This is a genomic window from Cytobacillus massiliigabonensis, assembly GCF_900199725.1.
Classification (GTDB): Bacteria; Bacillota; Bacilli; order Bacillales; family Cytobacillaceae; genus Cytobacillus; species Cytobacillus massiliigabonensis.
In genome coordinates this window covers 2383952-2426976 of the sequence record NZ_LT904904.1, presented here as the reverse complement: position 1 = coordinate 2426976, position 43025 = coordinate 2383952, and the positions used below count along the sequence as shown (strand labels likewise).

The 43025-nt window shown below is 34.0% G+C and carries 51 protein-coding genes, 1 riboswitch and 1 other annotated feature (1 of these 53 cut by a window edge); of the genes, 8 read left to right on the top strand and 43 right to left on the bottom strand.

The features are described from left to right. Positions 1-53 precede the first annotated feature (53 nt). A protein-coding gene (locus tag C1726_RS23180) for an IS3 family transposase (RefSeq protein ID WP_102271266.1) occupies positions 54-1423 on the top strand; the annotation gives its coding sequence in 2 pieces (ribosomal slippage) (positions 54-519 and positions 519-1423; 1371 coding nt in all). Between the two features lie 228 nt (positions 1424-1651). On the opposite strand, the gene C1726_RS23175 is transcribed toward C1726_RS23180, so the two are convergent. The 7 genes from C1726_RS23175 to C1726_RS23145 form a co-directional block, all read right to left on the bottom strand. Then, positions 1652-2506, bottom strand: coding sequence for a DUF2935 domain-containing protein (locus C1726_RS23175; RefSeq protein WP_102275317.1), 855 nt, complete (start codon positions 2504-2506; stop codon positions 1652-1654). Between the two features lie 398 nt (positions 2507-2904). Further along, positions 2905-3993 carry a DUF4030 domain-containing protein gene (locus C1726_RS23170; protein ID WP_102275316.1) on the bottom strand — a complete coding sequence of 363 codons (1089 nt, stop codon included), beginning with the start codon at positions 3991-3993 and terminating at the stop codon, positions 2905-2907. Next, a complete protein-coding gene (locus C1726_RS23165; protein ID WP_102275315.1) occupies positions 3977-4504 on the bottom strand; it encodes an RNA polymerase sigma factor in 528 nt (175 codons plus the stop codon). Before C1726_RS23165 ends, C1726_RS23170 begins: the two co-directional genes overlap by 17 nt. A 263-nt stretch (positions 4505-4767) precedes the next feature. Then, on the bottom strand, positions 4768-5127 hold the full coding sequence (locus tag C1726_RS26680; RefSeq protein WP_235822830.1) for a hypothetical protein: 360 nt from the start codon (positions 5125-5127) through the stop codon (positions 4768-4770). Between the two features lie 91 nt (positions 5128-5218). Then, positions 5219-6124, bottom strand: a complete 906-nt coding sequence (gene spoIIP, locus C1726_RS23155; RefSeq protein WP_102275314.1) for a stage II sporulation protein P — start codon at positions 6122-6124, stop codon at positions 5219-5221. Beyond that, a complete protein-coding gene (locus C1726_RS23150) occupies positions 6111-6650 on the bottom strand; it encodes an RNA polymerase sigma factor (RefSeq protein WP_102275313.1) in 540 nt (179 codons plus the stop codon). Before C1726_RS23150 ends, spoIIP begins: the two co-directional genes overlap by 14 nt. A 347-nt stretch (positions 6651-6997) precedes the next feature. Beyond that, positions 6998-7816, bottom strand: coding sequence for an alpha/beta fold hydrolase (locus tag C1726_RS23145; protein WP_102275312.1), 819 nt, complete (start codon positions 7814-7816; stop codon positions 6998-7000). A gap of 653 nt (positions 7817-8469) precedes the next feature. On the opposite strand from C1726_RS23145, the gene C1726_RS23140 reads away from it, so the two are divergent. Beyond that, positions 8470-9273, top strand: a complete 804-nt coding sequence (locus C1726_RS23140; protein ID WP_102275311.1) for a nucleotidyltransferase — start codon at positions 8470-8472, stop codon at positions 9271-9273. Between the two features lie 74 nt (positions 9274-9347). Here the strand turns inward: C1726_RS23140 and C1726_RS23135 are convergent, their stop codons facing one another. The 10 genes from C1726_RS23135 to C1726_RS23090 all read right to left on the bottom strand — a co-directional run bounded on the left by C1726_RS23135 (position 9348) and on the right by C1726_RS23090 (position 14902). Continuing rightward, a complete protein-coding gene (locus C1726_RS23135) occupies positions 9348-9695 on the bottom strand; it encodes a short-chain dehydrogenase (protein ID WP_102275310.1) in 348 nt (115 codons plus the stop codon). Positions 9696-9774: 79 nt separating this feature from the next. Further along, positions 9775-10080, bottom strand: coding sequence for a hypothetical protein (locus tag C1726_RS26370; RefSeq protein WP_180968280.1), 306 nt, complete (start codon positions 10078-10080; stop codon positions 9775-9777). Between the two features lie 185 nt (positions 10081-10265). Next, positions 10266-10802, bottom strand: coding sequence for a DUF402 domain-containing protein (locus C1726_RS23125; RefSeq protein WP_235822882.1), 537 nt, complete (start codon positions 10800-10802; stop codon positions 10266-10268). Positions 10803-10955: 153 nt separating this feature from the next. Continuing rightward, positions 10956-11261 (bottom strand): hypothetical protein, encoded by a 306-nt coding sequence (locus tag C1726_RS23120; RefSeq protein WP_102275308.1) that lies wholly within the window; start codon positions 11259-11261, stop codon positions 10956-10958. Between the two features lie 142 nt (positions 11262-11403). Next, entirely contained in the window at positions 11404-12195 is a 792-nt protein-coding gene (locus C1726_RS23115; RefSeq protein WP_102275307.1) for a DUF817 domain-containing protein, read from the bottom strand. Positions 12196-12299: 104 nt separating this feature from the next. Then, on the bottom strand, positions 12300-12521 hold the full coding sequence (locus C1726_RS23110) for a helix-turn-helix domain-containing protein (protein WP_102275306.1): 222 nt from the start codon (positions 12519-12521) through the stop codon (positions 12300-12302). Positions 12522-12531: 10 nt separating this feature from the next. Beyond that, positions 12532-13014, bottom strand: coding sequence for a DUF2975 domain-containing protein (locus tag C1726_RS23105; protein WP_102275305.1), 483 nt, complete (start codon positions 13012-13014; stop codon positions 12532-12534). A 184-nt stretch (positions 13015-13198) separates the two neighbouring features. Next, positions 13199-13507 carry a hypothetical protein gene (locus C1726_RS23100; protein WP_102275304.1) on the bottom strand — a complete coding sequence of 103 codons (309 nt, stop codon included), beginning with the start codon at positions 13505-13507 and terminating at the stop codon, positions 13199-13201. Between the two features lie 157 nt (positions 13508-13664). Beyond that, entirely contained in the window at positions 13665-14138 is a 474-nt protein-coding gene (locus tag C1726_RS23095) for an ABC transporter permease family protein (protein WP_102275907.1), read from the bottom strand. A 125-nt stretch (positions 14139-14263) separates the two neighbouring features. Then, a complete protein-coding gene (locus tag C1726_RS23090) occupies positions 14264-14902 on the bottom strand; it encodes an NAD(P)-dependent oxidoreductase (protein WP_102275303.1) in 639 nt (212 codons plus the stop codon). A 193-nt stretch (positions 14903-15095) separates the two neighbouring features. Further along, positions 15096-15310, top strand: a binding site (T-box leader). 108 nt (positions 15311-15418) lie between these two features. Here C1726_RS23090 and aspS point away from each other — a divergent pair. Both aspS and C1726_RS23080 read left to right on the top strand, forming a co-directional pair. Further along, positions 15419-16711: an aspartate--tRNA(Asn) ligase gene (gene aspS / locus C1726_RS23085; protein WP_102275906.1), complete on the top strand. Its 1293-nt coding sequence runs from the start codon at positions 15419-15421 to the stop codon at positions 16709-16711. Positions 16712-16991: 280 nt separating this feature from the next. Beyond that, entirely contained in the window at positions 16992-17456 is a 465-nt protein-coding gene (locus C1726_RS23080; protein WP_102275302.1) for a hypothetical protein, read from the top strand. Positions 17457-17620: 164 nt separating this feature from the next. Here the strand turns inward: C1726_RS23080 and C1726_RS23075 are convergent, their stop codons facing one another. Continuing rightward, positions 17621-18454 carry a sulfite exporter TauE/SafE family protein gene (locus tag C1726_RS23075; RefSeq protein ID WP_102275301.1) on the bottom strand — a complete coding sequence of 278 codons (834 nt, stop codon included), beginning with the start codon at positions 18452-18454 and terminating at the stop codon, positions 17621-17623. 107 nt (positions 18455-18561) lie between these two features. Between C1726_RS23075 and C1726_RS23070 the strand changes: the two genes are divergently transcribed. Next, entirely contained in the window at positions 18562-19470 is a 909-nt protein-coding gene (locus C1726_RS23070) for a LysR family transcriptional regulator (RefSeq protein WP_102275300.1), read from the top strand. 274 nt (positions 19471-19744) lie between these two features. Here C1726_RS23070 and C1726_RS23065 read toward each other — a convergent pair whose 3' ends face one another. The 11 genes from C1726_RS23065 to C1726_RS23015 all read right to left on the bottom strand — a co-directional run bounded on the left by C1726_RS23065 (position 19745) and on the right by C1726_RS23015 (position 28634). Further along, complete coding sequence (locus C1726_RS23065; RefSeq protein ID WP_102275905.1) at positions 19745-20143, bottom strand: cytidine deaminase; 399 nt, start codon at positions 20141-20143, stop codon at positions 19745-19747. Positions 20144-20348: 205 nt separating this feature from the next. Then, complete coding sequence (locus C1726_RS23060) at positions 20349-21047, bottom strand: PDZ domain-containing protein (protein WP_180968279.1); 699 nt, start codon at positions 21045-21047, stop codon at positions 20349-20351. Beyond that, positions 21034-21360 (bottom strand): metalloregulator ArsR/SmtB family transcription factor, encoded by a 327-nt coding sequence (locus C1726_RS23055; RefSeq protein WP_102275298.1) that lies wholly within the window; start codon positions 21358-21360, stop codon positions 21034-21036. The genes C1726_RS23060 and C1726_RS23055 overlap by 14 nt, the downstream gene beginning before the upstream one ends. Positions 21361-21623: 263 nt before the next feature. Beyond that, on the bottom strand, positions 21624-22598 hold the full coding sequence (locus tag C1726_RS23050; protein WP_102275297.1) for a glycerophosphodiester phosphodiesterase family protein: 975 nt from the start codon (positions 22596-22598) through the stop codon (positions 21624-21626). Between the two features lie 245 nt (positions 22599-22843). After that, positions 22844-23413 (bottom strand): histidine phosphatase family protein, encoded by a 570-nt coding sequence (locus C1726_RS23045; protein WP_102275904.1) that lies wholly within the window; start codon positions 23411-23413, stop codon positions 22844-22846. Positions 23414-23640: 227 nt separating this feature from the next. Further along, a complete protein-coding gene (locus tag C1726_RS23040; protein ID WP_102275296.1) occupies positions 23641-24162 on the bottom strand; it encodes a DinB family protein in 522 nt (173 codons plus the stop codon). A 121-nt stretch (positions 24163-24283) separates the two neighbouring features. Next, positions 24284-25450 carry a translocation protein TolB gene (locus tag C1726_RS23035; RefSeq protein WP_180968326.1) on the bottom strand — a complete coding sequence of 389 codons (1167 nt, stop codon included), beginning with the start codon at positions 25448-25450 and terminating at the stop codon, positions 24284-24286. 216 nt (positions 25451-25666) lie between these two features. Then, positions 25667-26689, bottom strand: a complete 1023-nt coding sequence (locus tag C1726_RS23030) for a helix-turn-helix domain-containing protein (protein WP_102275294.1) — start codon at positions 26687-26689, stop codon at positions 25667-25669. A gap of 1 nt (position 26690) precedes the next feature. Further along, the gene (locus C1726_RS23025) at positions 26691-27230 is read right to left on the bottom strand and encodes a sigma-70 family RNA polymerase sigma factor (protein WP_235822829.1); all 540 of its coding nucleotides are present in this window, start codon (positions 27228-27230) and stop codon (positions 26691-26693) included. A gap of 177 nt (positions 27231-27407) precedes the next feature. Further along, positions 27408-27734, bottom strand: coding sequence for a YnfA family protein (locus C1726_RS23020; protein ID WP_102275293.1), 327 nt, complete (start codon positions 27732-27734; stop codon positions 27408-27410). Between the two features lie 258 nt (positions 27735-27992). Next, positions 27993-28634: a DUF6944 family repetitive protein gene (locus C1726_RS23015; protein ID WP_102275292.1), complete on the bottom strand. Its 642-nt coding sequence runs from the start codon at positions 28632-28634 to the stop codon at positions 27993-27995. A 552-nt stretch (positions 28635-29186) separates the two neighbouring features. Here C1726_RS23015 and C1726_RS23010 point away from each other — a divergent pair. Further along, positions 29187-29912: a class I SAM-dependent DNA methyltransferase gene (locus C1726_RS23010; protein ID WP_102275291.1), complete on the top strand. Its 726-nt coding sequence runs from the start codon at positions 29187-29189 to the stop codon at positions 29910-29912. Positions 29913-30137: 225 nt separating this feature from the next. Here C1726_RS23010 and C1726_RS23005 read toward each other — a convergent pair whose 3' ends face one another. The 14 genes from C1726_RS23005 to C1726_RS22940 form a co-directional block, all read right to left on the bottom strand. Next, on the bottom strand, positions 30138-30503 hold the full coding sequence (locus C1726_RS23005) for a DUF4181 domain-containing protein (protein WP_102275290.1): 366 nt from the start codon (positions 30501-30503) through the stop codon (positions 30138-30140). Between the two features lie 107 nt (positions 30504-30610). Continuing rightward, entirely contained in the window at positions 30611-31540 is a 930-nt protein-coding gene (locus C1726_RS23000) for a peptide ABC transporter permease (RefSeq protein ID WP_102275289.1), read from the bottom strand. After that, positions 31533-32411 carry an ABC transporter permease subunit gene (locus C1726_RS22995; RefSeq protein ID WP_102275288.1) on the bottom strand — a complete coding sequence of 293 codons (879 nt, stop codon included), beginning with the start codon at positions 32409-32411 and terminating at the stop codon, positions 31533-31535. Before C1726_RS22995 ends, C1726_RS23000 begins: the two co-directional genes overlap by 8 nt. A gap of 497 nt (positions 32412-32908) precedes the next feature. After that, the gene (locus C1726_RS22990; RefSeq protein WP_102275287.1) at positions 32909-33250 is read right to left on the bottom strand and encodes a hypothetical protein; all 342 of its coding nucleotides are present in this window, start codon (positions 33248-33250) and stop codon (positions 32909-32911) included. 6 nt (positions 33251-33256) lie between these two features. Further along, on the bottom strand, positions 33257-34132 hold the full coding sequence (locus tag C1726_RS22985; protein ID WP_102275286.1) for a GNAT family N-acetyltransferase: 876 nt from the start codon (positions 34130-34132) through the stop codon (positions 33257-33259). A gap of 51 nt (positions 34133-34183) precedes the next feature. After that, entirely contained in the window at positions 34184-34666 is a 483-nt protein-coding gene (locus C1726_RS22980) for an HXXEE domain-containing protein (RefSeq protein WP_102275285.1), read from the bottom strand. A 22-nt stretch (positions 34667-34688) separates the two neighbouring features. After that, a complete protein-coding gene (locus C1726_RS22975) occupies positions 34689-35204 on the bottom strand; it encodes a GrpB family protein (RefSeq protein ID WP_102275284.1) in 516 nt (171 codons plus the stop codon). A gap of 212 nt (positions 35205-35416) precedes the next feature. Continuing rightward, positions 35417-35626, bottom strand: coding sequence for a hypothetical protein (locus C1726_RS22970; RefSeq protein ID WP_102275283.1), 210 nt, complete (start codon positions 35624-35626; stop codon positions 35417-35419). A gap of 101 nt (positions 35627-35727) precedes the next feature. Beyond that, the gene (locus C1726_RS22965) at positions 35728-36897 is read right to left on the bottom strand and encodes an MFS transporter (protein ID WP_102275282.1); all 1170 of its coding nucleotides are present in this window, start codon (positions 36895-36897) and stop codon (positions 35728-35730) included. A 90-nt stretch (positions 36898-36987) separates the two neighbouring features. Continuing rightward, a riboswitch (purine riboswitch) is annotated at positions 36988-37088 on the bottom strand. 147 nt (positions 37089-37235) lie between these two features. Continuing rightward, positions 37236-38318 (bottom strand): YkvI family membrane protein, encoded by a 1083-nt coding sequence (locus C1726_RS22960; RefSeq protein ID WP_102275281.1) that lies wholly within the window; start codon positions 38316-38318, stop codon positions 37236-37238. An 81-nt stretch (positions 38319-38399) separates the two neighbouring features. After that, a complete protein-coding gene (menC, locus tag C1726_RS22955; protein WP_102275280.1) occupies positions 38400-39506 on the bottom strand; it encodes an o-succinylbenzoate synthase in 1107 nt (368 codons plus the stop codon). A gap of 14 nt (positions 39507-39520) precedes the next feature. Continuing rightward, complete coding sequence (locus tag C1726_RS22950) at positions 39521-40357, bottom strand: GNAT family N-acetyltransferase (RefSeq protein WP_102275279.1); 837 nt, start codon at positions 40355-40357, stop codon at positions 39521-39523. Continuing rightward, positions 40354-41496, bottom strand: coding sequence for a M20 peptidase aminoacylase family protein (locus C1726_RS22945; protein WP_102275278.1), 1143 nt, complete (start codon positions 41494-41496; stop codon positions 40354-40356). Before C1726_RS22945 ends, C1726_RS22950 begins: the two co-directional genes overlap by 4 nt. A 16-nt stretch (positions 41497-41512) precedes the next feature. After that, entirely contained in the window at positions 41513-42355 is an 843-nt protein-coding gene (locus C1726_RS22940) for a MurR/RpiR family transcriptional regulator (protein WP_102275277.1), read from the bottom strand. Positions 42356-42615: 260 nt separating this feature from the next. On the opposite strand from C1726_RS22940, the gene C1726_RS22935 reads away from it, so the two are divergent. Then, positions 42616-42843, top strand: coding sequence for a heavy-metal-associated domain-containing protein (locus C1726_RS22935; RefSeq protein ID WP_102275276.1), 228 nt, complete (start codon positions 42616-42618; stop codon positions 42841-42843). A 10-nt stretch (positions 42844-42853) separates the two neighbouring features. After that, a protein-coding gene (locus tag C1726_RS22930; protein WP_102275275.1) for a heavy metal translocating P-type ATPase crosses the window boundary here: on the top strand, positions 42854-43025 show its 5' portion. Its footprint extends 1727 nt past the window's final position; the window shows 172 of its 1899 coding nt (coding positions 1-172); its start codon is at positions 42854-42856; its stop codon lies beyond the right edge, outside the window.

Below are 43025 nucleotides of genomic sequence, written 5' to 3'. Positions count from 1 at the left end.
TGAACTGCCCCATAAATGTTAGACATCAAACTAACATTTATGGGGGTTTTTTAATGGCTAAATTTACTGCAGAACAAAGGATTCTAATTGTTTCAAGGTATTTAAATGGGAATGAATCTATCAATGAGATTGCGCGGGAGGTTCAGGTAAAACCAACTATTTTGAGTGGATGGATTCGCCTATACGAACAACATGGCATTGAAGCTTTTCTAAAAAGCTATACAAGTTATTCAACTCAGTTTAAAATGGATGTACTAAATTATATGATCGAAACGGGTACATCTTCTATTGATACAGCTGCGATATTTAATATTTCTTCTCCTGGAATGATACGAAATTGGAGATTAAAGTTAAATCGAGATGGATTAGACGCCCTACAACCAAAGAAAAAGGGGCGACCATCTATGAAGAAAGAAACAAAGAAAATTGATTCAAAGAAAGAAACACCAAAACTAGTTGAAGATACGGTAGAAGTACTACAAGCGAAAATTGAGCGTTTAGAAATGGAGAATGCCTACTTAAAAAAGTTGAACGCTTTAGTTCAAATGCAGGAAAAATTACAAACAAAATCAAAGCGCAGGTAATTTTTGAACTAAAGCATATGTATGAAGTTGTAGATTTAGTTGAAGTCGCTGACATTCCACGTAGTACGTATTATTATTGGGAGAAAAAATTAAATCAACCTGATAAATATGCGAACGTAAAAGAAAGTATTAAAGAGATTTTTCATGAACATAAGGGTCGTTATGGACACCGTCGGATCACGAAAGAACTAGAGAAACGAGGGTTTAAACACGATAAAAAAACCATCAATCGTTTAATGAATGATATGGACTTACTATGCTTAGTCCGCATGAAAAAGTACCGTTCTTATAAAGGTAATGTGGGAAAAGTTGCTCCTAACATCCTAAACCGTGATTTTTCTGCAGAGAAAGTGAATCAAAAATGGGTAACCGATGTGACGGAATTCCACCTATTCGGTGAGAAACGTTACCTCTCTCCAGTACTTGATTTGTGTAATGGTGAAATCATTGCTTATAACGTCATGAAACGTCCTGTTTATAAATTGGTCGGAGAAATGTTAGTCCAAGCAATAGAACGTCTTCAGCCAGGAGAGCAAGTGATTCTTCATTCAGATCAAGGCTGGCATTATCAAATGAAACAATATCAAAAAACATTAGAACAGCACCAAATTACGCAGAGTATGTCTCGAAAGGGAAACTGTTTGGACAATGCAGTCATGGAAAACTTCTTTGGCTTATTAAAGTCCGAACTCCTTTATCTACAGGATTTTGACAGTATAGAGCATTTTGAAAAGGAATTAGCTGATTATATTCACTATTACAATCACAAACGAATGAAGGCAAAATTAAAAGACCTGAGTCCGGTGGAATACCGAACTCAAGTCTTAAAAGTTGCATAAAATTATTTGTCTAACTTTATTGGGTCAGATCAATCACAGAGATCCCTGCTTTTTTTCTTTTCCTTTTCTAATTTTGCAATCTGCCCCATAACTTCTACAAAAAAGTCATTCTCATTTATGAGAATAATCACTAATTTCCATTAAAATCTGATATTGTTTAATAGTATGTTTTCCTCCATTGCTAAAATGACAACTTTATACTAGAAATAGGATTTCTTATTTTCAGTTCTAATGTTCCGGTGCCCTCATCTTAGGTTTTCCCCCCGTAAGATGGACTTCAAACATATCAATGATTTCAAGAAATCTTTCAGCTTCACGGAAAACATGATCCGCAAGCAGCGGATGAATAATACTTTTTATTTTGCATTCTTCAATTAAGTCTCGTGCAGTTTTCTTAAAGTCACGAAGAGATACGACAGATATGCGGTTCTCATCAAGGAATTGATCTAAAAGGGGAACTGTCTGAGATTGTGGTCTCATCGAATCCAAGTCCCTCGCTTGAAATACTAATTGATCGAAATCATTGCTAAAGTTGCGTGCCATATCGACTAGCTTTCGTTCTGAAGGATCTAGAAGATGCCCAATAAACTTGGCATGATCAGCCATAATTCTTAGAAAGAAAACATTTTCTTTAATAATTGCATCTGCAAGTGGTTTCAGCTTTCCTTCGTTCAATTCAATTAATCGTTTTCTAAAATAATTCGCCTCACGACTAGTATGATCAACCAGCAGAGGAAAATTATTTGCACCTGGCAATTTACACGTAAGTATTAACCCTAATATTTTTCGTTTAAAAGCAAATATACCTGTGGCAGCTTGCTGAACTTTTGAATTAAACCTTTTTATTTGTTGTGGATCCGTTTGATTGGTAAATGCATGGGATCGTTGTTCAATTTGTTCAAACAATCGAAAATATTGATTAGCTTCCTCAATTAATTGTGTATCATCACATCGAAACCCTAATCTGAGAAATAAAGAATGTTCTTTCATGATTCTTGCCCAGAAACGAATTTCATCTAAAGACCGCGAAACGAACATTTCAGAACTAATAACCCTATTCAATTCTTGTGAGTTTGCATTCATCTAGATGTCACCCCTTACCCAAGATAAAAAACCACCACTAAAATTGTATTAGCATTTATCTATAAAAATACTGCGTTTGAAAACAATATTTTATTATTCATTTGGCAATGATAAGAAAGGATATTTATTTCTGACTACGAAAAAACTCCTGCCTAAATAAACGTAAAAAAAACGACTCTTCTAAACGAAGAATCGCAAATTCCCACCAAAAACATTCATCAGCATCTGCTCATAACGAAGCATGTAAATATCAGTTTGCCTAATTTCAACTGCACAAGTTTTCCCCCGCACATAAAGGCTTGTTCAATTAATCAGATTTTTTACCCAGAAAAAGGTTTGCCATAATCAATCTATATTTTTCCAAAGTAATGGAACAAACTTAGTTATTATTATCACATCTAATTTATTTTTTGTTTATCCTTGCCTCTTATGATAATTTTATATGGGTCCCCGCCAATCTTACTTTGAATCTCCTCAGATTTTAGGAATTCATTGATCGTCTCCTCTATGATGCGTACTCTTTCATCTGCGTCTTTATCGGAAGCATTTATTGATGTTTTTATAATAATTTGAAGAGGTGCTGGATGAAAGGAGTAAGCAAATCCAGTTACTTTATATTCCTTTTTTGCTGTTAATCCTTCAATAATCACCGGGAATATTTCATTCCACTTCGCTTCTTTTTCTTTTTGGGAAAGATTTATTTTATTTATCTTTATGGTGAATGAGTCAATATTTTTTGTCTTTAAACGATCATTGACGACTTGCTTTATTTCTTCTATCCTTTTTTCAGTATTAGGAATATCAATGTTGACTATCACTTTATCAGAGTTTGGGGCAGTATATGAATACCCGTGGGAAAGCACATTAAAATGCAATTCATTTAAATCATTATAACTTTCTTCTAATGCTTCTGATATGGCTTGATCCCGTTCTGAAATCGATGTATCTGGAACTCGATCCACCTGTTTCTCTACTTCTATTTTGTATCCGTCATATTCTTTTTCTTTCAATATATTTTTAGCAATTTCCTCCACTTCTTCTCGAACATCCTGAAAATATTGTTCAGATCCGTCAATGGTTATATACATATTTCTCGTATTTCCGCCTATTCCGGATATATGATAGCCTTTTTCCTCTAATTCCCTCCATATCGTCTGATTTAAAGGTTCTGAATGAAATATCTTATTTAAATACGGTATTTTTGCTGCGACCTCCGCGATAGCAGGGGAAATAAAGGCAGAACCGACAAATAACCCAAATACTATTAGCAGAGCAATGCCAGAATATGATAGACTCCAGATCAACCTGCTTTTTTTCTTACGAACTGTTAGAAAAAAGTTTCTGCTATCCCCTTTGGACTCCAATGAATCAATATCAGTGATAATACGGTTTTTCAATTCTTGTTTTCGTTTTGTATTCCACTTTAAATCGGAATTTAATTTCTTTAAAGAATCATCAAAATCAGTCTCTTCAACTTGTCTTTTCATCCCAATACCCCTCCTTTATTAATTGTTTTTTTAGTGCCGGAATGGCTCTGAAAAGCATTGATTTCACTTTACTCTCCGACCAGCCTAATATCTTTGATGTATCTTCTATCGAAAAACCCTTAATCTTCCTTAATATGATTACTTTTCTATATGTATCTTTAAGTTCTCCTATTGCTTTATAAAGTTCATTTGATTCCTCTTTTATTTGAATGATCTCTTCAGGCAATGGGTTATTGTCCTTATGAGAAAGAAATTTTTCTTTAAAGAATATGCTAGTCTTTTGCCTTCTTAAAAAATCTACTGTTACGTTATGTGCAATGCTAAATAGCCATGTTTTTTCACTAGAGTGATGTTTAAAAGTATCATAAAATAAATACGCTTTAACAAAAGTTTCATGAGTTAAATCTTCTGCCTGCTGATAATCCTTAACCATCAATAAAATAAAACTTACTATTGATTTGCTATGCTGATCATACCAATTCGTTATTTCCTTTTTTCTAAACTCAGACAAAATTCAACCCTCCTTTTCTTGAATGGTCACTGCTTAGACGTAAATGCTAAATAAAAGTTGTGTTTTTGCATCTCTTTTTTTAAAAGATGGTTTTTTTGAATGATTTCATTGCTTCCATAAGAAAAGCGATCCTTCGTTATTGAAGCATCGCAGCACTTTTGATTCCAATTCATAGAGGCATATATAGTTTGTTTTGTATACAAAGAGGCATCCTTTAAAAACCCTTGAACAAATGCTAATCAATTATTGCCCTCGATTTTCTATTAATCCATATTAAATAAATTTGAAATGATTTCTGCACTTCCTGGCGAAAACATAAAAATTGAGAAAGAAATACATACTAAACCTACAATTACAAAACCCATTTTTTTAATTAACAATGATGATTTTTTCATAAAAAAACCTTTAATTACGAAGAAAATCCCTAAGAATAAAATTAAGAAATACCAAAATCCCATCACTTCACCTCTTTTAATGATCTTAATAATGGTTCCCTGCACATGAGATTCAATATACTGACGATTTTTTCTATGAAAAGTTTCATATCGTTCATTAATGATTAGCAGAATAAAAAACAAAAAACTTTCTTTATCGGAATAGTTAAGGACAAGGCTTATATCCACCTGGTACCACCTTATTTCGCTATAATTCCCACTATTTACCTAGGAAAGGCTCTCCTCTTATACTGCCACAATGATAACGATTGCAAGGGATTTATTTTTCCGCCTTAAGTATTTCCGCAATCACTTTTGCTAACACATCTACTGTTCTATATTCTTCTTCCAAAGTATTTTCCACTCCACCTATATTCAATAATATTGATCCACTTATTAAATCCTGATTGTAGGTACTTTGGTTTCCTGGATTTGATATAACTATAACGCCATTTGATAAACCTGGGTATTTTTCTTCCATTTTATTATGAAGGCTTTCTGCAAACTTGAAATTATCTTCGTAATACATATTTGATCTAGATACAACCAAAGTAAATGTTGCAAAATCTTTTCCTTTGTTCTTGAAAGTAGTATCATTTCTCGTTTGTGCATCTCTGTGTATATCAAATACCATTTTAATGCTTTTATTTGTTTCTAAAATATCCGTAAGAAATTCCCTTGAGACTGAATAGGAGTTTGAAAAAGATAAGCCCCTCTTCCTCAAACTACCCATAACATCTCTGGTTTCATGTATTGTATCAATATTATTTTTCATTAAAGACTGACTAAATCTTTCTCCCACTTGTGTAATATTCTTAGATGGATGGTAAGCCTTATTTGGATCTGTTGTTTGAGTTTCTGAAAAAAATGATTCTTGATCATGCGAATGATATATATAGATTAATGGTTCCTGGCTGCTAACTGAAGGTTTTGAATGGTTCTCGCCCAATGAAACTAGCTTGTTATAGATTCGCTCCCCTCCACTAAAAGGTAAGATCAATAAAACTGCTGTCATACAAACAAGGAACGCGCTTGCAGTAATGAACAACAATTTAGGATTTCTTTTTCTTGTCATTTGTTCCGCTGCATTTCTAAGATGTAGTTCTGTTTTTGAGATAAAATCAGCTTTGGGATTCATTGGATAGGTTTCTTTAATTATGCTAAATAGCTCTTTATCCGTTTGCATTTCCGATTACCTCCCCGGGATCAATATTTAGCTTGTTTTTAAGAATTTTTAATGCCCGATGATAATCTACTTTAACTTTAGATTCACTGCATTGGAGAATGTCCGCAGTTTCTTTTATCGTCAATTCATTCACACCTCGCAGAATTACGACGGCCCGATAATCTGGTTTTAATTTTGAGATTGCTGCGTGAACGATTATCTTCACTTCATTTCGCTCCATTAAATCATCAGGCTCCATTTCAGAAGAGGGCAACTGTTTAAAAAAACCTTCCTTGAAGATGGAACTAAATCTCTTCTTCCGGTAATGATCAATTGCAGTATGTTTCGCAATCGAAAATATCCATGTCTTTAAACTTCCAGTATTAAAATTAGAAAGATTATTTAATACACGAACAAACACTTCTTGAGTTAAGTCCTCCGCATCATTTTGATTCCCAGTAAAGCAAATAAGAAATCGATATACATCTAAATAATGCCAGCGATAAATTTCAATAATGCGGTCTTCTAGGTTCTCGATATTAGGCAAAAGCTTCCCCCCTCAATTAAGTACTCGTTAATTAATCGTTTGAGGTCATCAAAAGGTTACATGAATTTTTAATATTTAAATAGTTTTGGAGATTCCCCTTTTATAAATACCGGCTTTAATTGGCAGCTCTTGTGTGAGAAAATCAAACGATTATTAAATGTGGGTTTTTCCAAGCAGGAGAAAACTATCAAGTTTGTAGCAATTTTTGAAGGAGTTGGTATAACGCAGGGAGAGAAAAGGATCTATTATTCTTTTTCTTCTTTAGTATGTATTGCTTCTATGCTTCCTCAATCAAGTTAGGTTGAGGAAGCATTTTTAGTCACAAAATGGATGGAACAGATTTAAAATTAGTCAACGGAATATTCAATTCTATCCAGCCATTCATCTACTAAAGTGTTAAATAGCTGTGGCTGTTCAATTTGTAAATTATGACCTGCATGATCTAAGACAGTAAATGTTCCCCTTGGATATTTATCAATCAACTTTAGTGCATCTTTATATCCAACAGAAGAGTCTTGTCTCCCTAGAAGGAATACACTAGGTTTATTAAAATTGAATTGATCAATCTCAAAAGAGAATCCATATTTATCCTTCACATTATTTAATAACTTTTCATCGGCAATCTTACAGCCACTTACAATTTCTCGATTATATCTTAACCAAGTGTACTCATCAAGCACAACATTATTGCTTCTGAAGTCTTCTAATTCTTCCGTTGATAATTTTGCTAGGAATTTTTCATCTGTTTTCAATATTTTATGTTCCTCTGCTGTTCGATCTTCTGCGAGAGGAATAATAACTGGACAAATAAATGCAGCACCAAGTATCTGTTCCTGCTGTTTTTGAATAATTCCCCTAGCAATATAACCTCCATAAGATTCTCCTGCAATTAGGTACTCTTGTCCTGGAATTATCGTCTGAATAAATTCTAATACAGCTGTTAACATTTCATCAGAACTACCAATTTCGTTATAATTTTTGGTTAAACCCATACCTGGAAGATCAATATATATTCTGCGCCATCCAGTTCTCTTTTTAAACACTGGTTCCATACATCCACTCATTAATCGATGATCAGGAGAAAAACCATGAATCATAATTATTGGTTTACCTTCACCTATATCTTCATAGTAAATTTCAGCTTGTGTAACTTTACAATATGCCAACTTTTGTCCTTCTTTCTTTAGTTATTTATTACATATGTAATTAGCTATTCTCTTCTCCTATTAATAAATCCTTCTATAATTTAACTCTAGGACTTCCAGATCGAATAAGTTACTTCGGGTACATGTATCAAAACTCTTGAGGTAATTAATACATGTTAAGGTAATTAAATTGGACTTCGGACTCGTTTCGGATTTTTTCGCTTGAGCTTGTCCGAACTTGCACTGACTTCGGACTCGATCAAGCTATTTTCCCTTGAGCTTGTCCGAACTTACACTAACTTCGGACTCGTTTGAGCTTTTTTCTCTTGATCCTGTCCGAACTTGCACTAACTTCGGGCTCAATCGGGAGTATTACTCTTAATCCAATCTGTTTTGCAATATCACAGACTTTCTTCTTATGTCTCGCAATAAATCAGTTCCTTATAAATTTGTTGGAGTAGGTGCATGAATTCCAGAATAGTTAATCTAATATTCCTCCATATTACAGGCTCAAATATTATGACATAACAATCATTCATAACAATAACTGAGAATTATGATATACTGATTGTAATTTCAGATGGAAGGAGCATTACACATGTGCTGCTCATGCTGTCCAGTAATTGATAATAACCTTATCTAAACAGAAAAAATATAGATAAGGAGTTCTAAGTATGCTTATTCAAAAGAAAATTATTAATAACGTTAAAGACAAGTGTATTCAAGATCATTCAGTCTCAGCTTGTATGATGTACGGATCTTTCACCAAAGGTGAAGGGGATCAATATTCAGATGTTGAGTTTTATATTTTTATTGCTGATGATTTAATAAATAGTTTCAACTCTAGACATTGGATTTCTGAAGTAAGCCCTGTTGATTTGATATTTTTCAACGAATATGGGACAGAAGTAGCGATATTTTCGAGTTTGATCCGCGGAGAATTCCATTTTCTTCCTGAAGCAGAAATGGAAATAATAAAGAGCTTCAAACCTACTGGTGTTTTTCCAGATACGGATTCTATGTATTTATATGATTCTACAGAACGGTTAAAGCCTATGCTTGAAGGATTAAGTGGAGATGGTCCAGATCGAATGACGGATGGAAACGTAAATTTCGCTTTCAATAATTTTGTCAATGCTTGGTTAATGGGTGTAAACGTGATGAAAAGAGGAGAGCTTGCACGGTCTCTAGAGATACTAACACACGTTCAAAAGTATGTATTACAATTAATAAGAATACAGGAACAGAGCGTTGAACGATGGTTAAACAGTACAAAAAATTTAGAGGCAGATATAAGCACCGAATCTTATTATGACTATGTTTCATTCACCTCTAAACTAGAAAAAAATAATTTAAGCTTGGCTTACATGAATGCTTTAGAAAAAATTGAGGAATTGTATAATACTTTAAATAACCTATACGTGATTGATATAGACAGGAAGTTTCTTAGAAAACTATTCAGCTATTTCAATAAATAACTTGTAAAGAAAAAGTACAGTGCTAAAAAGCAGTGTACTTTTTCTTTATAGTTACTCTTGTAAACCATACATAATTAAACGCCAAAATGTATCATATATTTCTTTCCCTCTGTTGCCTGAATGATTTTTGAAGCTAATTCTTGTAGTTCTGAAGATTTCTTAAAGGATCTTGAAGATGCAACTACATTATAAAATAATGTTAATGACTCAAGTGGAATGATTGTGATTCCCCAATAGGCTAAACCAAATTCTGGACGTTTAAATGAATGAAAGTACGTTTTCATGATAGCTAATTGTTCACTTAAACTATTGATTATATCATCATCAACTGATATGCAATTATATTCGTATGGAGTATAGTCATTGTAGCTTTTCATACTATCGAAATCATCAATGATCCCAAATTCATGTACACAAGGCATGTCCTAATCCTCTCTATTAAAGTTATTCATAATATTGTAATTAGAAAATTATTATTCTAACTGCAAATTTATAATTTATTTATTCATCTTCCTCAAACGTGTATATTTTAAGTGCTCCTAGTATAAACATTAAGAAAAATACCACGATCGATAATCTAAGTATGTGAAATTTTGAAATAAAACTGATTATAATGATAGGCAATCCAACCATAGCTGTCATTGAAGAAAATTTTGTATAACGGATGGCTGCTTTTGAGATTTCTGGTTCTTCCGTATACATCCACCTCTTTCCAGCTAATAAACTATCTTCAGGGTAATAATAGCTCCAGAGAAATAAACCATATAATGGAATCATAAAAATAACTGCTAGAATAGTTTCAGCCATTCCATTCCCCTCCTGAGAAATCAGTTGTACCAAGCAAAGGCATTCATTATATTTACGTTTTCCCCATCAAAAGGATTCAAATAATTTCCTTTCATCGAAAAATAACTTTACATATAAAACCTTTTTAATATTCAACATTTCACTTAAGTTACTTACAATTTTACTGAAACGAGTTAATCTTATGTCTAATCCGTTTTCAGCCAAGGAAGTAATCCTTCATGATTATAATTTTTTTCAGCTTCTGAAATTATTAGAGGAAGAAGACTATCAATGGATTCCGTTAGTGAGTAAAGAGCTTTTCTGACAAAACCATTCTCAAATTTGTCCAATGACTCAGGTAACTCATCCTCATCTAAAATATAGTAATCTCCATTAGGAAGAACCAATATATCAATAATTAAATCCTTAAAGGATACAAACTGATCTGTCATTTCCGTGTGTTTTACAATATTAAAATAACAACCTAAAAGCTGGCCATTACTATCTCTCCAGATGTATAAATTATAAGGACGATCTTTCCAGTAATAGGCAATCGTGTAACTGCCTCTAGGAATGGTTAATTTTGTTTGGCTAGCGATCATTGTAAACGAATCTTGTATAATATGGAAAAGCACAATTTTTTGATTTTGTGATTGTAAAAGCCGACAACTATATTCTACTAATGTGGAATCGTACCGTATCTTTCTTTCAATTATTGTATCGCCAACTTGAACATTTCCGATGCTTCTATTTACCACTGCCCAAATTTCTCCTTCCATCTATGTACTTTCACAACAATTATCACCGGGGATAAATTTTTATCCCCTTACAGTTCCAATTTACTCGTTCAAGGTATCATTAACATACACTCTTTCAAATTCTTTCCATAAAAATAATTATATATTGAGCGTCCTTATTTTATAAATGGTTTGACCCTCTTTATTTATTTTTTCTGTGCAGACATCAACTATCAAATGGTTAAAATCAGCCCATTGAGGAAAATGGGAAATTAGATAATTAATTACTTTTTCATCAGGAGTTGCATACCCTACATTATTTTCTTTACTTATATAAGCTGCAAAATCCGAATATAAAGATTCGGTCCATTCCTTAGCTTCAAACTCTGTATCAAATATTTGATTATCTGCTTTATTACTTCCGTTTATCCATTTAAACTTCTCCACCTTTTGGTGAACTTTCATGTATCAGTTCCTCCATAATTATCTACAATTTCTGCAAGTCAATCATGGATTCCTTCTTTTTTTCCTTTCACCGGATGGATCTTAAACTATAAAAGTCGGATCCTTATTATAGTAAGGATCCGACTTTTATATATCAGGTATATTATAAAGATTGACTAGCCTCTATCTTAGTGGTATTTTTCCCTTTAACTTGCTTTAATGTCGCAACTATAAGAAAGCTAACAATTACTAATAAGAGCCATGAACTCACTTTACCTAGATGGACGAGACTCCATGCCTCAGTTTGGTTTGGATATTTCCAAGCTCCAAAATACGTTGCGATATTTTCTGCTATCCATATAAAAAATCCGATTAGCACAAAGGAAAGTGCAAGTGGCATACGGTAACGAGTTCCATTAACCTCATAAATGACCCACGATTGCCAAAAGACGATAATGACAAGTCCAGATAACCACCAACGTACATCAATCCAATAGTGGTGAGTGAAGAAATTTAAATAAATGGCTGCTGCAAGTGGGACAACGATCAAGAGCGGAGGCCACTTAATCAGCTCAACCTTCAGCCTCCTCCACGCCTGGCAAAGATAACTTGCTACACTAGCATACATGAATCCGCTATACAATGGTACGCCAAATAATTTGAAATAACCTTCCTCTGGATAAGACCAGGAGCCCATGTGCACCTTGAATAGTTCAAGAGCAAGTCCGATAATGTGGAATAATGTGATTACCTTTAGTTCATCTCTTGTTTCAAGCCCGGATCTTACCATCCACCACTGCATCAAAAGACAGATAATAAGGAGCCAGTCGTACCTAGGCAGAAAGGGGAGCGGCACAATTTGTGTAAAAGCTAAAGAGGCAAAAATAACAACAGGAAATAAACAGGATAAAGCTTGCTCCCAGCCAAAATGCACAAGTTGCTTTATAGCTCTCATAATTTTTGCCTCCAAAGATTTTTTTTAGAACTATCTATTTCCTGCATACAATAGCACATAGGTCCACCGCCAAAATATTTTCATCTTTAAATAATCCTACTTTATTAATCCAGTCCTTCTTCATCATTTCGATATTCTAAAATATCCCCTGGCTGACATTCTAAAGCCTTACAAATCGCCTCTAAAGTTGTTAATCTGATTGCTTTTGCCTTTCCATTTTTCAATATAGAAAGGTTAGCCATTGTTATTCCAACCTCTTGCGAAAGTTCAGTTACACTCATTTTTCTCTTAGCCAGCATCACATCAATATTGATTATAATTGCCATTGTTTTCACCTCAGACCGTTAAGTCATTTTCTGATTTTATATCAATCGCTTCTTGTAAAAGCTTTTGAAGAACAGCTGCAAATACTGCGATAACCAGCGAAGCAAAAGGAACAACTAATCCGACAAAAATGACACCTGGTGCATCGTCTATCTCCGCAAAGACATAGAAAAGAGGCAAGACTAGTACATGCAAACTACTGATTGTAATTGCACAATATTTGATTTTCTTTAAAGCCATTACAGAAATTTGCGAGAAGGCTTTATTTTTGTCAATATATCGTAAAAGTTTGAATGCCTGATACAAAGCAAAGTAAAAAGGTATTGCAGATGCATAGAAAATGATGAAAACGAGATATTTTATATAAGACATATCTGGAAGCAATTTTGCCGCAATATTCCCTAACTCTGGCACCAAAAAGATGCACAAAGCAAGAATCGGAATTCCGATAAGAATAAGAGCGATCTTTAAGAAGAGTGTTGACACTTGTTTCATAAAAAGCACCTCACTGAATTATTTTCAAAATTGATTTTAACAGATGATTTATCGATTTACAATAAATAATTATCATTTTTAATTATATCCTTATCGTTATAAAATTTTAGGTCCTATTTTTAGACAAAAATAAAAAGCATTCTTTATGATCAAAAAATGCTCATTTCACCTTGAATTTGACAATCTATTTTATCTTTCGATATACAACTATAGTAATTGCATTTAATATGACGGTAACGATTAGAAGAAAGGCTGAGACAAACGCCATAGTACCAGATATATCCATAAGAGCGGACCAATCCTCAATAATAACTAGATGATTAGCATAGAAAACCTGGAAACAAAGTGAAATAGCACATGCACTGATACTCAAAATAGAAAGTGCGGACCAATTTCTTTGGTTGTCCTTTTTATATCGCGTAAGATTAATAATAGGTAATATCCATGCAAGAAGTCCAAGCACAAGACTGCCAAGATTAAGCATGCTGCTCATATTTAATCCCCCTATGTATTTTTTCATAAATTTTAGACAACCCTGCTTAATTATTACAAAGTATCATTCATTTTATATAAGATTGCACCATTAAAATTAATAGATAGTTATTTTTTTGGAATGACTTCTGTGCAATTACAAAAAGAAAATAATAAGCTTATTTGCATTTTTTTAGAAATCCTATGAAAGCATAGATTATTAGACGTGCTAATGGTGTTGTGATCGGAAGCAGAAAGAATGCATAAGTTGTTCCCCAAACTAAAGTATCTTCCACATTAACACCTGTAAACCCGCCATCTATATTTGTTCTAAGACTTCCCCCTCTTACAATATACTCCCCAAATATTGCCCCAATTGTTCCGCTGTATAATGTGATAAATAATGCGGACAGTAAGCTTAAAACCCAAAGTTTTTTGTTCGTAATGTTTTCTTTTTTTGTGAAATAATATCCTAACATTACAAAGGTTATTACAAAGGGAAAAATTGTTGCGTAATAAATCCATCTTTCACCAAATAAAGATGTAAAACCACCTGCTAAACCTTGGACAGCCTGCATAAACATAAATGAAATACAAAACGATAAAACAATGCCAAAAATAGTTCCAAGAGTAATTCCTTTAATTAATTTCATTAACAATGCCTCTACCCCCTGCTTTTTTCTGTAAAATTCTTCTGCTTGAGGTTTTGTTTATATTGCTTGAATATTAAAAAATCAAAAATGCAATACCCTTACTAAAATGGAGATGCCCTATAATATTAATTAGAAATAAACGGTGCTTTATGTACATACCTTAAATTTCTAATTTGATTAATGATGAAAGTAGCTATATCACTATTAGTAATTTTTGTACCCGGCATATCAGTTAGATTTTCTTTTACTAATCCTATTTCCTTGCTTTCAACTATAAATGGGAGCCTAATTAAAGTCCATTGAATGAATTTTTTATTGTTAAGAATATGCCATTCTTTCTTTTTATCTGCCATCATATTTGAAAAAAATAACTCAAACATCTTTGCCCCGACTCTATTAATAATACTCTTTCTATCCCCGTCAATCGTTAGTGAACCACCTGTAACACCAATATAACGGTCAATTTGAAAATCTTCCATTATCTCAAGTATATTTTCAGTAACACTGCTATAAATAGGCTGTTCTTTAAGTGGCTGACCAAATGTATTAATAACTATTTGACAATCCTTTATTAGTATTCTAATAGTCTCTGTATTTCGTATATCCCCTTCCACTATTTCAATCCTATCGTCTCTTAAAGTTAATCTTTCTGGATTTCTCACCAGCATACGAACTTGATACCCATTCTCTATGGCTCTAGAAACAATATGACGTCCTACCTTCCCTGTACCCCCGATTATTGCTATCTTATAAGAATTATCCAAAATATACCTCCAAATTAACATATTAATATGTTTACGGATGAATTTCCTTTTAGATTCAAATACTCTTTTTTTCAAGATTAATGATTTTCTTTAACAGATACAAATTTCTATATCCATTTTTCTGTTTTATTGGAGGATAAAATAATTTGTTGAAAATACATAGAGGTAAGGATATAATACTTTTTATAATATTCATAAAACGGTGAACAGGAAAAGTAAATCATTCCCTTTAACATTAGAGAGCAATCGGCAGCTGAAAAGATTGTGTTAAATAATGATTGAAAGACATCTGTGAGTGTTATCCTGAAAATAAGTAAGGATAGACGGTTTGCTGCCGTTAAAAAGCAATGAGGTGGCTGCATTTGCAGCAATTAGGGTGGTACCGCGAGATAAGCTCTCGTCCCTGACAAATTGTCAGGGGCGGGTGCTTTTTTTAATTTAAGGAGGTGAGTGTACGTGAATGATGACGATGATGATGAAAAAAATCAAAAATTAAACTATTTTGGAGGGAAAATCATGTATACAAATCTAAAACGTACACTCGCCAAAGAGTGTATTAAAAAAGTTGGCGAAACGATAAAAGTGCAGGGCTGGGCAAAAAGAGTTAGGCACCTTGGAAACATCAGTTTTTTAGTTATAAGAGAGCGAACCGGTGAAATACAATGTGTATTAGAAGGAGAACTTGCTGGGTTCAATTTAGAAACAGAAAGTGTGATAGAAGCGATTGGAAAAGTTGTTTCTACAAAACAAACATCACTTGGCGTTGAACTGTTAACAAATTCAGTGAAAGTGATTAACAAAAATAGTTTACTGCCTTTCGAGGTAAATAAAAAAGAAATAAATACAGGTCTTGAGAACCTATTAAATCATCGGGTATTATCCCTTCGTCATGAAAAAGTAGCTTCGATTTTTAAAATACTATCAACCCTTGAAGAAGCATTTCGTGAATACTTAACAAACTTAGGATTCACCAGAATTTTCACACCGAAAATCGTTTCTCAAGGTGCCGAGGGTGGGGCCAATGTTTTTAAATTGAATTATTTAGGAAAAGAGGCATTTCTTGCACAATCTCCCCAATTTTACAAACAGATGATGGTGGCTTCAGGTCTTGAGCGTGTATTTGAAATTGGATCTGTTTACCGAGCAGAAGAACACAACTCATCAAGACATTTAAATGAATATATATCTTTGGATGTTGAAATTGGTTTTATTGATGGTTTTGAAGAATTAATGGAGCTTGAAACTGAGATCATAAAATATATGTTTGAAAAAGTAAAAGAAAAAAATAAAAACGAGTTAAATCTTTTGGGAATTGAGGTACCAACTATTACAGAAATTCCAAAATTAACAATACATGAAGCAAGAGAAATTATAAAAACTCGATATAATAAAAAAATGCCAGATGGTGACCTAAATGCTGAAGGTGAAAAACTCATTGCAAAATATATAAAAGATACACTGGGGAGTGAATTTGTCTTTATTACAAAGTATCCAAAAGAAAATAGACCTATGTATACGATGCCTTCGGAAAATGGACTAACCAAGTCATTTGACCTATTATTTAAAGGCCTCGAAATCACGTCTGGCGGGGAACGGATTCACGAATATGAAATGCTTATAGAATCAATCAGAGAAAAAGGTCTTAATGAAGAATGCTTCCTAAATTATTTAAACACTTTCAAATATGGTGTTCCGCCGCACGGAGGTTTTGCTATTGGACTGGAACGTTTAACTGCAAGACTGCTTGGATTAAAGAACGTTAGGGAGGCAAGTGCTTTTCCACGGGACATTCACAGATTAACACCGTAAATGGCCTATAAATTTATTATTAATAAAACCCACTTCGTATTGAACTGCACTCCAATTGTTAGTAATCATCAAACAATTGAGGTGCAGTTCAGTATAGTGGGTTTTATTGTTTAAATAGAGAATACTTATTTAGATTAAATAAGATATTCTCTTCCACTGTTGTGAAAAGAAGTTCGGGTCTATATAAAAAATGGATATTGTAGATTAATTAGCAAATAATAGCATTGTCCACAAATATTTTTGCTTTCATAGATAGTTCCCCAGCCTAAGGAGGTATTAAATGAAAAAGAAGTGGAAAATGTATTTGTTACTAATTTTACCGTGGTTTTCTGCAGCGAAGCTTGGAAAGCTTTCATTTCTTTTGTATTTACCTACTATTATTTTTAGTAACTTAGTCATTGCACTAATTAGTGAACTATCCCGGGAATTAAAATGGTGGATAGTTAAGAATCCTATTTTTCCAAAGTTTGCAACAGATATCTCTTTTGTTTTTGGTCCATTTACGATGATAAACTTCTGGATTTTTAAATTAACGTACAAAAGATTCTGGCTGTATTTACTGACCAATATTGGTGCTGACTACTTGTTTGCATACCCATTAACAACATTAGCGGAGAAACTAGGCGTATATAAAATGGTACGAATGAGCAGAAAACAGCTGTTTTTTCTAAGTATTGCGGTAGCAATTCTAAACTACCTGTTCCAAGCTAAACTAATAGATCCTCTACGAAAGAAGTCATATTAAAAAATAAAAAATTAGAATATCTATTTTTCTATGTATACCCTTCTTTGCATCTCAAACGGCATATTTTACCTATCTAAAAATAATAATGGTTCTTAACTTAATTCTATAATGCAAATGCAAAAAGCTTCTTCATTAAACCTAAACCTATAGTCAATAAGAAAGCTCTAAATAAATTTTAAAACCATCTGCGTAATCAATAGACACAAAATTGTAATTAACAATATTTTAGCCGTTCTATGTGAAATTTTAGGTAAGACAAGAAGCCCTAATTGAGAACCAATTATAGTACCAATTGCCATTGTGATTGCATAAGTCCATTGCAGGAAACCAGTATGATAAAAAATGATAAATCCACCCGTACAACTTCCAAAAATTAAAACTCTTGTCATTTGGACTGCTTTTAGATAGGTGTTACTTTGCTTCATGTTATGGATTATACCAAATGTAGAAGATCCAGGGCCAAATCCTCCATCATAAACAGCTATAGAAAAAGAAATGAAAGATCTCCACCTTTTTGTAGGAGATTCTTTTTTTTGCGTTTGAACTGTATTAATCCATTCCCTATTTTTAATTGTAACTGCCAATGCAAAAATAAGAAGAAATAACCCAATCATATTCATAGTTTTTGCGGAAAGGTAAGAAGTAATTAAAGCTCCAATAGCACCACCTATACATGCTATTAATATTTCTGCGTATATTGCATTTATATGCAGATCCTTACGCCGGATTAGATAAAATACACTAGAAAATGCTGCTATACCTGAAGAAAATTTATTTGTAGCTATACTTGTTTGAATCGGAATACCAATTAACATCATCGCTGGAATTGTTATGAGACCCCCACCTCCAGCGAGTGTACCAACAAAAGATGACACAATACCAATAAAACATAAGATAATAAGGTTTGTATTGGAGATTGAAATACTAGTTAATGATGGTCCCAAGCTCAGCAAAAGGAAAACAATAACAAGAGAAAAAATTAAGGTCTGTTTTTTCATAGTAAACTCCTTTTTTCTTTATGATAAAAGGATATATAATTAGTTTTAATAAATCTAATATATATTTATTGTATATTCATAAAAAAAATTTATGAAAGGGTGGCTCTATGAACCTCCATGCCTTGCGTATATTTACTAAAGTGGCTGCTTTAAAAAGTGTTACTAAGGCTGCTGATTCACTTTCTATTAGTCAGCCAGCTATAAGCGTTCAAATTAGGAATTTAGAAAAAGAAACAGGATTAAAGCTAGTAGAAACGAAAGGAGGAGGTATAAAACTTACTAAAGAAGGAGAATTTTTAGTCAGACATGCAGAAAAATTGTTCGATATGGAAATGGATATTGAAAGTAAGTTAATTCAACTAAAAAATGGAGTTCTACAAGAACTGCGAATATCCTCTACCTATTTGCCAGCAAATTTTTTATTGCCCATTTGGTTAGCAAATTATAAGAAGCATTTTCCAACATTAAAAGTAAACCTCTTTAGCGGTAATTCTAATCAAGTGATCGAACAATTGCTTCATTACAAGACTGATTTAGCATTCGTGGTGAAAGAGGAATGGAACAGCCCAGAATTATATCATGAACACTTAATGGATTTAGATTTTTGGTTTATAGTCCCACATGGCCATAAATACGATGGAAAAGAAGTTGAATTAAGGGAGTTAATGTCCGAGCCTTTTTTATTTAGGGAGGAAGGGAGTTCAACAAGGGAAATACTATTTTCCTTATGTAAAATTCACAGAGTTCCGCTGCCAAATATTGGCTTGCAATTTCACGGGCTAAATGAATCGGTCCGTTCAGTTATTGCGGGATATGGCACAATGCTTGCTCCAGCACTTGCCGTCAGAGACCATTTAAAACGCAATGAAATAGGCAGAGTAATAGTTAAAGGGATTGACATAAAAAGACCTATTTATATTTGCAGCCGTAAAGGCGACACAGATGTGAGCAATAATTTAAAAGAATTTATTAACTTTGTTAAAAGTTATCCAATTATTGAAACTGAGAATAAATAAAGGAAAATTTTGCTTATAACATCGGATTCCATTTACATTCGATTACAAGGACGCATATGATGAGCTTGGGGAGGCGTTCTTGCTTAAATAGCAGAGGGCAGCTTTCTTGATTCTGTTTGAGCAGTAATTAATCAGCCGTATTACTAGAAAAACAAAAAAGAGAAAAAAGTGCATCCTAGTTGTTCTTTTTTCCCTTTTTTACAGAAGAGCATGTTTTGAGAGAATAGTAATCAAAACTTGCCCTACTTTTATTTAATTTGGATGAGTACTATATTTACATTTCTAAATCTGTGAATGCATATGGTAATAATTCCCTTAAGGTTATTTCTAATATATCCTTCTTCTCGTTTGTTAAATAAACTGGCATGTCTGGTAAACAGAATTCAGCTAAAACTTGTCTGCAAATACTGCATGGCGGAAGAAAATCCATCGTATCACCTGATACAGCTATTGCTTGGAAATCCCCTTTTTTATATCCATTTGCTATAGCAGTGAAAATAGCTGTTCTCTCAGCACAATTTGTAGCACCAAAGGAAACATTTTCCACGTTCACACCATTAATGACTGTACCATCTTTTAGCAATAACGCAGCTCCAACTGGAAATTTGGAATAAGGTACATAGGCTCTATTCTTCATTTTACGTGCACTTTCAACTAATTGTTCTTTATTCATATGATCCATCCCTTTCAAAGAAGAATGAACTTTTCACAGTCCCCTTAACGCCAATCATAAAATTGGCAGGATTTATATCATATAATTTTTTGAAATGTTTGTCAACACCGGTAAGTCTTACTATATATTTAATAGAAACTATTTGCCTCTCATTGACTCATGTAATTGTTCGTTCATAAGCAGAAGTATTCTTCTCCCTAAAATCTTAATAAGGTACAGGATACGCATCTACAAGGCAGTTTACCTGTAGCCTTTCATCATTTCTTCTTATAGTTATGGAAATAGTGCTATTTACAGCTTTTTTATTCAAAGCTCTTTCAAATAACTCGTACCCTGTAATTTCTGCTCCATCGATTTCCATGATAATGTCATCCGTTTTAATTCCAGCAGCTGCGGATGGTGAACCTTCCTTCACCTGTAAGACTCTTGTTCCTTTAACCCCGTCATTTGTTGTGTGTACAATACCAATCCATGATTTCCACAAATTTGACCGAATATCTATACCAGTTTCATAGACACTCTTAAGATTTTCTAAGAATTGATATGTGCCGAACAGCATATTTTCCTTTGCAGCTTTATTCATTTCAGCCATAAAAGATGCTTGATATTCAATGCTCACCTCTATCCCATTTTCAACTTTTTCTAAAGAAGTAATGGTTGTAAAATCCCCATCAAGACTTTGAAGTACAAATCGTTTCATCGCATCAATTTCTGTAAATATCCCTTCAGATACAGCTCCCCAGCCATGATTCATATAACCTTTTCCACCAATTCGAAATTCTATCTCAGCATTTTTGGTATACCAGCGATTTAAATGCTCAGGCATAGTTAATGCATCCCAAACCTGCTTTAAAGGCGCATTAATAACGATCACACTCTTTACAGTATCATTAATCATGTTCATCTTGAAACTCTCCCTTTTCCACATAATTTTTCAAACTGACAAGCTGGTCATCAAGTAATTCTCTGGTGAAAAGAAGCATTTCATGGATAGCAAATTGTAGGGAATTGAAATTTATTGAATAAATACGATACTTCCCTTTTAAGCTCTCTGAAATGAGATTTTCCTCCAATAGAATATTCAAATGCTTCTTAATTGCTGGTTGAGAGATATCAAATGCTTCGACGATCTCCTTTTGGGTTTTGTTTCCTTGTTTAAGCATACTTAGTATACGCCGTCTCGTTGAATCCCCTAATGCACGATAAATATCTGGCATTATCCTTCCCTCATTTCTAACATATAACCTTTTGGTTATATTCAATATATACGCAGGGGTATATATTGTCAAGACTTTTCTGAAAATATATTACCGATTATTCATATTCAGTTAAGCAAATCCGTTACCCGAAAAAAAATAAGAGCCGCAAATCCTTACTGGACCTACAACTCTTCATCCATTTACATAAAAATGTGGTGCAAATTAGAACAATACCTTTTTCATTTTGTTCAGAGACAACTAAGAATCTAATTTAATGGAACTTATTCATCTAAGAAAGGTGCAATCACATCAATTCGATTAGTCCATATGCCGCCATTATATTTTTCTGGAATACGCTTCAGGTCTTGTACTGTATCAAAACCTTCTGACCATCCGCCGTCACCCGCAACAAGGAAGACCCTTGTATTCACTCGATCCATTCTGTTTAGAAACTTATCAGGAAATCCCCACAAAAATGGTGCATATTTTTCTGGGATGTGAAGTTGAGTATTTTTACATGACGAAGGAACATGTCCAGTCCAGCCTGCTGTTAAATAGGGCAGCAAACAACTCTTCAGCGTTTCCTTTGACATGACACGTAATTTAGGAAGTTTTTCCTTTAAGGCAGCTATTGGTTCATCCCCACCATATACAGAAAGATTTCTAAACCTATCATCTGAGTACTTAGAAAGGTACTTAGATAGCTGAATTCCTTCATTTCGATCATTGCTTTTAATATGAATTAAAAATGACTTCTCTGGAAATTCAGATAATACTTCATCGAGCGTAGGCATTAGACCTACTCCTTTGCCACGAAACGGAAATGTATTCCCATTATCTGCCGTATACCCATAGCCCACATCCAATTGCTTCAATTCATCCATTGTATAATCTCTCGTAGTACCTTTGCCATCCGTTCTGCAATCAAGGGTCCAATCATGGAAAATTGCAAACTCCCCATCTTTTGTAACGTGCACATCTACTTCTACAATATCGGCCCCAGCATCAAATGCAGCTTTCATGGAAGGGATCGTATTTTCAAGATATGGATGTTCCGGCTCATATATACGCTCCGCCGTACAGGTTTCACCTGTTATTCCATCCATATCAAAAGTTTGTGCCAAACCGCGATGGGCTAAAAGAATCGGCTCATCCATTCGTGTCTTTGTAAAGATAACGCTGTTATTAACAAAAATAAACAAGATTAAAAATAGAATTAGAAATGAAACCCACTTTAATACTTTCCTGCGTTTCACATTTATATCCTCCAATTCCCGATAAGATATAACTTTACGAAATACTATTAAAAGAATAATAAATGATAAGAAAATGCTCAATAGATGAAAAATAACAAAACGATAATAACAGACTGAATATTCCGGTTAATATTCTTTCATTAAAATGACTATAAAAAATAATAAAGCACAGGTTCCCTACCTGTGCTTTACTATACTATACCTAAAGAAATTATCCGGTGATCATAGCGTTAAGAACAAAAATTTTATTTATCCCATAGTCTATTAATCCCAACTAACTCCTGATCATTAAACACCATTCTATAAATATCAGGTTTAGATGTGCTATGCAGAAAAGCCAAATCATAGTTTATATCATAATACCCCATCATCAAAGTCATAACTGCTCCGTGAGTGCCGATTACTACTTTTTGCCCTCTATATGTAGTTAATAATTCTTTTAAAACTTTTACAGCTCTTTTTTGACAGACGGTATTCGATTCCCCTCCAACTAATGAGAAATTCGGGTCCAAGTACGACTTTTCCAATAAAGGAAGTAATTCCTTATCAGACATCCGTTTGTCTTTTGAAGAAAAAATTCTCTCTTTTAATTCTTCAATTACTAAAACCTCTTGTCCTATATGTTTTGCTAAGGGCTCAACGGTTAAAATTGAACGCGTGAATGGACTTGATATAACAGCATTAATCCCTTCATCCTTCAATACACCAGTTATTTTTTCAGCATCTAGTTTTCCTTTTTCAGTTAGGACTCTAGTTCTTTCATTTCCTTCTTTTGGTGAATCCCCGTGTCTTACCATATAAATGAATGTATTCATCACATTCTCCTCAATAGCTTTTAAAATCTTTTTCTTATGCCATAGCATTATCTCATATTTCTGCTGGGTTAATCTTTCCATAATAGATTAAGTCTTCATAACGATCTTCTTTCAATCCTTGTGATATTCATGAAATTTTCATCAATATAACTATTACCTCAATATTTAGTCATTTAACATTCTTCTTGTTCTTCAACTACTGCAACTTATAGTTTAATAAGATTTTATTATTTACATAACAGCATCCGCTTAATTATTCTTATCTGCCCGCGGTGGTTTATTTCATCCTCCATGACGTGATACCATAGCCAGAAGTTATTATGAGAAACACCATTCTCCCAAGTGTTTTCTTCAAACAGCCATTCCTCATCTTTAGCACGTAACAATGCCAAAGTTTTCTCTCTCGTTTCAAATAGTTTTTCCAAATAAAAATTAAGAGGGCGATTTTTGATTTCATTTCTCGCCCTTTCTCCAAGAAATAATGCAGACTCCCAAAGAGAATATTCATCTTTATTTAAATCTCTTCTTTCGAATGTTATAATTTGATGAACAAAATCAATTGAAGCGATATGCATTAATAGTGAACCAATCGAGTTAGCACCTTCATATGCAATGAAATCTAAATCAGACTGACTGAAATCTTTAATATCTTCCAACAAAATTTTTCTTGAATACTCTAACATTGAAACAAGTTCTCCAATTCTCCCATCAAATCCATCTCTTTGTATAATTCTATAAACCATACTCATCCTCCTCCATTTCATTGCTCTATTAAGATTAACAATAAAATAAAAGATGACAAGTCTGAAAATTCTATACTTAATATGTTATAATTTACCTTATAACAAATTTCACTAACTTATTATTGAATCATCCGTTTGACATAAAAAAGATCGGAGCATTATCAACATCTTTAATCCACTTATACTCCTTACCGCTTAAACCATTTTTCATCCATACGTTTCCATGAAAATCATTTTCCTTCTTACGAAACCATGTAAGAACAGAGCCAATTACTTGGGGATCCTCATCCATTTCATTATTCTTTGGAAAGGTGATTTGTTTTTGGTCATTTGTTCTTATATTTATTTCGTAAAGAGCAGTTAACATTGTTGGAACAGGACCTTCCTTCCATTCCTTATTCTCAATAGCTCGAGCCACAATAACCTTGTCTGAAGAGGACCATTCTAAATCCAGGTCCACATATCCTTTAGGTGTATAATCCTTTTGTTGAAGAGATGCCGGCATGTTGGCAATTGTGGTATTCTTATTTTCAACGAAAAATCTTCCTTCTCCTGAAATATATGCTAGCTGGTTTTCTGCTGGAGCCCACTTCATCCAATCTTCGTATCCTAACATTTTTCCTGCTGCTAGAAAAGGTTCTCCCCGATTGGAAAGTACACATAATGTATTACTATCCATGGACCAAGAAGCTGTAGGTACAGCGATAAAACTAACCCATTTCCCATCGTGACTCCACTTAAAAAAGTCTGTATAAATCGCAAATAAATTAGTATCATTTGTTTGAATAGTATAAAAATGCTTCATTTTATCCTTTGCCAGTTTTGCATTTACTGGTATTTTATAAAGCGGAATGGGTCCCCATCCAGTTGGACGCAAACTGGATTGTGAGGAAACAATAAATTCCTTCCCATTTGGAAACCACTCAAACCCGCTTACCCCTAGTGAAACATTCTCAAAGCCATATGGGCGGTCATTCTTTTCTTTCGTAACATTTAGTAAACCTTGAACAGTGTAAGCTAATTGATTTTTGATCGGTGACCATTTAAAATCAGATGTTTCAACCTTAACGTAAGGCTGATAGCTTTCCTTCTTCTTCGTATCATAAATGAATAAATCCGACTTTGTCCCTTGTTCAGCCCCATCAATATAAGCAATAAAGCGGCCGTCATATGACCATTTCGGAGAATACACATATCGATTTTTTGTTATTTGTATTTCTTCTTCTCCCTTTTTTATCCATAACTGATGGCCACGGATAAATGCTGCAGTAAATGTGGTTTCAGCAGCTGCCATTATTGATGAATGAAAACATAAGCAAATGATTAAACATGCAATTCGTTTTCCCAAGACCATCCCTCCTATCAATAGGATATCCTGGTACTTGTCAGTGATTCTTTAAAAGGAACTGTTATTAATTTACAGCGTTCTATTCGGTGCAAAAAACTATATGTGTTAACACAAAAAAGTAGGACGTTAACCGATTATTAACGTCCTTCTAGACTTATATAATTATTGATTTATATCGAAGACTAATACATCAAATACCTTTCCATCAACATAAAGGAATATTGCCCATTCACCTGACAGGGGAATGTTCACATTTGAGGGAGCATGTGCATCCGCTCCTTTATTTGCACCACCAAGATCAAATGTCCAACCGGTTGTTAGGATTTGATGGACCGTTTCTGTTTCTCTATGATAACCAACGACCGTTACTTTTGTTTCCTTTGGATTATCTATCCCCCAAAAGAGCCACATCCATTTTTGGCTGATATCCAAGCTCGGAATAAGCGCACCAATCACACCTGATTTATTTTTATTCCCTAAAATATTGTTGCCTAAATTTACTGCCTTTCGATTCCAGTCAATTTTTTCAAAGTCTGTTTTTTGAACAAATTGAGGAATATTCACAGGCAGAAATTTTTCTTCCTGTACTTCTAATACTACATCCCCATATAAGTTTTTATCAAAGTAAACCTCATATTTCCAATGTCCAGCTTTTGGAATCAGCATTCTTGCAGTAAACCTTCCTAAACTTGAATATCCTGGGGAAGGTTCAGTAATTTTAGTAGAAGATAATACATTTAAACGCTCACCTGTTTCCTTATGGACTGCGTATATTTCTAATTCTTTGCCCTCATAGCTTTCAAAAGACTCTTTAAAACTAAATATATAGCCAAAAGGCTTACCTGCAGACAGATAAGGATCTTCGAAGATACTGAACATTAACTTCCCATTTCTTGAATAATCATTTCTAACCTCCCACTCATCTTCAAAGCTCAGTTCTTTTCCTTGCATGATATCCTCATTTGTAGTTAAGTTCGAAACTATATCTTTATAAAAGAGCAAGACAAACAAGGATGCTGCCAACGCAGTGATAAAGTAAATAGATATTGTGGGTTTCCTTTTACCATTGAAAGGCTCCTGTTGAATAGCTGCTTTAATTTTTTCTTTCTGTCTTTCAGTAAAGCGAATACCTTTGTGAGTGGAAGAATTCATTGCTTTTCGCAAGTTATTAAGTTCTTGCTCCATCTTATCTCCACCTTCCCATTATAGCTTTCAGTTTAATTCTAGCCCTATTCAGTCTAGTTTTTATCGTATTCTGATTTATTTTCAAGATCTCACTTATTTCTTCAATTGATAATTCTTCATAATAATATAAAGTAATAACCTCACGATACTTAATTGGCAGTTCAAGTACAGAAGCAGATAAAAACTCCTCCTCACTGCGTTTCATGATCGCCAGTTCTGGTGTTAATTCTGAAGATTTTATAATTGGAAAAATATTCGAATTTGCAACTACTCTTCTAAAAATTGAACTTTTTAATAAATCTTTACACTTGTTTATCGTGATCCTAAATATCCATGCTTTAAAAGATACAATTTTATCAATCTTTGCATATTCTTTATAACAAGTGAGGAAAACATCCTGTACAATATCTTCTGCAAGATTCCAATCTTTCACATAGTTATAGGAAAGCTTGGTCAGCCTGTCACCATATTGCTCCATTATATTTTCTAGCCATTCTTCACTATCTAAATTTGAATTTTTTCCGCTCGTATTTCTGCTCAATTAAATACCACCTCATTTCTTACCTACTGCTAAGACGACTGAATAATTCTTTGGTTTCATTCTTTTTAAAATAAAATAAAAATCCATCCGTTCCAGTAACCATTTACAAATAGTAGTAATAAAAATGCCGACTCGTTTGTATTCAAACGAGTCGGCATTTTAGAAACACTATGCTAGTTAGTGGCGCGGAGCAAACAACATAACCGATACGCCAATCAGACAGATTCCAGCACCTATCCAATCATATAAATCTGGTGTTTTCTTATCAATTCCCCATCCCCATAATACGGATAGAACAATAAATACTCCACCATATGCAGCATATACTCTACCAAATGAAGGAAAGGTTTGAAATGTGGCTATTACTCCATAAATGGCTAATGCTATTCCTCCACTAACACCCCAATAGAACGGTTTTCCTTCCCTCAGCCATTGCCAAATAAGGTATCCACCGCCAATCTCAGCTATCCCGGCAATAATAAATAAGATGATTGCATAGAACATTATTTTCTCTCCTTTAGTCTAAGGAGCAGCCAACTCCAATTTAATTAATTAATTTCCAATATAAAATTAAATTCATAAAAACTGTAGCAATTTACTCTTCTTTTATCAATGGTTTTATTACGAGCACCATAACGAAATGAAGCGTTGATCCTTCTAGGACCACCGCTTCTTCTAGTTAAAGTTTACGGATATATGATTATAGAATAGCAAGGAGTGATATCATGAAGCTCTCCATCCCTATAAATCTTGGTTAATAACTCAACATCTTCTGCAGTTAATCGAAGAATGTAAATAATGATAACACTCCTTCGCCTGCTCGGCTTCTTCCGTTTGTATAAGCTGCGTTAATGCGATGAAGGCAATCAATGCACCAGTAAACTCAATGTATGCACCTGCAGCAGCAATTGAGTTGCCCGTATTTTCCTTATCTTGAAGAATATAAAGATTAGAAATTGCATCAAACATAGAACCAAGCGAAATGAGCGCTGCACCAAGTACAACCCCTTTCCCCTCATCTTGTACACCATATGCTTCAAACGAAGCACCAACTGATTGAATCCCGCTGCCAATCGCATTCAATCGCAAAGCATCCGTCACATTTACCTCATTTAGAATCATTTCGTTTGCAATTGCATTTGCAGCATTGCCTCCCGCTTGAAACCAGCAGCCAATAATAGCTAAAAGCTCTTTTTCATCTGCCTCCCGATCTGCTAATGCTTTTTCACGGGCAATCGCCTGCAGACTGTTTCCAATCCCTTCAATCGCATTACCTTTTACGACAAATGCAAGTCCATCATCTTCTCCGGTTGCGAATACTTTTGTAGCACCAAAAGCAGAGAAAAAAGTACCCGCAACCAAAAACCCGGTCCCTGTCAGCAGCAGTTCCATTTCTTTATCCATTTCGCACCACCGCCATTATAGATATTACACAATATATTCATTGGCAGTGATATTGTTGAATTTTTCATCAAGTATCACATCTATTAATTTTTATTTCTGAAATCCCGCAGCATTTCTACAAGAAAACTAATTTTCCCTTTACAATCATAATAAAATAGACAAATTTCGGGTCTAATTAATTTTACTATACTCTTCTTATTACTCTACAGTTTCAATATTGATGGTAATTTTTTATTTACTTTTCCTGCTTATCACTTGTATGATTAGTCCGAATAATGCTATTCCAGTGAATGAACCAATAACGAATGACCAAGAAAAATAGTCAAATAGAAAATAGATCATAAACATACAGAAAATAAATCCTGAAAAATAGCCTATAAAAAGTTTATTTTTGTCCATATTATCCCCTAAATTTTCTTTCTAGCTATAAAATCGTTCCCTAAATATGCTTCCTTATTGAAATCGAAAAATTAATTCAGATAATTTAACCATTTCGCATGTTAAATTGTGTATAATTTTTGTGAAATTCATTTTCAAAGGAGGCTTTAATTATTGAATACAAATGGTTCTCAATACTATGATAATCAAGAGTTCTTTAACAAATATACTTTAAAAAGAGCATCAAACGAAAACCCAAATGATACAATTGAAAAACCAATCTTTATGGAATTAATGGGTAATGTATCACAATTCAACGTTCTCGATTTAGGCTGTGGAGATGGTAGGATTGGAGCCGATTTAATCAATTTTGGTTGCAGTAGTTACCATGGGATTGAAGGTTCTACTAACATGTATAACTTAGCATCAAGCAATCTAGAATCATTTAAAAATGTTCATCTAGTCCGTTCAACAATTGAAGATTGGACATTCCCAAAAGGGCATTTTGATTTAGTTATTTCAAGACTGGTCTTACATTATATTAATGATATTGAAGCCATATTTGAAAAAATATATCATTCCTTAACAGATGGCGGAAAGTTTATCTTTTCAATTGAGCACCCTGTTATCACTTCCACTTTACAAAAAAGCGGGAAAAGAACGAATTGGATAGTTGATAACTACTTTATTAGAGGAATACGAGAACAATTATGGCTGGGAGCTAATGTTTGCAAGCACCATCGCACGATTGAAGACTACTTTCATCACCTTAAATCCGTTGGATTTAACATTGAGTCTATAAAAGAGTCTGAACCTAAAAAAGAAAATTTTCAGAATGAGGAGACCTTTAAAAGACGATTAAGAATTCCATTATTTTTATTTTTTTCTTCTGCTAAATAGAATCTATGAAATTAGCAGCTTGATCTTCCACTAATATGCCGGGTTTTGTGATTATTATTACAATTTCAGCTTCTGCTTTTGCAGCTTTTCCTTAATTCGAATGCATTTATTTAAATGTAAAAAAATTGTATCTTGTTCCAAGCAATCGTATTAACCCGGCAATTGTTTTTTACTTTAGTAATCGGCTAACCATTGAAGTATCCTCGCTAAATTAGTGAACTATATTCATTTCCATATGGGAAGTAAATACTCCAAATAATAAATAAAAATTAGTCCTAAAATCAGAAAAATAAGTGTACTGATATATTGTTTTGAGTTTTTTATGTATTTCCACTCCATGTAAGATTCAGAACCTAATAGTAGGATTAAATATAATATCCAAAACCATTTTATACTCGTATAGTTTTTAGCAATAACAAAAGGCAAACTGCATATAAAGATAACTACAATCGCTCCTCTTCTCCATCGGTCAACAATCTTACCAGATGTTTCAGAAATACTTTTCCTTTTTACACCAAGGAATTTATTAATTACTTTTTCTAAAATAACAGCAATACCTATAAGAACTATGAGAAAAGCCACAGATCGCATAGGATCCCCCCTTTAGCTGGAGGAATTATTTAATCAGTCATGCATGTTTCCCCCTTTATTATAGGTTTATAAAACCTTCTTTTTTGCTATAAATGTTCGACCTCAAGCTACAAAATAGGACTCTTCCTCTGCTTCACTTTTTCTTGTTGAATGATCCCTTGTGAAACTAAATAAAAGGAAAATAGCAATAATAGATAACTAAGCAAGGGAAAGAAAAGTATCCATTGATAATAATAAATGGTTGAGCGGAACTGTCCAATTAACCCAGCCCATTCCTTCGTAATCGAAATAAAGACAGGCGGATCCATTCGAATGAAAGTACCGCCAACAAACAAATTGAAGATCCCTAATTGACCAATCAAATGAAGAACTTGTATTATCTCATTCATAAAAATTATAAGAATTTGACTTTTGAGGCTAGGGAGAATATGCTGTTTGGCAATATGTAATTTGTTCCCTCCTAACACTTGAGAAGCAGAAATATATAAATTTTTTTGCATTTCCTTTGTTTTAGTGTAGAGGTTATCATAAACACTTACCACACCCAAAATAACCATTAAGCTGCCAACAATAACACTTAGTGTGAGAGGGCTCAAAACTGGCTCAATATTAATCCTGATTAAAATGAAATAAAGAATAATAAAGACTGGAAAGCCGCTAAAAATATTGATTTTCAACTTAGTACTTTTCATTGGAAAGTATAGAGCTTTCTGATGTAAGGCAACGTAAATACCAAGTGACCCACCAATTATCACTCTTAGTAAAGCTACGATAATTACTGTGAAAATTGTAAATTTTGCACCGTGCAACAGCAGTGTCAAAATATCATACCCCCATTGGTCTGTTCCAAAGAGGTGTTCCTTAGTAGGAGGAAATGGAGGAGCGGATAACTTTTTGCCTTCTTCTGTTTGGATGTATTTTACCTCTGCAAGTTCATCTATTTTATAAGGAGACAGAACAGAACCAAAGACCGCAATAAGTAAGAAAAAAACAATCATAACAATTCCGACTATTAGTTTTACATTCAATCTAGCCATTTATAAAAAACCTCTCAACTATGAAGATAAAAAGTTTAATTGTCAATAAAGTAAAAATGTATAAGAAAAAGAAGGCTAAAAGTGTAATCAAAACCATATTATATTGATAGCCAAAGTTCTCGGGATATTCAAAAAGAATTTCTGTCAATCCCCTTGTGTTATATAAATACTCGATAATAAAAAGATTGCTGATGGATATACCAATAATTTTATACAAATCAGCTTTTAAAAAAGGAAGGACATTACTAGTAACATGGTTCAGGTAAATATATCTTTTTGTTAATCCTTTTGCTTTTGCTGTTAAAATATAATCTTCTGTTAAAACCTCATAGGTCTTATCATTTAATGTCCGAATTAGATAGAATAATGGCAGGATAGAAAGTGTAAAGATCGGTAAAAAGATAGCTGGATCATCCATTGATAATGATGCTACTTTTACCACTTTTGCTCCTGTTTTTTTATAAATAAATGTAATTAATAATTGAAGCAGGAGAACAAGAATAAAATCAGGAATAATCCCAATAAAACCTAAAAATGATTGTACCCATTTCTCACTTTTTTTCCAAAACCAAATCCCAAGAATTAAGGATAATATGATAACGATGATTAATGATATGGATAAATAAAAGTAAGATGATAGAAAGAAGCTAGAAAGATCACTTAATAAAAACCTCCTTCTGTCCCCTTGCATATAAAAATAAGATTCACCTGTAAATAACCCAATAATGAAATTTGTAATTTCCTTAGGAATTTCAAGAGGCTGAAAAATCAATCTCCCGTCCATGTTAAATAAATATAACGGCAAGGCAGCAAGAAAAAAGAGTAAGATGATGCTAGCAGCTTGAATAACGAAAATTTTTAGATAGTTCATATGCTGATCCCTACCTCAAGAATTTAAATTACACAAAATTGTTAATCACTTCAAACTCATTCAAAAAAATCTTCAATATTTTTAATAGATAATCTTTCAAATTTTACATCTAAATCCTTTAACTCCAATCTCCAATTTATCAAAGTGTATCCTTTATTCATTTTAATAGAAAATTCTTACAAATAGTAGACAAAAAAACAGACAGATCGCTTATCTGCCTGTTTAAAATCTTAAAATGAGTTTGTTTCTCCATCATCTGGAATTAAAACATTGAAATATTAGATGATTTTTTAACCAATTTGAGCAATTATGTGAGTTTAAATTATCAATTATAAATAAATAATGTTCAAACCATTTAATTCTTTTAATACTATCTCTAACCTTCACATTCTTTTGGTATGCTTTTGGTTTCCTAGTCTTCCTGATAAAAAATTTCATGAAATTGAAAAGGAGTGTGTAGTTTATTATTCAGAATATTATTTTAAAAAAGAAACTTGTTATTTAGACGGTTTCTCTTCTGTTTTTGCCGCGAATGAAAATTTTATCATCGCTAGCACGAAGAATAACATGCTGACTGCCCATAGAATACCTGCGAGACCAAGACGTAGAGATATTTCTTCAGATGCCATTGGATGATCTACATCAAAACTAATTGCATGCAAAGCTTGTTTCACTGCCCAGCTAAAAAATATTAAATAGCCAATCACAAACGAATAAGCTAATCTAAGTGATTTCCGTTTCTTGGAAAATATTAATAGCAGTACAACAATGAAAGCAATTCCCATTACGATTGTAAACCCGCCTATTAACATCCCCATTGTTTCCTGCTCCATTGGCATAAAAGTTCACCCCATAACTTTAATAAAATGAATCAAACGATGATCTTCAACAAACCCTGCTTTTTTATAGAGATTAATAGCTGTAAGATTCGTTGCCTCTACGCAAATGGTAATTTCTTTAATTCTCAATTCAGTAAAAAGAAAATGCATAGCACGCTTCATAAGCCTTGTTCCAATCCCTTTATTCCTTTGGTTAGGTGATACAGAAATGTATTCAATATTTCCCTCTTTGAACTCAGGATTTCCCTCGACATACACATAGCCTGCTATATCAAAATCTTCCTCGATAATAAACACCTTGTTATAACCATTCAATTTTTCTAGAATCTCAATTCCAGAATAATAGGTATTGGGAAATGCATTTTCATGCATTTTAATAAAATCCGCAAACATAGCCTCATTAATTTCTTTAATTGAAGAATCTTGTTGATAATTAAAATCCTTATTATGAGATTTTAGGGTAAGGTGCATTCCTTTTTTCTCAGCACCTAATAAACTCATAAAGGCGTTGCCATTAATATTTTCTTCCCCATAGAAACCGTGGAAAACGTTAACTCTATCCTCTATCTTCCTCGAAAGATCATTCCAAATAGTATTTACTGCATCTTCCCAGTTATTTTGATAAATAAATGGTCCCCACAGCTCAGCTTCTTTATCTTCTAAACTTATATCTAATCCTAAAGCAGCAATAATTTCATTTTCTTTATACATAACTGAAAAGCATTCTTCAATTGGCAGATCAGAAAACTTGTTCAAAAGTGTATTAAGTATTTCATCATGCTTTTTCCCACAATAGCCTACATGATGTTCGTTCATTCCATTTAATTTAGCTATGAAATAAGACAATGCATGTAGATCAATTAATTTTCGTTCAGTGTTCAAGTAAATGTCCCCTTATTTTTTGGTGATCATACAAATTTTACCGTTTTGACATTAAAAAATTATTATGTTATTTCCAAGAGTAAACAAAAATGGAATCATCGCTATTAGAAGAAATCCTACGACAATTGCTGAAATGAGAATTTCCTTTATCTTAATGTGATTTGACATATGTAATCTATAAAGGATGACTGTATTAATAGGTATGTTTAATAATAGGGCAGTAACTAGACCTGGAGCATAAGTTTTCGTAAAAATGGCAGCAAGCAAATGTGGAAAAATAGCATTAAAAATCATGGAACCCAAAAATCCAATAAAAGCCCATTTTAATAGATTTGAATGAGGGAAACTTATATAAAGAAAAGATAATAAATAGGCAAGCGAAGTAATAATAATTACTGCAAAATGAAATTCATTTGGTGTGACAGGCTTTTGAATAAATAGTCCCAATTGAGACCATTGAGGAAGCCAGATTGCTTCTTCTAAATTATGTAATGTAATTGCTAAACAAAAGAAAATAGCATAATAAATTTTCACAATTGCTCCTCTATTCTCTTTATTATGTATTTTTATACCATCTGATTGCTTTTAATTCTATTTCTTTAACATATTGTTCCTTCCCATTTATATAAGAATCAATATCATATGGAAATTGTTTTGCCAGTCTTTCTTTTAACTCCCCGTAACTCTCTTTTACATCTGGATGAATTCGAAGATAATCCCGAAAAGCTAAATGGCGGGTTATTTCAGGACTTCCATCCTGGTAAAAATGCACATGATGGGTGCGATTGTCTCCACCTTTTTGAAAGTACCTTCGGCCGCATATGCCATTTTCACCTTTTGATTTGTAACCTATACACGCCATCTTTTCATTATATTTATCTACTGTATTTATGTCATAAACAACAGGCAAAATGTCTATAATTGGTTTCGCTTTTAACCCTTGAACTGATGTACTGCCAATGTGAAAAATGTCTATGGCTTCATTATCAAAAATGAGTTTCAGTTTTTCTGCTTCTTCCTTAAACATTAAAACCCACTTTTTATTATACGAACACACTTCGACCTTTCTCAAACGATATTCCCCTCCTTATTGCCTAAGCTGCCTCATTGACAAAATACTTCAACAAACGAGTTCTATAATCCTTCATGGTTCAACCTTCATATTTTATAATTTAATAGTACAAACTCAAGATAATTGGTTTCCTTTTACTATTATAGCTAAAAAAAGCTGCCTGTAAGGCAGCTTAGATTCTTTATTTTGCAAGGGCAAGGTTAAATAGCCGTCTACTTATCATTATCTAAATCACGATCAAGAAATGATTTTCTTTTCTCTTCGACTCCAGACTTTTTTTCGAAAAATTGACCAACCTCAGACTTGTTAATACCAGTTTTGACTGCTGATGAAACGACAATAAACAGAATAAGTAGACCAACAATCAAAAGAATAATATTAACCATTAGGACAAAACTCGGTACACCTATATTAGCTAACATATTTTTCCCCTCCCGCTTTAATGTTAGCCTATTTTTACTATTAGCGGTTAAAATAATTTGAAAATTTTGGTACAACTTTTAGCATTAGACGTTTGGCGAGTCTAGGCGGCAGTCCGTTTTTCTCTCGCAATTGCTGGTCTTGTCAAAGAAAAGACAGCACATAGTAAAGCGATAATGACAATGACACTGCCAAACCAAGCTGTACTAGAAACAGTGCCAGTTTGGTTTAATACGATTCCACCGATTGCTGACCCTAGTGAGATACCAATTTGCAATGCTGAATTATTAAAGCTTTGCTGGATATCTGATGTAGCAGGATCTGTTTGAATCAAATAGCTCTGCTGCGGTGGAGCAAGACTCCAGCTTAATGCTGCCCAAATCATCATCACTGGAATAAATAAGACAAGTGAGAAAGTCGTAAATGGTAATAGACAAAGGACGATAGCGAAAGCACTGATAACGATGATAATGCTTTTACGAGGACCTATCCAATCCGATAGTGCTCCTCCAAATGCTCCACCACTTACAGCTGCAATTCCAAATACTAAATAGCAAATACTAATCCAATTGGAATTCAAGTGAAGATTTGTTTCCAAGAACGGTGTGAAATAAGCATATAATGTATAATGTCCTGCCAGCATAAACAAGGTAGCAAGATGAGCACTGCCGAGTTTTGCGCTGGCTATTGCTTTAATTTGTTGTGAAAGTGGAATTGTTTTTTCTCCAGGAATACGCTCTAAAAATAGTGAAATCAGCACCATTGATCCAATTGATAACACAGCAATTCCAAGGAAGATAACGCGCCAGCCAAATATGTCAGAAATCAGAATTCCCAACGGCACACCTAGCACAAGTGACGAACTAATCCCCATATAAATGAGGCCTAATGCCTTTGCCTGATGTGCAGGAGCAACAATTTTCGCTGCAATCGTCAAGGATAGTACGACGATAAGTGCCGTGCTTGTTGCAGTCAGCACCCTTGCAATCATCATAAAAGTAAAATTAGGACTGAAATATGTCAGTACATTTCCAATAAAGAAGATAAATAAAGAGGATAGATATAATTTCTTACGCTCAACTTTGCTCGTTAATACAAGCAAAACAGGACCGGCAATCGCATATATTAGTGCAAACACTGTAATCAGCTGTCCAGCAGCGCTTAATGAAATATTAAAATCATCAGCGATCGTCGGCAAGATCCCGCCGACAACTAATTCAACCAACCCAACTGCAACAGTGGATAAGGCTAAGATAAAAACTTTCAAATTCATAATCTATTTTTCATCCTTTCTTATGAAATCTTTAAAGAAATAGGCAAGAAGGTCTCTAATAAAAAAACAAAAAAAATCCTGATTACAAAAAATGATTCATTCATTTTCTGTAATCAGGATTTTTAAGGTTCCTGGTAGAGACCCTCAAGCCATATTCTTGAGGTTATACAGGTAATATTTAATTTAATTGTGATCACTTTGTACATGATACTACTGATAACTTAATTTTTCAAGTATAAAATATAATACTCATTCATATTACAAGGATTATCGCATAGCTTTACTTCCCAAAAAGGCTGTCCAGTTATTCTTGGATCAGCCTTTTCATCTACTATTCCTTATTGTGCCACATTCCTGTTTATATTTTGATTTTGACCTTTTCTTTTCCTCACTACCCAAGAATAAAGAATAGCGGCAATGAGGATAAAGCCTAGATATCCCGTTAGTGGATAAACAGTACTTACTAATGTAATGAAACCGATAAAACTTGCACCAAAAGCAGCAATTCCAAATACTGTAACGAATAAATTGAACTTTTGGCTTTCTCTCTTAACAAACCTTGCCGTGAATGCATATAACATGCCAACCGCCGTATTATAGATCATCCCTAATAATACAATGAACATTAATAAACCGAATACTGGAGAAATTTCATTAGCTAGAGCTAAAATTGGCATTTCTGATCCTGCAATAACATCTATTTTTACAAGCATAGATAGATTCATAATAATGATTAGAAGACCAAGTCCAACCCCGCCTAGGATTCCTCCTAACCCTGCCTGCTTTTCATTTTTTGTAGTTCCTCCCATAACAGTCAACATAGCAGCACCAGCAGCAATATTATATGATACATAAAGAAGTGCCCCCATAAACCAATTGGATACAGCTGGCGTTTGTCCTTCTGCCAAATGCTGGACCTGCGAATAACTGATGTCCATTGTTGCGATTGAATAGCCTCCTAAAATGATTACCATCAATAATAAAAATGGTGTCACTATACCAATAATAGAGATGACTTTTTGGATATTAAGACATACAGTTGCAATTGTTAAAACTGTCATAATGATATTGCCAACAATACTTGGAATTCCGAACTGCTCCTCAAAGATAGAACCCGACCCAGCGAGCATAACAACCGCAACACCAAAAAGAAAAAATGAAATAATGAAATCGACAGCCAGACCCAAATAGCGTCCACAAATATGATAGATAACCTCTTTATGAGAATTAGTCTGCAAACGGCATCCAAGCTGAGACAGGCTCATGCCTAGAAATGCAAATAGAACGGTAGCAATGATCGCACCAAGGACTCCGATCCACCCAAAGCTCGTAAAAAACTGCAGGATTTCTTGACCAGATGCAAAGCCTGCTCCAACAATAACCCCAATAAATGCACCAGCAATCTGTATACTTTTCTTCATACACGCCCTCCATTTGTTTGAATATTAAGATAATTTACAGCGATAGGATAGAGAATATGCCTCTCTATCCTTCTATTACATTCAAGAAAACGTCTTCTCAAAAACAGTAAACTGCTTAATCGTTTCCAAATTGGGGTTATAACCGATTCCAGGCATTTCCGGTATTGTAATCATTCCATTTTCTACTTTAACCTCTGGTTCAATCAAATCTTTTTCCCAATATCTAGAGGATGCTGCTGTATCACCTGGCATGATAAAGTTTGAAAGAGTGGTTAAAGCAATATTATGAGCGCGTCCAATGCCAGCCTCTAACATGCCTCCACACCATACTGGAATATCATGTTCCTGACAAAGATCATGAATTCTCTTTGCCTCAGTTAACCCGCCAACCCGGCCTATTTTTATGTTAATGATTTTACAGCTTCCTAATTCAATCGCTTTTTTCGCATCTTCATATGAATGAATGCTTTCATCTAAACATACCGGCGTTCTTATTTCTCTTTGCAGGATAGCATGGTCTATAATATCATCTGAGGCTAACGGCTGTTCGATCATCATGAGTTCAAATTCATCCAGCTTTTTTAATAAAGGGATGTCCTTTAGACGATAAGCAGAATTGGCGTCAGCCATAAGAGGAATATTTGGAAAGCTTTTTCTGACCTCTCTAATTACATCCACATCCCAGCCTGGCTTAATCTTTACTTTCATTCGCTTATAGCCGTCATTCACATATTCTTCAATGAGACTCAGCAAGTCATCAACTGTATTTTGAATACCTATGCTTATTCCAACCTCAATTCGGTTTGAAGTTCCACCTAGGGCTTGAGCAAGTGGAATCCCCTTTTGCTTCGCATATAAATCCCAGACAGCCCCTTCAAAAGTTGATTTTGCCATATTATTTTTGCGTATGTAAGAAAGAGCATCTGTAACATTGTCAGGGTGTACAATTTCTCTATTTAATAGATTGGGAATAATAAAGTCTTCTAGCATATGCCAGTTCGTTTTTAATGTTTCTTCATTATACCAAGGGGAATGGAAAGCTACTGATTCACCCCAGCCGCTCATTCCGTTTTCATCCCTTGCTTCTAATAATAGAAATTCTTTTTCCTGGAATGTTCCAAAGCTCGTTGTAAATGGAGATTTCATTCTCATTTTCATCTGACGTAAAACCACTTCAGCTACCTTCATCAACCAAACCACCTTTACCTAATTTTTAATTGCAGTTTCTCTCTTGAGATTAAAACATAATAATGAACACTGTTTTCTTTTTCTTTCAAAAAACTAACCATCGCATAACCTTTGGCGAATAAAGTTTGCAAAACTTTTCGTATCGTTATCCGCCAATTTAAAGCAAGCTGGTGATTCTGTTTTTTAATCATTTGAAAGTTTGCTGGTATAGGAACAAGAATTGGTTCGTCTTTACTTTCTGGTAGTAAATCATGTTCTTCACACGGTACTGGTTCAGGAAAACCTTCAACTGTCATTCTCCACTGACAAGGGCTGTGCATCCCCGTATAATCAAAGATGTAGGGTTCATTTACATGCGAGCTATTAATCCACCATTCTACCTTTAATCGATCCGATGGAAGCCCATTGTTCAAGCTGTCTTCCATCTCCCCGTAGCAATTTTCCAAATAAGTGGAGCAAATAGCATGTAATTTAGATATATTCAAGTAAGCATTTCTGCTTTCTAGCGGGTCAAAGGTCCAAGATATTAAATCATACCCCAACTCGGTTGCATATTGTTTTTGCTTCTCCTTTAACTGTGCGCCAATCCCTTTATCCCGATGTTCCGGATCAATACCAAGCATATGCGAGCATAAATAACTTTTACCTTCCTGAAAACCTGCAAATCCGTAGCTGAAACCAACTAGTCTATTTTCAAGAAAAGCACCAAGCAGCATACCGCCATTTTGCGATGCAGTGATAGTTTGATGAACTGGAAGTGGATCCATATTCCAAATCTCACGCTCCAATTTTTGAATAAGATTCATATCAGCTGCTGTTTTTAAAATCCTAATCTCTATTTCTGAACTCATCCTTTCTCCTCCTTTCGTTTTTCTTCCAAAGTGTATAAGAGAGTGGTTGCCAGTATTTCCATTCCAGCATATATCGCTTCTTTATTAAAAGTCATTTTAGGATGATGAAGCCCTGGCTGTAAATCACAACCCAGCCCAAGCATAGTTGCCTTTATATGGGGTTTCTTTAAAGTGTAAAAATGAAAATCTTCTCCCCCACTCGAAATAATTGGGGACTTTAATTGATTTTTGCCGAGAACATCGATAATAGCTTTTTCCATAAAACGAACTGCTTCTTGATCAACGAGTGCAGCCGCTACGTTTGCTCCCGTCTTTACTGTAATTGTTACACCATATAATTTTGATAAGGATTCCGTTATATTCAGGATTTTTTCAGACAACTCATTGATTACTTCATTCGTTTGCGCACGTAAATCTAGGCTGAATGCTGCCTTCCCTGGAATAATATTCCCTGAGTCACTTCCTGCATGAAATTTCGTCATTTTCGCTGAATAAGGCACCATTGGATCTAAATGGATATTATTTATTTCATGAATAAGTGAAGCACCAATTTCTATTGCATTTTGACCAAGGTGGGGCCGTGCTCCATGTGCGTCCTCCCCAATGATTTCTCCTGTCAAAAATCTTGCTGCCCCATGATAGATAGCCGCAGATGCATACCCATTGTGAAGCTCTTGAATTGGTCTAAGATGCACACTGTATAAATAATCCACATCATCTACTATACCTAGTTCAATCATTTTCAATGCACCAGTGCCTTTTTCTTCAGCTGGCTGAAAGATGAATTTTAGTTTCCCTTTAGCAGGAAAGCCCACTTTCTGAAGGAGGAGCATTGCGCCAATCCCCATTGTCATATGGGCATCATGGCCACAGGAATGTATGGACTGAAAATGTCCATCCACCTCTTGCCACAATGCATCCATATCTGCCCTTAATGCCACACAAGGACTGCCTTTTCCTATTTCTGCAACAAGTCCTGGACATTCTGTGAAAGTCTGTACTTGAAAGCCTTTTTGTTCTAAAAGATCCTTTAAATATTCTGTTGTCTTATATTCATTCCAGCTAAGTTCTGGATTTTCATGTAAGTGAGTAAAAATTTCATCGATTTTGGGTTTTAATGGTTGTACATATTCTTTCAATCTAGTTTCCCCCTGACTAAATGAAAAAGTGTTCGCCATCCAGTTTTTCATATTGTTTCTTTCTTTTTTCAAATTGCTCTTTATCCTTAATTGAAACTCCAGCAATAACAGCATTTAAAAAGGAAAATAAAGCTGGTGCTGCATCAATCGTCGATTTTTCAGATATGTGAATGGCAAAGAGCATATCCGCATGTTTATTTATAGGAGCGACAGGAGAATCTGTAATGCCAATGACAAAGGCCCCTTGTTTTTTTGCCAATTCCGCTAATTTAATCGTATCTTTCATATAGCGATCAAATGAAATGGCTATAAAGACAGAAGCTTCATCCATTTCACTAATGGTTAGTAGAAGATCATCTGTTTCCGGACGGAGAAGTTTAACGTTTCCCCGAATAAGTCCAAGTGTAAAGGCTAGCCAGCTTGCCACTGCAAAAGAAGACCTTAATCCTGTAATGTATACTTTTTTCGTTTGAATTAATTGGTTTACAAATTGGTCAAACTCTTCCTCATGAATAGTACGTATCATTTCTTGAATATGGAGACAATCTTTCTCCATAACACTTGCATAAAAGTGAGGTTTTTCTGCCAGCTTGAGTTTACTTGTAAAATATTGCCCTAATGTACTGCTTTCAGCCAAAAGCTGCTCTCTAACCAATCTTTGCAACTCGGAGAAACCTGATAATTGAATCGAGTAGCAAAACCTGATCACCGTTGTTTCACTGACACCTATACTTTTCCCGATCTCACTGGCGGATTTTACTGCAAAATCTTTTGGCTGATCTAATAAATACTTGGCCGTCTTTTGCTGACCTTTTGAAAGCCGACTGAATTCACTATGAATCAATTCTTTAATATCCATTTTTACTCACCTATCAAAATGAAGTTTGTACTTTATTGATATATTTCATGAAGTTTCTGCTTCATTTATAAAAATCTAACATATTTTTAGTATTAAAACAATGATTATTCAGAAAATTTAATCGATTATTTCTAATAAATAATCGTTACTAAAAAATAATTTAACTTTCTATATCTTGATATACATCAAGGAATACTCCACTCTCTCCTTCTAGAATATAGACAAAAGGATACTATTACATTTCAGGAGGAAAACGAACAATGAAAACTGCCATCTATCAATTAGAGACACTTACTTGTCCATCATGCATTAAAAAGATTGAGGGAACATTAAACAAACAGGAAGGTGTTCATAAAGCTAAAGTCCTCTTTCACTCTAGTAAAGTAAAAACAGAATTCGATGAAACAAAAACGGATGTGAGAAAGCTTCATACAATGATTGAAAAGCTTGGCTATCCCGTATTATCAAAGAAAGAATCAGAAAGCTGAGGTGTTTAATTTGTCAAATAAAAAAAGGTCATTCATTGTCTCTATCACTGCTATTTTGCTATTAGCAGCATTTATATTTCATATATTCAATCTTACAACTCTTAAAAATGCCATTTTACTTACTTCAACTTTTATTGCCGGAATTCCAATTATGATTAAAGCACTCCAGTCTGCCCGCATGA

What these genes read in the sequence shown, in the direction of transcription:
- C1726_RS23175 (WP_102275317.1), bottom strand. Translation starts at nt 2,506, where the DNA reads ATGAATGCAAACTCACAAGAATTGAATAGGGTTATTAGTTCTGAAATG.
- C1726_RS23170 (WP_102275316.1), bottom strand. Translation starts at nt 3,993, where the DNA reads ATGAAAAGACAAGTTGAAGAGACTGATTTTGATGATTCTTTAAAGAAA.
- spoIIP (WP_102275314.1), bottom strand. Translation starts at nt 6,124, where the DNA reads ATGCAAACGGATAAAGAGCTATTTAGCATAATTAAAGAAACCTATCCA.
- C1726_RS23140 (WP_102275311.1), top strand. Translation starts at nt 8,470, where the DNA reads ATGCTTATTCAAAAGAAAATTATTAATAACGTTAAAGACAAGTGTATT.
- C1726_RS23135 (WP_102275310.1), bottom strand. Translation starts at nt 9,695, where the DNA reads ATGCCTTGTGTACATGAATTTGGGATCATTGATGATTTCGATAGTATG.
- C1726_RS26370 (WP_180968280.1), bottom strand. Translation starts at nt 10,080, where the DNA reads ATGGCTGAAACTATTCTAGCAGTTATTTTTATGATTCCATTATATGGT.
- C1726_RS23120 (WP_102275308.1), bottom strand. Translation starts at nt 11,261, where the DNA reads ATGAAAGTTCACCAAAAGGTGGAGAAGTTTAAATGGATAAACGGAAGT.
- C1726_RS23115 (WP_102275307.1), bottom strand. Translation starts at nt 12,195, where the DNA reads ATGAGAGCTATAAAGCAACTTGTGCATTTTGGCTGGGAGCAAGCTTTA.
- C1726_RS23110 (WP_102275306.1), bottom strand. Translation starts at nt 12,521, where the DNA reads ATGGCAATTATAATCAATATTGATGTGATGCTGGCTAAGAGAAAAATG.
- C1726_RS23105 (WP_102275305.1), bottom strand. Translation starts at nt 13,014, where the DNA reads ATGAAACAAGTGTCAACACTCTTCTTAAAGATCGCTCTTATTCTTATC.
- C1726_RS23100 (WP_102275304.1), bottom strand. Translation starts at nt 13,507, where the DNA reads ATGAGCAGCATGCTTAATCTTGGCAGTCTTGTGCTTGGACTTCTTGCA.
- C1726_RS23095 (WP_102275907.1), bottom strand. Translation starts at nt 14,138, where the DNA reads ATGAAATTAATTAAAGGAATTACTCTTGGAACTATTTTTGGCATTGTT.
- aspS (WP_102275906.1), top strand. Translation starts at nt 15,419, where the DNA reads ATGTATACAAATCTAAAACGTACACTCGCCAAAGAGTGTATTAAAAAA.
- C1726_RS23080 (WP_102275302.1), top strand. Translation starts at nt 16,992, where the DNA reads ATGAAAAAGAAGTGGAAAATGTATTTGTTACTAATTTTACCGTGGTTT.
- C1726_RS23075 (WP_102275301.1), bottom strand. Translation starts at nt 18,454, where the DNA reads ATGAAAAAACAGACCTTAATTTTTTCTCTTGTTATTGTTTTCCTTTTG.
- C1726_RS23070 (WP_102275300.1), top strand. Translation starts at nt 18,562, where the DNA reads ATGAACCTCCATGCCTTGCGTATATTTACTAAAGTGGCTGCTTTAAAA.
- C1726_RS23065 (WP_102275905.1), bottom strand. Translation starts at nt 20,143, where the DNA reads ATGAATAAAGAACAATTAGTTGAAAGTGCACGTAAAATGAAGAATAGA.
- C1726_RS23060 (WP_180968279.1), bottom strand. Translation starts at nt 21,047, where the DNA reads ATGAACATGATTAATGATACTGTAAAGAGTGTGATCGTTATTAATGCG.
- C1726_RS23055 (WP_102275298.1), bottom strand. Translation starts at nt 21,360, where the DNA reads ATGCCAGATATTTATCGTGCATTAGGGGATTCAACGAGACGGCGTATA.
- C1726_RS23045 (WP_102275904.1), bottom strand. Translation starts at nt 23,413, where the DNA reads ATGAATACATTCATTTATATGGTAAGACACGGGGATTCACCAAAAGAA.
- C1726_RS23040 (WP_102275296.1), bottom strand. Translation starts at nt 24,162, where the DNA reads ATGAGTATGGTTTATAGAATTATACAAAGAGATGGATTTGATGGGAGA.
- C1726_RS23035 (WP_180968326.1), bottom strand. Translation starts at nt 25,450, where the DNA reads ATGGCAGCTGCTGAAACCACATTTACTGCAGCATTTATCCGTGGCCAT.
- C1726_RS23030 (WP_102275294.1), bottom strand. Translation starts at nt 26,689, where the DNA reads ATGGAGCAAGAACTTAATAACTTGCGAAAAGCAATGAATTCTTCCACT.
- C1726_RS23020 (WP_102275293.1), bottom strand. Translation starts at nt 27,734, where the DNA reads ATGTTCTATGCAATCATCTTATTTATTATTGCCGGGATAGCTGAGATT.
- C1726_RS23015 (WP_102275292.1), bottom strand. Translation starts at nt 28,634, where the DNA reads ATGGATAAAGAAATGGAACTGCTGCTGACAGGGACCGGGTTTTTGGTT.
- C1726_RS23005 (WP_102275290.1), bottom strand. Translation starts at nt 30,503, where the DNA reads ATGCGATCTGTGGCTTTTCTCATAGTTCTTATAGGTATTGCTGTTATT.
- C1726_RS23000 (WP_102275289.1), bottom strand. Translation starts at nt 31,540, where the DNA reads ATGGCTAGATTGAATGTAAAACTAATAGTCGGAATTGTTATGATTGTT.
- C1726_RS22995 (WP_102275288.1), bottom strand. Translation starts at nt 32,411, where the DNA reads ATGAACTATCTAAAAATTTTCGTTATTCAAGCTGCTAGCATCATCTTA.
- C1726_RS22990 (WP_102275287.1), bottom strand. Translation starts at nt 33,250, where the DNA reads ATGCCAATGGAGCAGGAAACAATGGGGATGTTAATAGGCGGGTTTACA.
- C1726_RS22970 (WP_102275283.1), bottom strand. Translation starts at nt 35,626, where the DNA reads ATGTTAGCTAATATAGGTGTACCGAGTTTTGTCCTAATGGTTAATATT.
- C1726_RS22965 (WP_102275282.1), bottom strand. Translation starts at nt 36,897, where the DNA reads ATGAATTTGAAAGTTTTTATCTTAGCCTTATCCACTGTTGCAGTTGGG.
- C1726_RS22960 (WP_102275281.1), bottom strand. Translation starts at nt 38,318, where the DNA reads ATGAAGAAAAGTATACAGATTGCTGGTGCATTTATTGGGGTTATTGTT.
- menC (WP_102275280.1), bottom strand. Translation starts at nt 39,506, where the DNA reads ATGAAGGTAGCTGAAGTGGTTTTACGTCAGATGAAAATGAGAATGAAA.
- C1726_RS22950 (WP_102275279.1), bottom strand. Translation starts at nt 40,357, where the DNA reads ATGAGTTCAGAAATAGAGATTAGGATTTTAAAAACAGCAGCTGATATG.
- C1726_RS22940 (WP_102275277.1), bottom strand. Translation starts at nt 42,355, where the DNA reads ATGGATATTAAAGAATTGATTCATAGTGAATTCAGTCGGCTTTCAAAA.
- C1726_RS22935 (WP_102275276.1), top strand. Translation starts at nt 42,616, where the DNA reads ATGAAAACTGCCATCTATCAATTAGAGACACTTACTTGTCCATCATGC.